The organism is Pseudomonas sp. GV105, from assembly GCF_003058185.1.
Lineage (GTDB): Bacteria > Pseudomonadota > Gammaproteobacteria > Pseudomonadales > Pseudomonadaceae > Aquipseudomonas > Aquipseudomonas veronii.
The window spans coordinates 171,315-227,334 of sequence record NZ_QBUF01000004.1; the positions used below are offsets into that span (position 1 = coordinate 171,315).

The 56,020-nt window shown below is 61.1% G+C and carries 56 protein-coding genes and 1 pseudogene (2 of these 57 only partly in view); 9 read left to right on the top strand and 48 right to left on the bottom strand.

Annotation, left to right across the window (positions count from 1 at the left end; translation table 11 throughout):
• From C8K66_RS09230 to flhA, 7 genes are all read right to left on the bottom strand, one after another.
• Nucleotides 1-53: the start of a chemotaxis protein CheA gene (locus C8K66_RS09230; protein WP_108524685.1), read on the bottom strand. Its footprint begins 2,233 nt before the window's first position; 53 of the gene's 2,286 nt are visible here — the first part of the coding sequence; it begins with the start codon at nt 51-53; its stop codon lies off the left edge, out of view.
• Between the two features lie 11 nt (nt 54-64).
• Entirely contained in the window at nt 65-853 is a 789-nt protein-coding gene (locus tag C8K66_RS09235; protein WP_017845401.1) for a protein phosphatase CheZ, read from the bottom strand.
• A gap of 18 nt (nt 854-871) precedes the next feature.
• Complete coding sequence (locus tag C8K66_RS09240; RefSeq protein ID WP_003192908.1) at nt 872-1,246, bottom strand: chemotaxis response regulator CheY; 375 nt, start codon at nt 1,244-1,246, stop codon at nt 872-874.
• 168 nt (nt 1,247-1,414) lie between these two features.
• Complete coding sequence (gene fliA / locus C8K66_RS09245) at nt 1,415-2,155, bottom strand: RNA polymerase sigma factor FliA (RefSeq protein ID WP_017845400.1); 741 nt, start codon at nt 2,153-2,155, stop codon at nt 1,415-1,417.
• Nucleotides 2,152-2,985, bottom strand: a complete 834-nt coding sequence (fleN, locus tag C8K66_RS09250; RefSeq protein WP_003192912.1) for a flagellar synthesis regulator FleN — start codon at nt 2,983-2,985, stop codon at nt 2,152-2,154. The genes fliA and fleN overlap by 4 nt, the downstream gene beginning before the upstream one ends.
• A 105-nt stretch (nt 2,986-3,090) precedes the next feature.
• A complete protein-coding gene (flhF, locus tag C8K66_RS09255) occupies nt 3,091-4,407 on the bottom strand; it encodes a flagellar biosynthesis protein FlhF (RefSeq protein WP_046382525.1) in 1,317 nt (438 codons plus the stop codon).
• An 11-nt stretch (nt 4,408-4,418) separates the two neighbouring features.
• Nucleotides 4,419-6,533, bottom strand: coding sequence for a flagellar biosynthesis protein FlhA (gene flhA, locus C8K66_RS09260; RefSeq protein WP_057003874.1), 2,115 nt, complete (start codon nt 6,531-6,533; stop codon nt 4,419-4,421).
• 466 nt (nt 6,534-6,999) lie between these two features.
• Here flhA and C8K66_RS09265 point away from each other — a divergent pair.
• Nucleotides 7,000-7,281: pseudogene (locus tag C8K66_RS09265) on the top strand (DUF6124 family protein).
• 109 nt (nt 7,282-7,390) lie between these two features.
• Here the strand turns inward: C8K66_RS09265 and C8K66_RS09270 are convergent.
• From C8K66_RS09270 to C8K66_RS09445, 36 genes are all read right to left on the bottom strand, one after another.
• Nucleotides 7,391-7,594: a cold-shock protein gene (locus C8K66_RS09270; protein ID WP_017845394.1), complete on the bottom strand. Its 204-nt coding sequence runs from the start codon at nt 7,592-7,594 to the stop codon at nt 7,391-7,393.
• A 44-nt stretch (nt 7,595-7,638) separates the two neighbouring features.
• Nucleotides 7,639-7,839 (bottom strand): cold shock domain-containing protein, encoded by a 201-nt coding sequence (locus C8K66_RS09275; protein WP_057003871.1) that lies wholly within the window; start codon nt 7,837-7,839, stop codon nt 7,639-7,641.
• Between the two features lie 161 nt (nt 7,840-8,000).
• Nucleotides 8,001-9,137 (bottom strand): flagellar biosynthesis protein FlhB, encoded by a 1,137-nt coding sequence (gene flhB, locus C8K66_RS09280; protein ID WP_017845392.1) that lies wholly within the window; start codon nt 9,135-9,137, stop codon nt 8,001-8,003.
• A 3-nt stretch (nt 9,138-9,140) separates the two neighbouring features.
• Complete coding sequence (gene fliR / locus C8K66_RS09285) at nt 9,141-9,926, bottom strand: flagellar biosynthetic protein FliR (protein ID WP_057003870.1); 786 nt, start codon at nt 9,924-9,926, stop codon at nt 9,141-9,143.
• Between the two features lie 4 nt (nt 9,927-9,930).
• Nucleotides 9,931-10,200 carry a flagellar biosynthesis protein FliQ gene (fliQ, locus tag C8K66_RS09290; RefSeq protein WP_003175300.1) on the bottom strand — a complete coding sequence of 90 codons (270 nt, stop codon included), beginning with the start codon at nt 10,198-10,200 and terminating at the stop codon, nt 9,931-9,933.
• Between the two features lie 4 nt (nt 10,201-10,204).
• Nucleotides 10,205-10,948, bottom strand: a complete 744-nt coding sequence (gene fliP, locus C8K66_RS09295) for a flagellar type III secretion system pore protein FliP (protein WP_046382522.1) — start codon at nt 10,946-10,948, stop codon at nt 10,205-10,207.
• A complete protein-coding gene (fliO, locus tag C8K66_RS09300) occupies nt 10,948-11,391 on the bottom strand; it encodes a flagellar biosynthetic protein FliO (RefSeq protein WP_026139822.1) in 444 nt (147 codons plus the stop codon). The genes fliP and fliO overlap by 1 nt, the downstream gene beginning before the upstream one ends.
• Nucleotide 11,392: 1 nt before the next feature.
• Nucleotides 11,393-11,860: a flagellar motor switch protein FliN gene (fliN, locus tag C8K66_RS09305; RefSeq protein WP_017845388.1), complete on the bottom strand. Its 468-nt coding sequence runs from the start codon at nt 11,858-11,860 to the stop codon at nt 11,393-11,395.
• 56 nt (nt 11,861-11,916) lie between these two features.
• A complete protein-coding gene (fliM, locus tag C8K66_RS09310; RefSeq protein WP_017845387.1) occupies nt 11,917-12,885 on the bottom strand; it encodes a flagellar motor switch protein FliM in 969 nt (322 codons plus the stop codon).
• 9 nt (nt 12,886-12,894) lie between these two features.
• Nucleotides 12,895-13,395: a flagellar basal body-associated protein FliL gene (gene fliL / locus C8K66_RS09315; protein WP_017845386.1), complete on the bottom strand. Its 501-nt coding sequence runs from the start codon at nt 13,393-13,395 to the stop codon at nt 12,895-12,897.
• Nucleotides 13,396-13,685: 290 nt separating this feature from the next.
• On the bottom strand, nt 13,686-15,074 hold the full coding sequence (locus tag C8K66_RS09320; RefSeq protein ID WP_108524689.1) for a flagellar hook-length control protein FliK: 1,389 nt from the start codon (nt 15,072-15,074) through the stop codon (nt 13,686-13,688).
• A 97-nt stretch (nt 15,075-15,171) separates the two neighbouring features.
• Nucleotides 15,172-15,516, bottom strand: a complete 345-nt coding sequence (locus C8K66_RS09325) for an Hpt domain-containing protein (protein WP_017845384.1) — start codon at nt 15,514-15,516, stop codon at nt 15,172-15,174.
• A gap of 30 nt (nt 15,517-15,546) precedes the next feature.
• Nucleotides 15,547-17,265: a fused response regulator/phosphatase gene (locus tag C8K66_RS09330; protein ID WP_108524691.1), complete on the bottom strand. Its 1,719-nt coding sequence runs from the start codon at nt 17,263-17,265 to the stop codon at nt 15,547-15,549.
• Nucleotides 17,262-17,567, bottom strand: a complete 306-nt coding sequence (locus tag C8K66_RS09335; RefSeq protein WP_017845382.1) for an STAS domain-containing protein — start codon at nt 17,565-17,567, stop codon at nt 17,262-17,264. Before C8K66_RS09335 ends, C8K66_RS09330 begins: the two co-directional genes overlap by 4 nt.
• Before the next feature lie 120 nt (nt 17,568-17,687).
• Complete coding sequence (gene fliJ, locus C8K66_RS09340; protein ID WP_017845381.1) at nt 17,688-18,137, bottom strand: flagellar export protein FliJ; 450 nt, start codon at nt 18,135-18,137, stop codon at nt 17,688-17,690.
• A gap of 3 nt (nt 18,138-18,140) precedes the next feature.
• Nucleotides 18,141-19,499: a flagellar protein export ATPase FliI gene (gene fliI / locus C8K66_RS09345; RefSeq protein ID WP_017845380.1), complete on the bottom strand. Its 1,359-nt coding sequence runs from the start codon at nt 19,497-19,499 to the stop codon at nt 18,141-18,143.
• The gene (fliH, locus tag C8K66_RS09350; protein WP_079444456.1) at nt 19,489-20,253 is read right to left on the bottom strand and encodes a flagellar assembly protein FliH; all 765 of its coding nucleotides are present in this window, start codon (nt 20,251-20,253) and stop codon (nt 19,489-19,491) included. The genes fliI and fliH overlap by 11 nt, the downstream gene beginning before the upstream one ends.
• A 10-nt stretch (nt 20,254-20,263) precedes the next feature.
• A complete protein-coding gene (gene fliG / locus C8K66_RS09355; RefSeq protein WP_010563975.1) occupies nt 20,264-21,283 on the bottom strand; it encodes a flagellar motor switch protein FliG in 1,020 nt (339 codons plus the stop codon).
• Nucleotides 21,276-23,054 carry a flagellar basal-body MS-ring/collar protein FliF gene (gene fliF / locus C8K66_RS09360; protein ID WP_017845378.1) on the bottom strand — a complete coding sequence of 593 codons (1,779 nt, stop codon included), beginning with the start codon at nt 23,052-23,054 and terminating at the stop codon, nt 21,276-21,278. The genes fliG and fliF overlap by 8 nt, the downstream gene beginning before the upstream one ends.
• A 16-nt stretch (nt 23,055-23,070) precedes the next feature.
• Nucleotides 23,071-23,400 carry a flagellar hook-basal body complex protein FliE gene (fliE, locus tag C8K66_RS09365; RefSeq protein ID WP_046382518.1) on the bottom strand — a complete coding sequence of 110 codons (330 nt, stop codon included), beginning with the start codon at nt 23,398-23,400 and terminating at the stop codon, nt 23,071-23,073.
• Nucleotides 23,401-23,531: 131 nt separating this feature from the next.
• Nucleotides 23,532-24,908 (bottom strand): sigma-54 dependent transcriptional regulator, encoded by a 1,377-nt coding sequence (locus C8K66_RS09370; RefSeq protein ID WP_017845376.1) that lies wholly within the window; start codon nt 24,906-24,908, stop codon nt 23,532-23,534.
• A gap of 6 nt (nt 24,909-24,914) precedes the next feature.
• Nucleotides 24,915-26,126, bottom strand: a complete 1,212-nt coding sequence (locus tag C8K66_RS09375; protein WP_032804228.1) for a PAS domain-containing sensor histidine kinase — start codon at nt 26,124-26,126, stop codon at nt 24,915-24,917.
• A gap of 110 nt (nt 26,127-26,236) precedes the next feature.
• Nucleotides 26,237-27,712 (bottom strand): sigma-54 dependent transcriptional regulator, encoded by a 1,476-nt coding sequence (locus C8K66_RS09380; protein ID WP_046382517.1) that lies wholly within the window; start codon nt 27,710-27,712, stop codon nt 26,237-26,239.
• A gap of 170 nt (nt 27,713-27,882) precedes the next feature.
• Nucleotides 27,883-28,179, bottom strand: coding sequence for a hypothetical protein (locus C8K66_RS09385; protein ID WP_057003867.1), 297 nt, complete (start codon nt 28,177-28,179; stop codon nt 27,883-27,885).
• Nucleotides 28,180-28,203: 24 nt separating this feature from the next.
• Nucleotides 28,204-28,608 carry a flagellar export chaperone FliS gene (gene fliS / locus C8K66_RS09390; RefSeq protein ID WP_057003866.1) on the bottom strand — a complete coding sequence of 135 codons (405 nt, stop codon included), beginning with the start codon at nt 28,606-28,608 and terminating at the stop codon, nt 28,204-28,206.
• A 140-nt stretch (nt 28,609-28,748) separates the two neighbouring features.
• Nucleotides 28,749-30,155: a flagellar filament capping protein FliD gene (gene fliD, locus C8K66_RS09395; RefSeq protein WP_108524693.1), complete on the bottom strand. Its 1,407-nt coding sequence runs from the start codon at nt 30,153-30,155 to the stop codon at nt 28,749-28,751.
• An 80-nt stretch (nt 30,156-30,235) separates the two neighbouring features.
• The gene (locus C8K66_RS09400; RefSeq protein WP_057003864.1) at nt 30,236-30,586 is read right to left on the bottom strand and encodes a flagellar protein FlaG; all 351 of its coding nucleotides are present in this window, start codon (nt 30,584-30,586) and stop codon (nt 30,236-30,238) included.
• 74 nt (nt 30,587-30,660) lie between these two features.
• Nucleotides 30,661-32,076 carry a flagellin gene (locus C8K66_RS09405; RefSeq protein ID WP_057003863.1) on the bottom strand — a complete coding sequence of 472 codons (1,416 nt, stop codon included), beginning with the start codon at nt 32,074-32,076 and terminating at the stop codon, nt 30,661-30,663.
• Nucleotides 32,077-32,353: 277 nt separating this feature from the next.
• Complete coding sequence (locus tag C8K66_RS09410; protein ID WP_057003862.1) at nt 32,354-33,283, bottom strand: ketoacyl-ACP synthase III; 930 nt, start codon at nt 33,281-33,283, stop codon at nt 32,354-32,356.
• Between the two features lie 279 nt (nt 33,284-33,562).
• Nucleotides 33,563-35,164: a flagellar hook-associated protein 3 gene (locus C8K66_RS09415; protein WP_108524695.1), complete on the bottom strand. Its 1,602-nt coding sequence runs from the start codon at nt 35,162-35,164 to the stop codon at nt 33,563-33,565.
• Between the two features lie 14 nt (nt 35,165-35,178).
• Entirely contained in the window at nt 35,179-37,221 is a 2,043-nt protein-coding gene (flgK, locus tag C8K66_RS09420; RefSeq protein ID WP_108524697.1) for a flagellar hook-associated protein FlgK, read from the bottom strand.
• Nucleotides 37,222-37,231: 10 nt separating this feature from the next.
• Nucleotides 37,232-38,497: a flagellar assembly peptidoglycan hydrolase FlgJ gene (flgJ, locus tag C8K66_RS09425; RefSeq protein WP_046382509.1), complete on the bottom strand. Its 1,266-nt coding sequence runs from the start codon at nt 38,495-38,497 to the stop codon at nt 37,232-37,234.
• A gap of 4 nt (nt 38,498-38,501) precedes the next feature.
• The gene (locus C8K66_RS09430; RefSeq protein ID WP_164887039.1) at nt 38,502-39,590 is read right to left on the bottom strand and encodes a flagellar basal body P-ring protein FlgI; all 1,089 of its coding nucleotides are present in this window, start codon (nt 39,588-39,590) and stop codon (nt 38,502-38,504) included.
• Nucleotides 39,591-39,617: 27 nt separating this feature from the next.
• Nucleotides 39,618-40,313: a flagellar basal body L-ring protein FlgH gene (gene flgH, locus C8K66_RS09435; protein WP_046382507.1), complete on the bottom strand. Its 696-nt coding sequence runs from the start codon at nt 40,311-40,313 to the stop codon at nt 39,618-39,620.
• A 53-nt stretch (nt 40,314-40,366) separates the two neighbouring features.
• Nucleotides 40,367-41,152 (bottom strand): flagellar basal-body rod protein FlgG, encoded by a 786-nt coding sequence (gene flgG, locus C8K66_RS09440; RefSeq protein WP_046382506.1) that lies wholly within the window; start codon nt 41,150-41,152, stop codon nt 40,367-40,369.
• A gap of 67 nt (nt 41,153-41,219) precedes the next feature.
• A complete protein-coding gene (locus C8K66_RS09445; RefSeq protein ID WP_046382505.1) occupies nt 41,220-41,960 on the bottom strand; it encodes a flagellar basal body rod protein FlgF in 741 nt (246 codons plus the stop codon).
• A gap of 597 nt (nt 41,961-42,557) precedes the next feature.
• On the opposite strand from C8K66_RS09445, the gene C8K66_RS09450 reads away from it, so the two are divergent.
• Entirely contained in the window at nt 42,558-43,346 is a 789-nt protein-coding gene (locus C8K66_RS09450; protein WP_046382504.1) for a hypothetical protein, read from the top strand.
• Nucleotides 43,347-43,388: 42 nt separating this feature from the next.
• Here the strand turns inward: C8K66_RS09450 and C8K66_RS09455 are convergent, their stop codons facing one another.
• Nucleotides 43,389-44,972 carry a sigma-54-dependent phenylalanine hydroxylase transcriptional regulator PhhR gene (locus tag C8K66_RS09455; protein WP_017845359.1) on the bottom strand — a complete coding sequence of 528 codons (1,584 nt, stop codon included), beginning with the start codon at nt 44,970-44,972 and terminating at the stop codon, nt 43,389-43,391.
• Between the two features lie 256 nt (nt 44,973-45,228).
• On the opposite strand from C8K66_RS09455, the gene phhA reads away from it, so the two are divergent.
• The 3 genes from phhA (at nt 45,229) to C8K66_RS09470 (ending at nt 47,678) form a co-directional block, all read left to right on the top strand.
• The gene (gene phhA / locus C8K66_RS09460; protein ID WP_046382503.1) at nt 45,229-46,020 is read left to right on the top strand and encodes a phenylalanine 4-monooxygenase; all 792 of its coding nucleotides are present in this window, start codon (nt 45,229-45,231) and stop codon (nt 46,018-46,020) included.
• Nucleotides 46,021-46,125: 105 nt separating this feature from the next.
• Nucleotides 46,126-46,482 carry a 4a-hydroxytetrahydrobiopterin dehydratase gene (locus C8K66_RS09465; protein ID WP_017845357.1) on the top strand — a complete coding sequence of 119 codons (357 nt, stop codon included), beginning with the start codon at nt 46,126-46,128 and terminating at the stop codon, nt 46,480-46,482.
• The gene (locus C8K66_RS09470) at nt 46,482-47,678 is read left to right on the top strand and encodes an amino acid aminotransferase (RefSeq protein WP_017845356.1); all 1,197 of its coding nucleotides are present in this window, start codon (nt 46,482-46,484) and stop codon (nt 47,676-47,678) included. Before C8K66_RS09465 ends, C8K66_RS09470 begins: the two co-directional genes overlap by 1 nt.
• A 130-nt stretch (nt 47,679-47,808) precedes the next feature.
• Here C8K66_RS09470 and C8K66_RS09475 read toward each other — a convergent pair whose 3' ends face one another.
• Entirely contained in the window at nt 47,809-48,618 is an 810-nt protein-coding gene (locus C8K66_RS09475; RefSeq protein WP_017845355.1) for a UDP-2,3-diacylglucosamine diphosphatase, read from the bottom strand.
• Nucleotides 48,619-48,755: 137 nt separating this feature from the next.
• Here C8K66_RS09475 and C8K66_RS09480 point away from each other — a divergent pair, with 137 nt between their 5' ends.
• The 3 genes from C8K66_RS09480 (at nt 48,756) to C8K66_RS09490 (ending at nt 50,898) form a co-directional block, all read left to right on the top strand.
• On the top strand, nt 48,756-49,508 hold the full coding sequence (locus C8K66_RS09480; protein WP_057003857.1) for an AraC family transcriptional regulator: 753 nt from the start codon (nt 48,756-48,758) through the stop codon (nt 49,506-49,508).
• A 96-nt stretch (nt 49,509-49,604) separates the two neighbouring features.
• The gene (locus C8K66_RS09485) at nt 49,605-50,489 is read left to right on the top strand and encodes a DMT family transporter (RefSeq protein ID WP_046382500.1); all 885 of its coding nucleotides are present in this window, start codon (nt 49,605-49,607) and stop codon (nt 50,487-50,489) included.
• A gap of 127 nt (nt 50,490-50,616) precedes the next feature.
• Nucleotides 50,617-50,898: a hypothetical protein gene (locus tag C8K66_RS09490; protein WP_046488286.1), complete on the top strand. Its 282-nt coding sequence runs from the start codon at nt 50,617-50,619 to the stop codon at nt 50,896-50,898.
• Nucleotides 50,899-50,939: 41 nt separating this feature from the next.
• On the opposite strand, the gene C8K66_RS09495 is transcribed toward C8K66_RS09490, so the two are convergent.
• On the bottom strand, nt 50,940-51,227 hold the full coding sequence (locus C8K66_RS09495; RefSeq protein ID WP_046382498.1) for a SelT/SelW/SelH family protein: 288 nt from the start codon (nt 51,225-51,227) through the stop codon (nt 50,940-50,942).
• 84 nt (nt 51,228-51,311) lie between these two features.
• Between C8K66_RS09495 and C8K66_RS09500 the strand changes: the two genes are divergently transcribed.
• Nucleotides 51,312-53,501: a patatin-like phospholipase family protein gene (locus tag C8K66_RS09500; RefSeq protein ID WP_108524699.1), complete on the top strand. Its 2,190-nt coding sequence runs from the start codon at nt 51,312-51,314 to the stop codon at nt 53,499-53,501.
• A 136-nt stretch (nt 53,502-53,637) separates the two neighbouring features.
• Here the strand turns inward: C8K66_RS09500 and C8K66_RS09505 are convergent, their stop codons facing one another.
• Entirely contained in the window at nt 53,638-54,072 is a 435-nt protein-coding gene (locus C8K66_RS09505) for a MarR family transcriptional regulator (RefSeq protein ID WP_017845349.1), read from the bottom strand.
• 121 nt (nt 54,073-54,193) lie between these two features.
• A protein-coding gene (recQ, locus tag C8K66_RS09510; protein ID WP_017845348.1) for a DNA helicase RecQ crosses the window boundary here: on the bottom strand, nt 54,194-56,020 show its 3' portion. Its footprint extends 300 nt past the window's final position; only the last 1,827 of its 2,127 coding nucleotides appear in the window; the start codon falls outside the window, past its right edge; its stop codon occupies nt 54,194-54,196.

The following is a 56,020-nucleotide window of genomic DNA, read 5'->3' on the forward strand; positions in this document are numbered from 1 at the left end:
CCGGCCTCTACAAGGAAATCCTGAAGGATTTCTTCATCGGCGCCGAAGCTCATGGGTGTGCTCCTTAGAAGCCTAAACTGGATAACAGGTCATCTACGTCATCCTGACCTGACATAACGTCTTCACGTTTATCGGCATGAATCTGCGGACCTTCACCCTTGGCGAGATGTTTTTGTGGATCTTTTTCCGAGAGGATCGCTTCGCGGTCATGTTCGATGCCGGCAAAACGATCGACTTGGCCTGCCATAAGCACCAATTTGAGCAAGTTGCTTTCCACTTCAGTGACCAATTGGGTCACACGCTTGATCACCTGACCGGTGAGGTCCTGGTAATCCTGGGCGAGCAGAATGTCATTGAGGTTGCTGGACACCGTGTGGTTGTCCTGTTCGCTGCGCGACAGGAAACCCTCGACCCGACGGGCCAACTCACGAAACTCCTCAGCCCCCACTTCCCGACGCATGAAGCGGCCCCAGTCAACGCTGAGGGCCTGGGCTTCGTTGGCCATGCCGTTGACCAGGGGCGTGGCGTTTTCCACCAGGTCCATGGTGCGGTTGGCCGCCGCTTCAGTCAGCCTGACCACATAGGACAGGCGTTCAGTGGCATCGGTGATTTGCGAAATTTCTTCAGCCTGGGGCATGTGCGGGTCAATCTGAAAATTGACGATCGCACTGTGCAGCTCGCGCGTGAGCTTGCCCACTTCCTGATACAGGCCGCGGTCACGGGTCTGGTTAAGCTCATGGATTAACTGCACCGCGTCGCCGAACTGGCCTTTTTCAAGGCTCTCGACCAGTTGGTGAGCATGCTTTTTCAGGGTCGACTCAAAGTCCCCCTGTGACGTTTCTTTATGCTCCATAGCTCCCCCGCGATGGCATTAGCCGTGGATGCGTTCGAAGATTTTTTCGATCTTCTCTTTCAAGGCCAATGCAGTGAATGGCTTGACCACGTAGCCGTTGACCCCGGCCTGGGCGGCTTCGATGATCTGCTCACGCTTGGCTTCGGCGGTCACCATCAACACGGGAAGGCTGCGCAGTTTTTCATCGGCGCGCACATGGCGCAGCAAGTCGATACCGGTCATGCCGGGCATGTTCCAGTCGGTTACCAGAAAGTCGATGCTCCCGCTGTTGAGGATCGGAATCGCCGTAAGGCCGTCATCCGCCTCGACCGTGTTGGTGAACCCCAGGTCACGCAACAGGTTTTTTATGATCCGCCGCATCGTTGAGAAGTCATCAACGATGAGGATTTTCATGTTCTTGTCCAATTCGACCTCCAAGCAGTCTTAAAACGCGTCCAGCACCTGGACGCGCCATTTCAATCAACAGGCGTTACACAAAAAGGACTGCCCAGGGCACCACGAAACTCACCCGCGAAAACCAAGGGCCTCGCGGTAGTGTCTGCAGTGTCCCCACACTGCCTGTCAGCGCGCGCGCCACTCTCCCAGGCGTCCCCGCAAGCGGGCTGCGCACTGGCTGTGCAGCTGGCTGACACGCGATTCGCTGACCCCCAGGACCTCACCGATTTCCTTGAGGTTCAGCTCTTCGTCGTAGTACAGCGCCAACACCAGTCGCTCACGCTCCGGCAGATTGGCAATCGCGTCCGCCAGCGCCCCCTGAAAGCGTTCATCTTCCAGGTCGCGCGACGGTTCGAGATGAGCACTCGCGCCGTCCTCGTGCAGCCCTTCGTGTTCGCCGTCCTGCAACAGGTCGTCGAAACTGAACAGGCGGCTGCCCAAGGTATCGTTCAAAATCCCGTAATAATCGTCGAGACTCAATTGGAGTTCGGCCGCAACTTCGTGATCTTTAGCGTCGCGACCGGTTTTTGCTTCAATTGCACGAATTGCGTCACTGACCATGCGCGTATTGCGGTGTACCGAACGCGGCGCCCAATCCCCTTTACGCACTTCATCGAGCATCGCGCCACGGATACGGATACCCGCATACGTCTCGAAACTCGCACCCTTGCTCGCGTCGTATTTGGTCGACACTTCGAGCAGGCCGATCATGCCGGCCTGGATCAAGTCTTCGACCTGGACACTGGCGGGCAGGCGTGCCAGCAAGTGATAGGCAATGCGCTTGACCAGCGGCGCATAGCGCTCGATCAATTCGCCCTGACGGTCACGTGCCGAATTTTTGTAAAGGTTATAGCCGCTGGCTGTCATAGCACCGGTCCTGCGCTCGTCTGATGCACCAATCGCTCGACGAAAAACTCCAGATGCCCCCGAGGGTTGGCGGGCAACGGCCAGGTATCGACCTTCTGAGCAATAGCCTTGAACGCCAACGCGCATTTCGAACGAGGGAACGCTTCGTAGACCGCACGCTGCTTTTGCACGGCCTTGCGTACACACTCGTCATAGGGAACTGCGCCGACGTATTGTAAGGCGACATCGAGAAAGCGATCAGTGACCTTGGTCAACTTGGCGAACAGGTTGCGTCCTTCCTGCGGGCTCTGGGCCATGTTGGCCAGCACGCGGAAGCGGTTCATGCCGTAGTCGCGGTTGAGCAGTTTGATCAGGGCGTAGGCGTCGGTGATCGAGGTGGGTTCATCGCAGACCACCAGCAGGACTTCTTGCGCGGCGCGCACGAAGCTGACCACAGACTCGCCAATCCCGGCGGCGGTGTCGATCACCAGCACGTCGAGGTTGTCGCCGATATCGCTGAACGCCTGGATCAGGCCGGCATGCTGCGCAGGGCTCAAGTGGACCATGCTCTGGGTGCCCGAGGCGGCCGGCACGATGCGGATGCCTCCAGGGCCCTGCAGCAGCACGTCGCGCAGCTCGCAGCGACCCTCGATCACATCGGCGAGGGTGTGTTTGGGCGTGAGCCCCAGCAAAACGTCAACGTTCGCCAACCCAAGGTCAGCATCCAGCAGCATGACACGACGGCCAAGCTCTGCCAGGGCCAGGGACAAATTCACTGACACGTTAGTTTTCCCGACGCCACCTTTGCCGCCGGTCACCGCGATCACCTGTACGGGATGCATGCTGCCCATTTTAATTCTTTACCTTGTCTTGCTTAGACGCAGGCTACATGGCTTGGCCGCGTGAATCGCTTGCAGACCATCGATGTAGATACATTTCATGGTGTTCATGCTGCCTCAACCCACCCGCTTTGCCGGGTTGTGGTAAAGGTCAGCGAACATATCGGCCATCGCTTCCTCGCTAGGCTCTTCTTGCATTTGCACGCTGACGGCACGGCTGACCAACTGATGACGGCGCGGCAGATGCAAATCATCCGGAATCCGCGGCCCGTCGGTCAGGTAGGCGACCGGAAGTTCATGACTGATAGCCAGGCTCAGCACCTCGCCCAGGCTCGCGGTTTCGTCGAGCTTGGTGAGGATGCATCCGGCCAGGCCGCAGCGCTTGTAGCTATGGTACGCAGCGGTAAGAACTTGTTTTTGGCTGGTGGTTGCAAGCACCAGGTAATTTTTTGCCTTGATGCCACGCCCGGCCAGGCTCTCCAGTTGCATGCGCAACGCCGGATCGCTGGCTTGCAGGCCGGCGGTATCGATCAGCACCACACGTTTGCGCAGCAACGGATCGAGGGCGTTGGCCAGGGACTGGCCCGGGTCGACGTGGGTCACCGACACATTGAGGATGCGGCCCAGGGTCTTGAGTTGCTCCTGGGCACCGATGCGGTAGCTGTCCATGCTTACCAGCGCGATGTTCTGGGCGCCGTACTTGAGCACGTAGCGCGCCGCCAGCTTGGCCAGCGTGGTGGTCTTGCCCATGCCGGCAGGGCCGACCATGGCGATCACGCCGCCCTCTTCCAGGGGTTCGAGTTCCGGGGTGACGATCATCCGCGCCAGGTGGGCCAGCAACATGCGCCAGGCCTGGCGAGGTTCTTCGATTTCGCTGGTCAGCGCCAGCAGGTCGCGGGACAACGGGCCGGACAGGCCGATGCGTTGCAGGCGACGCCACAGGTTGGCCTGTTGCGGCTTGCTGCCTTGCAGTTGGGTCCAGGCCAGCGAACCGAGCTGCACTTCCAGCAGCTCGCGCAGGCCGTTGAGCTCAAAGCGCATCGAGTCGAACACACGCTGGTCGACTGCGGCGGCCGGGGCAGGCGCGGCAGGACGCGGCGGTTCGATGAACGTCGGCTCGACCAGCGGCTCGGCGGCGGTCAGCGGCAGGCCGGCGAACAACTGGCGATTGGTGGTCGCATCGCTGTCGCCGCGCATGCTCAGTTCGGCCTGGGCCGAGACAATGCGCGAGGCCGTCTTGCGCAGCTCGTCTTCAAGCTCCATGTTCGGGACACGCGGGGCCAGCGCCGAAGGGGTGTAATCCAGGGCAGCCGTCAGCTCGACACCGCCGGCAATACGACGGTTACCGATAATCGCAGCGTCGGCGCCCAGCTCGTCACGTACCAGTTTCATGGCCTGACGCATATCGGCGGCGAAAAAACGCTTTACTTGCATAACCCACTACCTCAGCCGTTGGGCCCTACTGTCGCGACGATAGTCACTTGCTTGTTGTCAGGGATTTCCTGATAAGCCAAAACGTGCAAATTCGGCACTGCCAGGCGTCCAAACCGCGACAACATCGCTCGGACCGGGCCTGCCACCAGCAGAATCACCGGTTGGCCCTGCATTTCCTGACGCTGCGCTGCTTCGATCAACGAACGCTGCAGTTTTTCAGCCATGCTTGGCTCCAGCAGAACGCCCTCTTCCTGGCCCTGTCCTGCCTTCTGAATACTATTGAGCAATATTTGTTCCAACCTTGGCTCCAAGGTGATCACAGGCAGCTCAGACTCAATCCCTACAATGCTTTGTACGATAGCGCGGGATAATCCAACGCGCACGGCGGCCACCAACGCGGCAGTATCTTGACTCTTGGCGGCATTGTTGGCGATGGCCTCGGCGATGCTGCGAATGTCGCGCACCGGCACCTGTTCGGCCAGCAGCGCCTGCAGCACCTTGAGCAATTGCGACAGCGACAGCACGCCCGGCACCAGCTCTTCGGCGAGCTTGGGCGAGGCTTTGGCCAGCAAACCCATTAGTTGCTGGACTTCTTCGTGGCCGATCAGCTCGTGGGAGTGCTTGTACAGAATCTGGTTGAGGTGCGTGGCGACCACGGTGCTGGCGTCCACCACGGTGTAGCCGAGGGACTGCGCCTGGCTGCGCTGGCTGACTTCGATCCAGACCGCTTCCAGACCAAAAGCCGGATCTTTGGCGGTTATACCGTTCAGCGTGCCGAACACCTGGCCCGGGTTGATCGCCAGCTCGCGGTCGGGGTAGATCTCCGCTTCGGCGAGGATCACGCCCATCAGGGTCAGGCGGTAGGCGCTGGGGGCCAGGTCGAGGTTGTCACGGATATGCACAGTGGGCATCAGGAAGCCCAGGTCCTGGGACAGCTTCTTGCGCACGCCCTTGATCCGCGCGAGCAATTGGCCGCCCTGGTTGCGGTCGACCAACGGGATCAGGCGGTAGCCGACTTCCAGGCCGATCATGTCGATCGGGGTCACATCGTCCCAGCCCAACTCCTTGGTTTCCTGGGCGCGGGCCGGCGACGGCAGCAGTTCCTGCTGGCGCGCGATTTCTTGCTGGGCCTTCACCTTGACCAAGTTCTGCTTTCTCCAGAACAGGTAGGCGCCACCGGCGGCCATGGCCGCCATGCTCAAGAACGAGATATGAGGCATGCCGGGCACAATGCCCATGATCGCCATGATGCCCGCCGCCACGGCCAGCGCCTTGGGCGAGGCGAACATCTGCCGGCTGATCTGCTTGCCCATGTCTTCGGAGCCCGACGCACGGGTCACCATGATCGCCGCAGCTGTAGATAACAACAGTGATGGCAATTGCGCCACTAAACCGTCACCGATGGTCAGCAGGGCGTAGACCTTGCCTGCATCGCCGAAGGTCATGCCGTGCTGGAAGATCCCGACCGCCATGCCGCCGATCAGGTTGATGAACAGAATCAACAGGCCGGCGATGGCGTCACCGCGCACGAATTTGCTGGCACCGTCCATGGAACCGTAGAACTCGGCTTCTTGGGCCACTTCCAGGCGACGCGATTTAGCCTGGTTCTGGTCGATCAGGCCGGCGTTGAGGTCGGCGTCGATGGCCATCTGTTTGCCGGGCATGGCGTCGAGGGTAAAGCGCGCGCTCACCTCGGAAATCCGCCCGGCGCCCTTGGTCACTACCACGAAGTTGATGATCATCAGGATCGCGAACACCACGATACCGACCACGTAGTTACCGCCGATCACCACCTCGCCGAAGGCCTGGATCACCTTACCGGCGGCGGCATGCCCGTCCTGGCCGTGGAGCATGACCACGCGGGTCGACGCCACGTTCAACGCCAGCCGCAACAGCGTGGCGATCAGCAGAATGGTGGGGAACACCGCAAAATCCAGCGGCCGCAACGCGTAGACGCAGACCAGCAGGACCACGACGGACAAGGCGATGTTGAAGGTGAAGAACACGTCGAGCAGGAACGGCGGCATCGGCAACATCATCATTGCCAGCATCACCAGCAACAACAACGGCACACCCAGATTGCCCCGCGAGAGGTCAGTCAGGGTGCTGCGGGCCGTGCTGAGCATTTGAGAGCGATCTACCACCGGTACTCCTCGCATCCTTGAAGCAAACTTTTGACGCCGAGAGGCGTCCTGGAGGCGCTACTGCAAGAAGCCTTCCAACTTCTGTTCTCCGAGTTGGATCAGTGACTAGGGAGCAAGCGCCCTCGCCACAAGTGTTCGCCTGCAGAGGTTGCGAAACTTCCGATAAGTGTTTGAGGCTGCCCCTAGGAAACTCACTCTCTAGTCTCCGTACACCGTTGCAAACGCGGCGGGCGGGCGTCGCGGCCCATGTAAATTCAGGCGCAAAGTGCCATTGTCCGCTTTCAGTTGACGCCTTTTTATCGTCTACTGTGCGGCGCTATGGTGGCTGTGCGCGGGATACCTTCGGGTATGCCGGTTTCCTGATTCCGGTCCGCGAACCTGCGTACAGCTGCCACCCCATCGCATCGCGGCGATCAGTGGCAGCTCCACTTAAATCAGGAGCGTCACAATGGTTAAACCAACCCCAAATCCCCCGCGCGGCACCAATACCCCACCCACCGTGCTGTTCACCCTCATCGACGGCATCAGCACCGAAGACCTGCTGGTCAACCTCACCGAAACCCTGGCTTGCGCACACGCCCTGACCTGCGACTTCGCCTTTGATCTGGAAGGATCACGGTGAGAAGGGGCGCTGGGAATTGCGCAATTGGTTGAGGTAGCGCGGTTATTGGCCGAGCGAGTACTGGATGACATCGAGCCATCAGCCGAGACAGAACTGGGTAAACCCTAGACAAGCGTCCAACCCAGTGATCGTTCCCGCCGATGGGAACGATCAACTTTTGCTTCAAGGGGACAGAGCGCTGATGGGCGCGGCGAAGGGATGCTATCAGTAGCGATCTTTATACAGGACGCACATTCTCGGCCTGCGGGCCTTTTTGGCCCTGCGTCACGTCGTATTCCACTTTTTGATTTTCTTCCAAACTTTTGAAACCGGTGCCGGTGATTGCTGAATAGTGGACAAACACGTCCGTGCTGCCGTCGTCGGGAGAAATAAAACCAAACCCCTTCTCCGCGTTAAACCATTTCACAGTGCCCGTTGCCATTGTCGTTCTCCGCACACTTCAATTAAGGACTTGTACAGCTGACATCAGATCAGCGTGATGTCGCATGCATAGACACCATCCGGTCGATGGATCATCTGAAACGCCACGTTCTGGCCCTCCGAAAGCTTGCATCCATCCGAACTGCGCAGATCTACCGACACGTCGTCTCCCCCGCTGTCCAGCGCAATCAAACCTTTTCCGTTCTGCGGGTCATAAGACTTAACCGTACCTGTGAATAGCTGCATTGCCCCACTTCCGACCTCTTGCTGCGCAGTACCTGAGGCAATGGAACCGTGAAAAGGCGATGCTGACTACTGTCAAAGTTGACAGGTAGACGGCAATTAACGACAAGCGGTAGAAGTGATGTGGCGAGCCCGCTTGCCCCAGAGGACACCTTGGCTGCACGTCAGGAATCGCGCCGCAAATCCGGCGGAATCGGCAGGTCCTTGAGCGGATCGGGGCGCTTGCCTTTGCCCGCACGATACTGGCGGATCTGGTAGACGTAGGCCAATACCTGGGCCACGGCCAGGTACAGCCCGGCGGGGATTTCCTGGTCGAGGTCGGTGGAGTAGAAGATCGACCGCGCCAGTTCCGGCGACTCCAGCAACAGGATGTCGTTGGCCACGGCGATTTCGCGGATTTTCAGCGCCGTGAAGTCGCTGCCCTTGGCCAGCAGCATCGGCGCGCCGCCCTTCTCCGGGTCGTACTTGAGAGCCACGGCGTAGTGGGTCGGGTTGGTGATCACCACGTCGGCGTCGGGCACCGAAGCCATCATCTTGCGCTGGGACATTTCGCGCTGCAGTTGGCGAATGCGCTGCTTGACCTCGGGGCGACCCTCCTGGTCCTTGTGTTCGTCGCGCACTTCCTGCTTGGTCATCAGCAGTTTCTTGTGGCTTTCCCACAGCTGGATCGGCGCATCCACGGCGGCGATCAGGATCAGCCCGGCGGCCATCCACAACGCACTCCAGCCCACCACTTGCACGCTGTGGATGATCGCCGACTCCAGCGGCTCATGGGCGATGCGCAGCAGGTCATCGATGTCGGAGGACAATACCACCAAGGCCACGAACAGAATCAGGATGAACTTGGCCAGGGCCTTGAGCAGTTCCACCAACGCCTTGGTGGAAAACATGCGCTTGAGCCCCGCCGCCGGGTTCATGCGGCTGAATTTTGGTGCCATGCTGCTCGCGGCGAACAGCCAGCCGCCAAGGGCGACGGGGCCGATCAGCGCGGCCAGGAGCAAGGTGATCAAAATCGGCTGCACCGCCAGGATCGCGATTTTCCCCGAATGCAGCAGGTACTGCCCCATGGCGCCGGGGCTGAGCAGCACTTCACGGGGCAAGCTGAAGTTGAGTTTCATCAACTCCATCAGGTCGAGCGCCAGGCCGCCGCCGTAGATCAGCAAGGCGCCGGCACCGGCCATCATCGTCGCGACGGTGTTGAGCTCTTTGGAGCGGGCAATCTCGCCCTTTTCCCGGGAGTCCTTTTTTCGTTTCTCCGTGGGGTCTTCTGTTTTGTCCTGACCACTCTCGCTCTCGGCCATGGCTCAGCGCGCCCGTGCCAGATCACGTAAGAACTGCAAGGCGTCGCTCGCCAGCGGTTGATACTGATTGAGAATGTCGGCCATGCCGATCCAGAAAATCCCCATGCCCAACACCAGGGTCAACGGGAAACCGATAGAGAAGATATTCAGCTGCGGCGCCGCGCGGGTCATCACCCCAAACGCGATGTTGACCACCAGCAGCGCGGTGATCGCCGGCAGCACCAGCAACAGCGAAGCGCCCAACACCCAACTGAGGCGCCCCACCAGTTCCCAGAAGTGATTGACCACCAGCCCCGAGCCGACCGGCAAGGTGGTGAAACTTTCGGTCAGCACCTCGAACACCACCAGGTGGCCGTTCATGGCCAGGAACATCAAGGTCACCAGCATGGTCAGGAACTGCCCGATCACCGCAGCCGACACGCCGTTGGTGGGGTCGACCATCGACGCAAAACCCATACCCATCTGGATCGAGATGATTTGCCCGGCGATCACGAATGCCTGGAAGAACAGTTGCAGGGAGAAGCCCAGCAGCGAGCCGATCAGGATCTGCTCGGCAATCAGCATCAGCGCACTGAGGTCCAGCGCATTGACCGCAGGCATCGGCGGCAAGCCCGGCACCAGCACCACGGTGATCGCCACCGCGAAGTACAGGCGGATGCGCCGTGGTACCAGGGTGGTGCCGAACACCGGCATGCTCATCAGCACCGCCGTGACTCGGAACAGCGGCAAGATAAACGACGCCACCCAGGTGCTGATCTGGGTGTCGGTCAACGCCAGCAGCGATTGCATGCGGTCAGCCGATCAACTGCGGAATACTGCCGTACAGCTGCAGGATATATTCCATGAAGGTTTGCACCAGCCACGGGCCAGCGACAATCAACGTGACCAGCATCACCAGCAGGCGCGGCAGGAAGCTCAGGGTTTGTTCGTTGATCTGGGTCGCGGCCTGGAACATCGCCACCAACAGGCCAACCAACAGGCTCGGCACCACCAGCACGGCAACCATCATCGTGGTCAGCCACAACGCTTCACGGAACAGGTCGACGGCAACTTCTGGGGTCATAGCCCTACACTCCGCCGAAACTGCTGGCCAACGTGCCGATGATCAGTGCCCAGCCGTCCACCAGCACAAACAGCATGATCTTGAACGGCAACGAGATGATCAGCGGCGACAGCATCATCATCCCCATGGCCATCAGCACGCTCGCCACCACCAGGTCGATGATCAGGAACGGGATAAAGATCATGAAACCGATCTGGAACGCCGTCTTCAGTTCCGAGGTGACGAACGCCGGCACCAGGATCGTCAGCGGCGCCTGGTCCGGCGTGGCGATGTCGGTGCGCTTGGACAGGCGCATGAACAGCTCAAGGTCGCTGGAGCGGGTCTGCGACAGCATGAAGTCTTTGATCGGGCCTTGGGCCTTGTCGATGGCGTCTTGCGCCGTGAGCTTTTCCGCGAGGTAAGGCTGCAGGGCTTGCTGGTTCACCTTGTCGAAGACCGGCGCCATGATGAACATCGTCAAGAACAGCGCCATGCCCGTGAGGATCTGGTTCGATGGCGTCTGTTGCAGGCCCAGGGCCTGACGCAGGATCGAGAACACGATAATGATGCGGGTGAAGCTGGTCATCAGCATGACAAACGCCGGGATAAAACTCAGCGCCGTCATGATCAGCAGGATCTGCAGGCTGACCGAATACTCCTGGGCCCCGGCCGCGTTGGTGCCGAGCGTAATCGCCGGGATCGACAACGGGTCGGCGGCGAACGCCAATGGCGCGGCCAGCCACAGCATGAGCGTCAATAAAACGCGCATTACTTCTTATCCTTCTGATCCTTGCCCAGCAACTCCATCAGGCGTTGGGCGAATTCTGGCGTGGCGGCTTGGGTCGGGGCGACGTTGACCGGGGTCTTGAGCACATGCAGCGGGGTGATGCGGCCGGGGGTGAGGCCCAGCAGGATCTGTTCCTCGCCCACCTGCACCAGCACCAGCCGATCACGCGGGCCGAGGGCGCGCGAGCCGATCATCTCGATGACCTGGGCGTTGCCCGGGCCAATGTTCTGCACCCGACGCATCAGCCAGGCCAGCACGAAAATCAGCCCGACCACCAGCAGCAGGCCCAGTACCAGTTGGGTCAACTGACCGCCGATACCGCTGCTCACCACCGGTGCCGCCGCCGCGGCCGCTTGCGCGACCGGCTCGGCCGCGAGGGCGCTCAATGGCAGCGCCAGCAACAGTCCCGCCATCGAATACTTCATGTCAGCGCAGCTTCTTGATGCGTTCGCTCGGGCTGATCACGTCGGTCAGGCGAATGCCGAACTTTTCGTTGACCACCACCACTTCGCCATGGGCGATCAGCGTACCGTTGACCAGCACGTCCAGCGGCTCGCCGGCCAAGCGGTCAAGCTCGATCACCGAACCCTGGTTGAGCTGCAGCAGGTTGCGGATGTTGATGTCGGTGCTGCCGACTTCCATGGAGATCGACACCGGGATGTCGAGAATCACGTCCAGGTTCGGGCCGTCGAGGCTCACCGGGTCGTTGTTCTTCGGCACGCTGCCGAATTCTTCCATGGGCAGGCGGTTACTGGCCGGCGCAGTAGAGGCATCGGCCGCCAGCAGCGCGTCGATATCGTCCTGGCCGACATCGCCGGTTTCTTCCAGGGCCGCAGCCCATTCGTCGGCCAGGGCCTGGTCTTCGGCGGAAGTGTTTTCGTGTTCGGTAGCCATTACATGTCCTCGGCGGAGCAAACATTCATAAATAGGGGTGCATCAATACGGGTGACTCAACGCCGGTTGATCGGCTCCACCACTTGCAGCGCCAGGTTGCCCTTGTGGGAACCGAGCTTGACCTTGAACGACGGCACGCCGTTGGCGCGCATGATCAGTTCTTCCGGCAACTCGACGGGAATCACGTCGCCCGGTTGCATGTGCAAGATATCCCGCAGGCGCAACTGACGACGCGCCACGGTGGCGCTCAGCGGCACGTCGACGTCCAGCAGGTCTTCGCGCAGGGCCTTGACCCAGCGTTCATCCTGATCGTCGAGGTCGGACTGGAAGCCGGCATCGAGCATTTCGCGCACCGGCTCGATCATCGAGTACGGCATGGTCACGTGCAGGTCACCGCCACCGCCATCGAGTTCGATGTGGAACGTCGACACCACAATCGCTTCGCTGGGGCCGACGATGTTGGCCATGGCCGGGTTCACTTCCGAGTTGATGTACTCGAAGTTGACTTCCATGATCGCCTGCCAGGCTTCCTTCAAGTCGATGAAGGCCTGCTCCAGCACCATCCGCACCACCCGCAGTTCCGTGGGGGTGAATTCCCGGCCTTCGATCTTGGCGTGACGGCCGTCGCCGCCGAAGAAGTTGTCCACCAGCTTGAACACCAGTTTGGCGTCGAGGATGAACAACGCCGTGCCGCGCAATGGCTTGATCTTGACCAGGTTGAGGCTGGTAGGCACGTACAGCGAGTGTACGTATTCACCGAACTTCATCACCTGCACGCCGCCCACCGCCACGTCCGCCGAGCGGCGCAGCATGTTGAACATGCTGATGCGGGTGTAACGGGCGAAACGCTCGTTGATCATTTCCAGGGTCGGCATGCGTCCACGGACGATGCGATCCTGGCTGGTCAGGTCATAACTTTTGACGCTGCCGGGTTCGGCAGCCGTTTCGGTCTGTACCAGACCATCGTCCACGCCATGCAGCAGCGCATCGATTTCATCCTGGGACAGCAGGTCTTGCACGGCCATGTGGTGATCCTACTGCAATACGAAATTAGTGAAGAGCGCCTGCTCGACCACCACTTTGCCGAGCTCTTTCTGGGCCACTTCCTGCACGCTGGCAGTGACCTTCTGGCGCAGCATTTCCTGGCCCACCGGGGTGGCCAGGTTGTCGAAGCTTTGCGCGGAAAACAACATCACCAGGTTGTTGCGGATCACCGGCATATGCACCTTGAGCGCATCAAGGTCCGCCTGGTTGCGCGCCAGCAAGGTGATGCTCACCTGCAGGTAGCGTTGACGACCGTTCTGGTTGAAGTTGGCGACAAAGGCCGGAAGCATCGGTTCGAAGATTGCCGGTTGCTTGACGTTACTGGCAGTTTCGGCGGCGGGCGCCGGTTTGCTCGCACTGCTGTGCATGATGTACCAAGTGCCGCCCACGGAGGCGCCGATGGCCAGGACCAGGGCCAGGACAATCAACAGGATAAGCTTGAGCTTACCCTTGCCTGCAGGTGCTTTTGCTGCGTCGTCGCTCTTCGCCATGCCAATAATCCGTCACTATTCGGGGATTCATAGATCTACGGAAAGGCAAGAGCAAGTGTTATGCCAGAGTTGTCAGGCAGAGCAGGACAGCGGCCACGCCACAGATCCATTGTGGGAGGGGGCTTGCCCCCGATGGCGGAGTTCCAGTCGACCGATTCGTTGACGGGCACACCGCCATCGGGGGCAAGCCCCCTCCCACCTTTGGATTGCGATCGACTCAGGTCAGGCTTAATGGTCGTGATCATCAGGGGCAAGCCCCCTCCCACACTCAGGCCGGTGTTGGCCCTGAATCAGGCGTAGTAGTCGACGGCGCTGGAGCCGATCACGGTGGACGTCACCGGCGCGACGGCCGCTGCCACTTCGGCGTGATCGGCAACGTCGCCGTTGTCACCCCGACCGCCACGGCCACTGACACCGTTCGCCTGGTTCTGTTGCTGTTGGCCCTGACCTTGGCCCTGCCAGCCGCGGGATTGGTCGGACACGTTGACGTCGACCTGCCCCATGCCCTGCTGGGCGAACATCTCGCGCAACCGGCCGGACTGGCTTTCCAGCGCGTCACGCACCACGGCGTGACCGCTCATGAACGTGACCTGGGCCTGCTGGTCCGCTGTCATGTTGACCTTGATATCCAGGCGCCCGAGTTCGGCCGGTTGCAGCTGGATCTCCGCCGACTTGAGGTTGGCGCTGGACAGGTACATCACGCGGTTGACGATTTCCTCGGTCCAGCCGCTCTGGTGCATGGCCAGCGGTGCGTTGGTCACCGGCGGCAACGCGTTGGCGGTTTTCGGCGTGGCGGCCTGGGTCAGCGCGGCCAGGCGGTTGGCGAAGTCATCGACACGGGTGTCGCTGCTGGCGCCCTTCAAATCCTTGAGGCCTTCCTCGATCAACCCGCCAAAGGCTTTGTCGCCGCCCTGGTCGGTGCTGTCCTTGCTGGCTTGCTGATCCACCATGTTAGCCAGGCCCGTGGCGAAGTTCTGCGCGACAGTCGGCTGGTCCTGGGACGTCGGCGCGGCTTTCTGCGGCGTCTGGCTGCTGGCCGACACATGGCCGCCCTGCTCCATCGCCAGGCGTACCGCCGGCAGGGCGTCCAGAGGGTCTGCCGTGGGATCGAAGGCTGGCTTGGCCGCATCGGTCGCTGCCAACGGCGTCGTGACCAGCGGCTGGGCCTTGTCATCCTTGGCGGCGGCCGGGGCTGGCGTTTCCACCGGCACTGGCACCGGCACCGGCACCGCAACTGGCGTGACCGTGACAATCAACGCGGGGTCAACCACCGGCGCAACCGTCGGGTCTGCCGCAGGCTGCTGCGCCAGGGCGGGGTCGGCAGGCGGAGTTTGATCACTGCTGGCGCTGTCGGCCGGCTTGGCCGGCGGGTCGGCAGGCAAGGGTTTGCCGCTATCGGCAACCGCTGGCGTACCGGCGGCAGGTTTATCGTTGTTCGCGACAGGCTTATCGTTGCCGGCAACCGGTTTGGCACTCGCGTCGGCCGGCTTGTCGCGCGTGGGTTTGGCCGAGTTGTCGTCGGCCTTGGCCGAGGGCTTCGAACCTTGGCTGGCGAACACCTGAGCAAAGCCAGGGCCCTTATCCCGTGGCTCCGCAGCCGCCGCCGGTGGATTGGCGGCAGGCGCTTGAGGCTTGGCCGCGGAGGCAGCCTGAAGGAGCGAATTAGGGGCGACTGGCATAGGTAAGGTCTCCACTGCATGGGATCGGGGATGCAGTATCAGGAGATAGAGCAAGAGTCGGGCCAGCTCCTATCGAAAAGCCGTCCCGCGCCTGAAATTAAAGCTGGAAGCGCTGGCGCTCCGACTCATACAGCGGCTTGACCAGCGCAAACTCATGATCGATCTGATCGACCAAGGCCCCCAGGTCCGCCGCCGCCTCGACGGACTCAACCTCCAGGCGCTGGCACAAGTGCGCCAACCGCACCGCCCCGAGGTTGCCACTGCTGCCCTTGAAACTATGGGCGATAAGCGCCAATGCCTTGGCATCGTCGCGCGCCTTGCGCAGCGCTTCGACGCGCTTTTGCGAATCATCAAGAAAGGTATCGAGCAACTTGGGGTACTCGCCTTCCATGACTTCCTGCAAACCCGATAACACGTCCGGGTCCAGATGAACCTCAACCACTTGTTCGCTCCTTGATCAAGAATCGGCGGATTATGCCAGAGCCTCCCAGCAAAACTCCACGCAGACGCTACGCCCGCCGTCGGACCAGCGTACATCGCTGCTCAGTTGCCGTACCAGGCTCAAGCCGCGACCGGACAGGCGGTCGACATCCAGCGGGCGCGCCAGTACCTGTTCCACATCGAACCCGGGGCCGCTGTCTTCGATGCGCAAGCTCATCCTGCCGCCGGTAACGGTGGGCGCCACCTGCACCTGCACGCGCACATAACCGCTGTTGAGCCGCATCAGCCGTTCGTTGCGCTCGCGGTAATACTGCGCGAACCCTTTGGCATCGCGCTTGAGCCGCGAGTCCAGGCCCAGCACGCCATGCTCCAGAGCGTTGGAATACAGTTCGGCCATCACGCTGTAGAGCGCCCCGCTCTGCTCGCGCAGGCCGTGGATCTCGAGCAGCAGTTGCAGCAGATAGGGCAACGGGTTGTAACGCTTGAGGGTCTCGGCGCGGAATTCAAAGCCCACCGACCAATCCAACGGGCACGACTGGCCGCTGTCGGCGTACAACGGCCCCGTCGCACGCATCGACTGGCCGGCCTGCAGGGTGATTTCGACCATGCTCACATCATCCCGCACCTCACCGCAAAACGCCGCCAGAGCCTGCTCGATATCCTCGAACAGGCGGTCGGGCTCGCGATTGGCGGCAAACACCTGCTGCAAGCGCTCGGCGCCGAACAACTGTTCGTTGGCGTCGGCGGTGTCCAGCACGCCGTCGGAGAGCAGAAACACGCGGTCGCCCAGGGCCATCGGCCAGACTTCGGTACGATCCTCGAACGCCTGTGCCGACAGCACGCCCAACGGCAAATGCCGTGACACCAACGGTGTCCGCTTGCCGGTGGCGACTTCATGTACATAGCCATCAGGCATGCCGCCATTCCAGACCTCCACCACGCGCCGCTGCGTGCTCAGGCACAACAGCGCGGCGCAGCAGAACATGTCCACCGGCAGGATGCGTTTGAGCTTGGCGTTCATCTCCCGCAGGATCTGCGTCAGCCCGTAGCCCTTGGCCGTCATGCCGTAGAACACTTCCGCCAACGGCATCGCGCCGACCGCCGCCGGCAGGCCATGCCCGGTGAAATCGCCGAGCAGCACATGCATATCACCCGCCGGCGTGTAGGCCGCCAACAACAAGTCACCGTTGAACAGCGCATACGGCGATTGCAGGTAACGGATGTTCGGCGCTGCGTTGATACAGCCGGAATGGGCAACCTTGTCGAACACCGCCTTGGCCACGCGTTGCTCATGCAGCAGGTAGTCGTGGTGCTTGGCGATCAGGTCGCGCTGCTGCAATACCGTGGCCTGCAGGCGGCGCAGGCGGTCCATCGCATTGATCTTGGCCGCGAGGATCAGCGGGTTGTAGGGCTTGGGCAAGAAGTCATCGCCACCGGCATCCAGGCATTCGGCCAGGGCTTCGCTTTGGCGCAGGGAGGTGAGGAAGATGATCGGCACCAGGGCTTCGCCCGCCAGTTGCTTGATCCGGCGCGCGGCCTCAAAGCCATCCATCACCGGCATCAGGGCGTCCATCAGCACCAGTTGCGGGCGTTCGCGGGCGAACAGGTCGACCGCTTCCACACCGTTGCTGGCGGTGAGCACGTGGTGGCCCTGGCGCCGGATGATGGTCGACAGCAACAGCAAGTCGGTGGCGCTGTCTTCGGCGATCAGGACGGTCAGCGGTTCGAGGACCGGAGCCAGAGCGCTCAATTGATATCGAACAGTTTATCGAAGTTGGATATCGCGAGGATCTTGCGCACGTCGGAGCTGATGTTGATCACCTGGACTTCCGCATCATCGCCCCCGGCATGATCGCGCAGCAGCAGGAGCATGCCCAGGGCGGAACTGTCCATGTAGGTGGTTTCCTTCAGGTCGACCACGTACACGTCCGGCACCTTGTAGAAACGCTCGTAGGCCTCACGAAAGATCTGGTGGCTGCCGAAATCGAACCGGCCTTTGATTGCAATCGTCAACTTTGTCCCATCCAGGGATACTTCTGACACGACTGACATGTGACTGCTTCCTTGTCATGGGTCTAGATAGAAGGTGTAGCAGGCGAATGGGCTATGGGCAACACGGCGAATCAAATATGGGAGACAAGCCCCTTCCCACATTGAACAGCGGGCCTGGCGCTAGTAGGGATTCTGCCGCGGCAGGCGCTGGGACAGCTCGTCGAGCAGCTTCTGCTCGCGCTTATCCTCGATCGCCCGCGCTTCGTCGATATAGCGCTGCACCAGCTTGCGCAAGCCTTCGACCCGGGCATACGCCTGCTGCCAGCTCTCGCGGGCCTTGTCGAGGTTGTTCTGGTGCCAGGCCAGGCTCTGGCGCTGCTGGCCGACGGCGGTCTCAAGTTGGTTGAGAAAGCCCTGGTAGCCCATCAGCCACTGGCCGGACACGCCTTTGGTGCCGCGCTCGATCCACTGCTGCTGGTACTCGCCGCGAAAGCGCTCCAGGTCGCCGAGCTTGCTTTCTGCCAGGCGCACCTGGCCCTGGAAGTAACCCAGGCGCTGGACCGCGGTTTTTTCGGCCTTTTCGGCCATGTCCACCACCGGGGCCAGGCGTGAGGAGCGGCTGCTGGCCATGGCTTAGCCGCCTGGCGCGGGGGCGAAGATGGACTGCAAGTGCGCTTCGCTTTCGCCCATGCTGATGTTGTCGTTGAGACCCTGGCGCAGGTAGGTGACCAATTGCGGTTGCAGGGCAATCGCCAGGTCGGTCTCACGATCGCCACCGGCCACATAGGCGCCGACGCTGATCAGGTCGCGACTCTGCTGATAGCGCGACCACAGCTGCTTGAACTGCTGGGCGCGGGCCATGTGCTCGGGCGTGACCACCGACGGCATCACCCGGCTGATGGAGGCTTCGATGTCGATCGCCGGGTAGTGTCCCTCTTCCGCCAGGCGCCGCGACAGCACGATGTGACCGTCGAGCACGCCACGCGCCGAGTCGGCGATCGGGTCCTGCTGGTCATCGCCTTCAGACAACACGGTGTAGAACGCGGTGATCGAGCCCCCGCCCGCCTCGGCATTACCGGCGCGCTCGACCAGCTTGGGCAGCTTGGCGAACACCGACGGCGGATACCCCTTGGTGGCCGGCGGCTCGCCGATGGCCAGGGCGATTTCCCGCTGGGCCTGGGCGAAACGCGTGAGGGAATCCATCAGCAACAGGACGTTCTTGCCCTTGTCGCGAAAATATTCGGCGATGCGCGTGCAGTACATGGCCGCGCGCAAACGCATCAGCGGCGCATCGTCGGCCGGGGAGGCAACCACCACCGAACGCTTGAGGCCTTCTTCACCGAGGCTGTGCTCGATGAACTCCTTCACTTCCCGGCCCCGTTCGCCGATCAGCCCCACCACGATGATGTCGGCCTCGGTAAAGCGGGTCATCATGCCGAGCAACACCGACTTACCCACGCCGGTACCGGCGAACAGGCCCAGGCGCTGGCCGCGACCGACCGTCAATAAACCGTTGATGCTGCGAATGCCCACGTCCAGCGGCTGGCTGATCGGGTTGCGCTTGAGCGGGTTGATGGTGGGGCCGTCCATCGGCACCCAGTCTTCGGCCTTCATGCCGCCCTTGCCGTCCAGCGCGCGACCGGCGCCGTCCAGCACGCGGCCGAGCATGCTCATGCCCATGGGCAGGCGGCCGGTATCGGCCAGCGGCACCACGCGGGCACCGGGGGCGATGCCCGCCAGGCTGCCGACGGGCATGAGGAAAATCTTGCTGCCGGAAAAGCCCATGACTTCAGCTTCGACCTGTACCGGGTGGTAGCTGTCGTCGTTGATCACCAAGCAGCGGCTGCCCATGGCGGCACGCAGGCCTTCGGCTTCGAGGGTCAGGCCGACCATGCGCAGCAGGCGCCCTTCGAGAATCGGCTGGCCGGGCAACCCAGTGGCCTCGATATAACCACCCAGGCGTTTGGCGAAGCTGGTGCGATCAAGGCGCATCGGCGGCGTCCAGGTCCACGCTCATGTCCGGTTCGGCCGGGTTCAGGAGCTGCTCGTGGACCTGATCCAGCAGTTGGGCCATGATCTGGCTGATGCGCGTTTCCACGGTGGCGTCGATGCGGCTGTATTCGGTCTCGACGCGGCAACCACCGGGCTGCAGATCGGCGTCTTCGACGATGCGCCAGGTTTCTTCATGGCGCTCGCGCAGGGCTTTGACCTGTTCGAAATCCTGCGGGTTGATGTGCAGCCGCACATTGCCGACGCCCAGGGGCAGCAGCTTGAGGGCTTCGCGCATGACGCTTTCGATCTGGCTGGAGTCCAGCACCAGCTCACGCTGGATCACCTGACGGGCGATGTGCTCGACCAGCCCGACCATGGCTTTTTCGATCTGCGAATCCTGCTCGGCGATGGGCTCGAACAGGCTGCCCATCAGGCGTTCGAGGCTGGCCAGCTTGACGCTCAAGGCGACCTCGGCTTCCTGGCGGACCTTGAGCGTGGCGCTGCGAAAACCATCTTTTTCGCCAGCGGCAAAGCCTTCGTTGTAGGCCTCCTGGCGGATGCTTTCCAACTCTTCCAGGGTCAGTGGCTGGACTTCCTCCAGCGGCACTTCTTCCATTTCCGCCGGCGGTTCTTCCACAGGCTCGGGTTCGGGCTCCGGCACATGCGGATCGAAGCTGGGCAACGACCAGATGTCGAACCCGCCCACGTCCCGCGCGCGAATCAGATCGCTGGGCGTCTCATCTTTGTTCGACATGCGAGGCGCCTTAGATCATTTCTTCGCCGCCCTTCCCGCCGAGAACGATTTCTCCGGCTTCGGCCATACGGCGGGCAATGGTGAGGATTTCCTTCTGGGCCGTTTCCACGTCGCTGACGCGCACCGGGCCTTTGGCTTCCAGGTCGTCGCGCAACAGTTCCGAGGCGCGCTTGGACATGTTCTTGAAGATCTTCTCCTTGACGCCTTCGTCCGAGCCCTTGAGGGCCAGTACCAGCACGTCGGAGGAGACTTCGCGCAACAGCGCCTGGATGCCGCGGTCGTCGACATCGGAGAGGTTGTTGAACACGAACATGAGGTCTTCGATCTGGCCGGACAGGGTGTCGTCGATCTCGCGGATCGAGTCCATCAACTGGCCTTCGACCGAGCTGTCGAGGAAGTTCATGATGTCGGCGGCGCGCTTGATACCACCCAAGGTGGTGCGCGAAGCATTCGAGTTGCCCGAGAACTGCTTCTCGAGAATCGTGTTGAGTTCTTTCAGGGCCGCCGGCTGCACGGTGTTCAACGACGATACGCGCAGGATGATGTCCAGGCGCACTTTATGGTCGAAGTGGCCGAGCACTTCGCCGGCCTGGTCCGGGTCGAGGTACGCCACCACGATCGCCTGGATCTGCGGGTGTTCGTAGCGGATCACGTCGGCGACGGCGCGCGGCTCCATCCATTTGAGGCTGTCGAGGCCGCTGGTGTTGCCGCCCAGCAGGATGCGGTCGATCAGGCCGTTGGCTTTGTCTTCGCCGAGGGCCGAGGTGAGCATCTTGCGGATGTAGCTGTCGGAGCCGACGCCCAGGCTGGTCTGGTCGCCGACGATCTCGACGAACTCGCTCATCACCTGTTCGACCTGCTCACGGTGAACGTTGCGCATTTGCGCCATGGCCACGCCGACCCGTTGAACCTCTTTGGGGCCCATGTGGCGCAGCACTTGGGCGGCGTCGGTTTCACCCAGGGACAGCAGCAGGACTGCGGCTTTGTCGACCTTGGTGAGTTTGGCAACAGCGGCTCGATTATCACTCATCTGCGTTAATCCACTCTTTCACGACCTGGGCCACACGGCCCGGGTCTTCTGCCACCAGACTCTTGATTGCGTTCAACTGAGCGTCATAGCCTTCGCTCGGGCTTGGCAACAGGATGCTTTGCGGGCCGCCGAGGCTGACACGGTCGTTGGCCAGTTCGCCGTCCAGGCCGCCCATGCCACCCAACTCGACGTCGCCGCCAGCGAAGGCCGCCAGTTGTTTCTTGCCATTGCCGGTGATGTTGTTGAGCACCGGACGCAGCACGCCGAACACCAGCACCAGGATGAACAACACGCCCAGCACTTGCTTGACGATGTCCCAGAACCACGGCTGGGTGTAGAACGCCGCTTCGGCGATCACTTCGCCACGCTCGGCGGAGAACGGCATGTTGATCACGCTGACGCTGTCGCCACGGCTGGCGTCGAAACCGACGGCATCCTGCACCAGGCGGGTGAAGCGCGCCAATTCGTCGGCGCTCCACGGTGCGCGGGTGACGGCGCCGTCAGCGGCGTTGACCTTGACTTGGTCATCGACCACCACCGACACCGACAGGCGGTTGATCCGGCCCTGTTGCTGCTTGGTGTGGCTGATGGAACGGTCGAGTTCGAAGTTCTTGGTCGACTGGTTACGCTTGTCCGCCGGGTACGGAGCGAGCATCGGCTGGCCGGTGGCCGGGTCCATGATCTGTTGGCCGTTGGCGTCCAACAGTGGCTGGCCGGGAGCGATGGCGCCCGCGGTCGCGGCAGCGCCGCCGGTGGTTTGCGGTGCCGAGGCCGGGGCCGGCGGCTGGTTGCTCAGGGCACCCGGTACGCCTTGCGGGCCGTTGCTGGCGGTGCGTTGTTCGCTGGTGGACTGCTCGCTGCGCAGGGCCGGCTGGTCCGGGTTGAATTGCTCGGAGGTCGACTCGACGGCACTGAAATCCACGTCGGCGGACACTTCAGCCTTGTAGCGGTCGTTGCCCAGCACCGGTTGCAGGATGTTGTGGACACGCTGGGTGAGCATGCTTTCCATGCGGCGGCTGTAGTCGAACTGCTTGCCGGCCTGGGTCAGCGCAGAATTTTCGGCCATGTCGGACAACAGGTTGCCCTTCTGGTCGACCACGGTGATTTGCGACTTGCTCAATTCGGGAACGCTGGTGGCCACCAGGTTGATGATCGCCAACACCTGGCCAGGCTCCAGGGAGCGGCCGGAAAACAGTTCGACCAATACCGAGGCACTTGGCTTGCGCTCGTCGCGCACAAACACCGAACTCTTCGGAATCGCCAGGTGGACCCGCGCGCCCTTGACGTTATTGAGGCTGGAGATGGTGCGCGCCAGTTCGCCTTCCAGGCCACGACGGTAGCGGGTGGCTTCCATGAACTGGCTGGTGCCCAGGCCCTGGTCCTTGTCGAGGATCTCGAAACCGATGTTGCTGTCGGACGGGGTCACGCCGGCGGCGGCCAGCTTCATGCGCGCCCGGGCGACGTCATCGGCCTTGACCAGCAGTGCCCCGGAGTTGGGCTCCACGGTGTAGGCGATGTCGGCGGCGGCCAGGGTTTCCATGATCTGCTTGGAGTCCATACCGGCCAGGCTGCCGTACAGCGGCCGGTAATCGGGTTGCTGCGACCACAGCACCACAGCAAAACCAATCGCCACGCTGGCCGCCAGGCCGACCATCAGGCCCACCTGACGCAGCATGGTCATTTCCGAGAGGTTTTCCAGGAACGACAGGCCAAACAGCGGCGGCTTGCCGTCTGTCTTGGCGGGTACGTTGTCCACGACTGCTTCTGCCATGACTTAAATCTCGTCCTTAAACCGGCATCTGCATGATGTCTTGATAAGCCTGGACCAGTTTGTTGCGCACCTGGGTCAAGGCTTGAAAGGACACACTGGCTTTCTGCGAAGCGACCATCACGTCGGTCAGGTCCACGCCGCTCTTGCCGATCTCGAACGCGGTCGCCAACTGGTTGGACGCTTGCTGGGTGTCACTGACTTTGTTGATGGCCTGGCCGAGCATATCGGCGAAACTGCTTTGGCCCAATTCCGGCGCTTGTGCGACGGATTTCGGTTGAGCCATGGCGTCCATTTGCATGGAGCGCATATCCAACATCAACCGATTGAACTCAATACCCTGGCTCATGACCTTCTCTCTCCGACGACCCGCAATTTTTTGACACTACGCAGCGGTTACTAGGGGTGGTAGCAACAAGGGTGCCAGCTCTGTATCAACCTGTAAGAAAAGGCGACAAAACTTGTCGACCTTGTTACCGCTCAGATAGCAAACAGATAAGCTTCCACGTCCATCCCCGCATCCCGCATCTGCGCCAACTTGTAGCGCAGGGTGCGTGGGCTGATGCCCAGGCGCTCGGCCGCTTCTTTACGGCGGCCGCGTTCGGCGCGCAGGGTGTCGATGATCATCTGGAATTCGCGGCGGCGCAGATCATCGCCCAGGGCCCCGGCGGATTCGGCTTCGGCGACCAGCGGCGCGGGCGCCAGGCTTGGTAACGGCGCGGCGCCGCTGCCCATGGCCAGGCAGAAGTCCTGGGGTTGGATCAAGCCGCCCTGTTGCAGAATCAACGCGCGCTGAATGGCGTTGTCCAGCTCCCGCACGTTGCCGGGCCAGGGGTAGCCGATCAGGCATGCCTGGGCTTCGGCCGACAGCCGCGCCTGAGCGTGCTTCATTTTTTTGACGTGGTTGTTCAGCAGGCGCTCGGCCAGCGGGATGATGTCCGCCGGGCGTTCGCGCAGCGGGCGCCAAGCCAGGGGGAATACCGAGAGGCGGTAGAACAAGTCTTCACGAAAGCGCCCCGCCGCCACTTCACCCGCCAGGTCGCGGTTGGTGGTGGCGACCACGCGGATATCCAGCTGGATCGGCTTGCGCGCACCGACCCGCTCCACTTCACGCTCCTGCAGCACCCGCAGCAGTTTGGCTTGCAAACCCAGGGGCATTTCCGAAATTTCGTCGAGCAGGATGGTACCGCCGTCGGCCTGCTCGAACTTGCCCGCCTGGGCCGCGATAGCGCCGGTGAAGGAGCCCTTTTCGTGGCCGAACAGCGTGGCTTCGAGCATGTTGTCGGGGATCGCCGCGCAATTGATCGCGATAAAGGGCTGCTGGGCGCGCCCCGATTGCTGGTGGATATAGCGCGCCAGCACTTCCTTGCCGGTGCCCGACTCGCCGGAAATCAACACGGTGGAATCACTGCGCGCCACGCGGGCCGCGAGCTCCAGCAATTGTGCGCTGGCCGGCTCAAAAGCAATCGGGCCGTCTGCCTCGCCGACAGGAATCACCCCCAGGGCATGCCGCGCCACCAGCTCGATCAACGCCTTGGGCTCGAACGGCTTGACCAGGTAATCCGCCGCGCCCTGGCGCATGGCATCCACTGCGCGCTCGACGGCGCCATGGGCGGTCATCAGCAGCACCGGCAACTGCGGCTGGCGTGCGCGCAGCAGCGCGAGCAACTGATGGCCGTCCATGCCAGGCATGTTCACGTCGCTGACCACCAGGCTGAAGGCCTCTTGCTCCACCGCCGCCAAGGCGTCCTCGGCAGAACCGACCGCCCGATAGTCATGGCCCGCCAGCAGCAGCGTGTCAGCCAATGCCTCACGCAGGGCACGATCATCTTCCACCAACAGAACCTTGATAGCCATAGCCTTTTACTCCGCGCTTGCCGCGCATGAAAACAGCGGCAAGGTCATCAATGCACAAGTGCCACGCCCCAAGCGGGAACGCAGCTGCAATTCTCCCTGATGGGCGCGCGCCACAGCCTTGACCACCGTCAGGCCGAGGCCCGTACCGTTGGTCTTGGTGGTGAAAAACGGTTCGCCCAGGCGCTGCAGCACCTGCGGCTCGATACCGCTACCGCTGTCGCTGATGCACAGGCGCAGGGTTTGCGCACGGGCGTACACATGCACCTTCAGCCGCGCACCGGGGCCGCTGGCCTGGGTCGCGTTTTCGATCAGGTTGAGCAGCGCGCCCACCAGGGTGTCGCGGTTGCACAGCAATTCGCCTTGGTGGCTGTCGCACTGCCAGCGCACATTGGCGTCCTGCACATGGGTGGCGGCCGCCGCTTGCAACGCCTGCATCAGGCCGGACGGCGTGATGCGGTCGGTCAGCGGCAATTCGCCGCGGGCAAACACCAGCATGTCGCGCACCTGGTGCTCCAACTCATGCAAGCGCTCCTTGAGGCGTCCGGCAAAACGCTGGTGGGTGTCGGCGGGCAATTGCTCATCAGTCAAATGACTGGCGTAGATCAACGCCGCCGACAACGGCGTGCGGATCTGATGCGCCAAAGAAGCGACCATCCTACCCAGCGACGACAAGCGCTCATGGCGCGCCAGTTGGTCTTGCAGGTGACGGGTTTCAGTCAGGTCGTTGAGCAGCACCAGTTGACCGGGCTCCGCGTCCAGGGAGCGAGTGGCGATGGACAAGCGGCGCCCATCCTTGAGGGAGATTTCATGGCCGTCATCTTCACGCGGCGCGAAGCAGCGGCTGATGACATGGCGCCACAGTTCGCCCTCCAACGGCAGTCCGAGCAGGTCGCAGGCGGCCGGGTTGGCTTCGCGCACACGGCCCTGGTCGTCGATGACGATCACACCGCCAGGCAACAGATCGAGCAGGTTCTGCAGACGGTTGGCCAGGCGCTCTTTCTCGGCCAGCTCTTCCATGCGCTGGGCACTGACCACCGCCAACTCGCCCTTGAGTTCGGAGACCCGCGCTTCCAGCAGGCTGTAGGAGTCGGTCAACTGGCTGGACATCTGACTGAACAGCGAGAACGCCTGCTCAAGGCCATGCCGGCTGAGCTGTTCGGCGGACGGGACAGGCCCCTGGAGTTCAGGGGCCGAAGGTAGTTGGGCGGCGTGGGGCATCATGCTCTCTCGCTTGGCTGACCGTCAGTTAAACGGAACGTTGCGAGGGCTGTAGCAATACCCGTGCCTAAAAAAATGCGCTTAGTTTTCAGTTACTTGAAAAACAGGCGTCAATCATCTGCCTGTTCATCACCGTCTCGACGGCTCATCCCGTACTTGCGCATCTTTTCCACCAGGGTGGTTCGACGGATGCGCAGGCGCTCGGCGGCACGCGCGACGATGCCGTTGGCGTCGTCCAGGGCCTGCTGGATCAACCCTTGCTCAAGGTTGCCGAGGTAGTCTTTGAGGTCAAGGCCTTCCGGCGGCAGCATCGCGGTGGCACCGAAGTCCGGGGTATGACCGTTGATGGCGATCCGCTCTTCCATGTCGCTGCGCAGGCTGTCCACCAGATGCTCGTCTTCTTCGTCGACGTAGCGGAATTTCTTCGGCAGCTCGACCACGCCGATCACACCGTAGGGATGCATGATCGCCATGCGCTCCACCAGGTTGGCCAGCTCGCGGACGTTGCCCGGCCAGCCATGGCGGCACAGGGACATGATCGCTGCCGAATTGAAGCGGATCGAACCGCGCTTTTCGTGCTCCATGCGCGAGATCAGTTCGTTCATCAGCAACGGGATGTCTTCCACGCGCTCACGCAGCGGGGCCATCTCGATCGGGAACACGTTGAGGCGGTAATAGAGGTCTTCGCGGAAGCTGCCGACCTCGATCATGCTTTCGAGGTTCTTGTGGGTAGCCGCAATGATCCGCACGTCGACGCTCTGGGTCTTGTTGCTGCCCACACGTTCGAAGGTGCGCTCCTGCAACACGCGCAACAGCTTGACCTGCATCGGCAGCGGCATGTCGCCGATTTCGTCGAGGAACAGCGTGCCGCCGTTGGCCAGCTCGAAACGCCCGGCACGGCTGGTGATCGCCCCGGTAAAGGCGCCCTTCTCGTGGCCGAACAGTTCGCTTTCGAGCAGCTCTGCCGGGATCGCCCCGCAATTGACCGGCACAAAGGGCCCGTCGCGGCGCTTGGAGTGATAGTGCAGGTTGCGCGCGACCACTTCCTTGCCGGTGCCCGACTCGCCGAGGATCAGCACACTGGCGTCGGTATCGGCCACTTGCTGCATCATCTGGCGCACGTGCTGGATCGCCCGGCTGGTGCCGACGAGGCTGCGGAACAGGTTGGGTTCGCGGTGACGACCGCGCTCACGGGCCTGGTCGTACATCTCGCGATAGACCTGGGCGCGGTGCAGGGAGTCGAGCAACTTGCTGTAGCTGGGCGGCATTTCCAGGGCGGACAACACCCGGCGGCGCTGGTCTTCCGGCAGGTCGAGCGAAGAAATATCGCCCATCAGCAACACCGGAAGGAACTCATCCCAGGTTGACAGTGTCTTTAACAAGCCCAGAACTGCGCCAGGAGCGTTTACCGTCCCGATCAGTACACAAATGATTTCACGGCTCGAGGACAACGAGCTGACCGCCTGCTGCCAATCATGGCTACCGCAGGGCAGATTTTCTTCGCCAAGAAAATTTAAAATCACCGCTAAATCGCGGCGGCGGACGCTATCGTCATCAATCAGCAGAATTTTGGTTTCACGCCACATGCAATAGCAACTTCCCTAGTAAAACGCTCTGCCCCAGAGTGAGGGCAATCTAGACGTTTGTAAGATTTCTTACCTTACTAGACGTCTGAAATCTGAAAACAGCACTAGTTAAGTCAAAAATGCTGGCACAGTCAAATATATGACGCACCGTTCGGATTAACTGAGCCCATTCAGCCGAACAAATGGTAAACCTTTGACGCACTTTCCGCTCGGTTGATCTGCGACATCTCTTCGAAAATCGCCTGGCGCTCACCGGTCGTCACCTCAAGCAACTGCTGATACACCGCCAGCAAGCTCTCCAGCTTTTCCCGCAGGGCGTCCTCGTCCACCGGCGCTTCGCTGAGTACCTGATCAATCACCGCGCGACAGCCCAGGTCCAGTTCGCCAACGGCTTCCCAGTTGCGCTCCGCCAGCGCGCCGATCAGGGCTTCGCGGGTTTCATCGATGCGTTGCAGTGCTTGGCTCATGATCAGTTCCTCAAGGCCGAGGCCTTACTGTGCGGCACCTTGTGGTGCGGCAATGGCATCCCAGCCTTCTTTGACGGTAATCAACAGACGAGCGACTTCGTCGATCATGTCGACATCGTTGTGCAAATTGGCTTCCATCAGACGGTTGGTCATATAGACATATAGACCGTCCAATTGCTGGACGTATTCCTTGTTGTCGCTTTTTTCCGCATCCAGGCCATCACGAAGGCCAATGAGGATGTCAGAAGCCTTGCCGAGCATCAGGCCCTTCTGAGCGATATCGCCACGCGCCAGCGCCCCTTTGGCTTGCGCCATACGGTCCAGACCGCCCTCCATCAGCATTTGCACCAGGCGATGCGGGCTGGCTTCGGAGATCTGAGCATGGGAATTGACCTTCTGATATTGGCGAAGGGCTCTCATGGGATTCATGTTTCTACCTCGTGACAGGCAACAGCTAGATGGGTTGCAGTAACCATTATGTCGACTGGATCGCAAAAAACTTTAACCCGCCGGCGCTATAAAGAACAAAGCCCAGGTCAACGGACCCGGGCTTTTTCACGCACATTCAATCAGCTGCTGCTTTTGGAGTTGCTCAGCGCACTGAGCGTGCCAAGGATGCTGCTGCTCTGTTGCCGCAACTGCGCCACCAGCGTGTCCATGGCCGTGTACTTGCGGGTCAAGGAGTCCTGCATCGTCGTGAGACGATCATCCAGATCGGTTTGCTGCTTGGTCAGGTCTTTCAGGCTGTCGGCCAACGAAGTCGTGCGCGTCGCCAGAATCCCGGTGGAGGCCTTGGCGTAGCCATCGGTAGCCGCCGTCAGGCGCGCCAGCAAGCCGGTCTTGCCGCTGAAAATACTGTTGATGTCGGCAGCATTGGTGGCGACAGCCTTATCCCACTGCTTGCTGTCGATACTCAGCGCCCCGGTGTCCTGGTCGGTCGTGACGCCAAACTGCGCCAGGGACTTCAAGGTGCCGTTGCCGGACAGTGCGTTGAACTCGTTGCGGATCGACGACTGCAAGGTACGCATGGTCGAGTCGCCAGTCAGGGTTGCGGCGATGGAGTTACCGGCAGCATCCTTGGTGACCTTGGTCTCGGCGTTCATGGCCTTGAGCAGAGCGTTGTAGGTGTCGACGAAGCCCTTGACCCCGGACTTCAGCGCGGTGGCGCTGGTGCTGACCGAGATGGTCATGGCTGTACGAAGCGGGTTGGTTGTATTCGGATCGTTGGCCGTGACCGTAGGCGACAGCGACAGCAACTTGATGCTTACCCCACTCACCGCATCCGTGATGCTGTTGGACTTGGACTCCGCCGCAATGCCATCGATAGTGTACTTGGCGTTCTGAGGCGGGCTGACTACCGTGTAGCCGGTATCAATCCCAGAGTTGCCCGACATCGTCAGGTCCGAACCGACCCCGCCATTGGTGGAGGTCAGGATCAGACGCGAACCGGTGGAGTCGGTGAGGATGTTGGCACTCAGGCCGGCGGTGCCGAACGTGGAGTTGATCGAATCACGCACCTGTTGCAGTGTCGCGCCTGCCGGCACACTCAAATCAAAGTTCTTGCCCGACTGCGTGATTGTCAGCGTTGTCGGCGTGGTGCCGGCGTTGACGACTGTCGACTGGCCACCGGCAAACGTTTTGGTCGATAGCTTCGAAGGCGTGGCCAGCTGGTTGACGATCAGCGAGAAGCTGCCGTTCGCCGCACCTTGGTTGGCCGTCATGGTGGCGACCTTTTCGTCCGAAGAGGTACCGGTCAAGCCGCTGAAGCTGTTGTCGGTGCCCATGCTGGTCAGCGCACCACGGAAGGCGTCCAGGGCAGCCTGGATCTTGCCGATCGACGACAGCTGGGTAGTTGCCTTTTGCGATTGGGTGTTGATCTGTGCCTGTTTCGGCGCTCGCTCGGCATCTACCAGGGACTTCACAATCGCCTGAGTGTCGAAGCCCGACCCCACGCCAGTAATCGTTGTACCCGCCATCATCTTTCTCCTTTACGGTGGCTGCCGTTATCTTGACAAAGAACACTTCAAGCCGTAACAGCAACAATTTTCATGCCAGCTCAAGCCTTGTCGTCAAACAATACGTGACTGGCGCTGGACAAACTTTGCGCCAGCTTCAAGGCCGTTTCCGAGGGAATCTGGCGGATCACTTCACCGGTGTCGGTGGCAATGACCTTGACCACAACCCTATGGGTGGAATCATCAATGGAAAAATCCAGATTACGCTGGGCCGCTTGTACGAATTCTTTAATATCGGTGACCGCTTTTTCCAGATCGCCCTTTTGGGGCTTATCCGTGGTTGGCGCGGCCGGCTCAACCTTAGTCTTGTCTTTGTCAGCAACCACAGGTGCCACGGGGCCTTGAGGGGCCTGTGGCGGATAAGACAAGTTCAGTTTTACATTCATGTCCATGCCCAATCTCCTCTGATTGGAAAAGACGAAAGGGCACGTAAACGCGCCCCCCCATCATTTACCCAGTGCCGTGATTACTGAAGCAGCTTCAGTACAGCGGATGGCAGTTGGTTAGCCTGCGACAGGATCGCGGTGGAAGCCGACTGCAGGGTTTGCTGCTTGGTCAGTTCAGCGGCTTCGGAAGCGAAGTCGACGTCCTGAACAGTACTACGGGCAGATGTAGTGTTTTTCTGGATGTTGGTCAGGTTATCCACAGTGCTGGTCAGACGGTTCTGAACAGCACCCAGGCCCGAACGGGAGCTGGAGATGGTAGCGATAGCCTGGTCGATCACGGACACAGCGTTCTGAGCCTTGGTGGCGTCAGTCACGTCGGTCTGCGATACGGAGGTCTTGGCCGAGGCAGCGGAAGTCGCGGCACCGAAGAGACCGGTCACACCAGCACCTTCCAGGGAGTAACCCTTGGAGGAGTTCATGTTCACAGCACCGGTAGCGATGATGCCGTCAGCCAGGGCAGTAGCAGTACCGTAGGTACCGGAACCGTCTTTGGTCGCAACAGTGATGGTACCGGCAGCGGTCGAAGCGCTGAAGGCCAGGTTTTCACCGGTGTCGGATTTAACCGACAGAGTGCCTTTGGATTCATCGTAGTTAACGCTGATACCCAGTTTGGCGGAGTTCGACTTCAGTTGGTCAGCCAGGCTGGCGGTATCTTTCACACCGACGAACGTGGTGGCTTGGCCGCCAACGGTCATGGTGAACGAAGCCGGAGCAGCAGCAGCACCCGCGCCGACAACGAACTGAGCTTCAGTGCTGGCAGTAGCGCTCAGGCCACCGACGGCGCCACTCAGTTGGGCAGCGATGGTTTTAGCGGAAGCAGCGGCAGCTACGGTTACGCTGGTAGACTGACCGTTACCAGTCACAGCGATTGCGCCACCAGCAACACCAGCACCAGGGGTAATGCCCAGGCTGTTGATCTGCTGCGAACCGATGTTGTTGGCAGCAACGTTGTCCAGGCTTACGTTGATGGTTTCGTTAGCGTTGGCGCCAACTTGGATAGCTTTAGTACCGTACGAACCGTCCAGCAGTTTCTGGCCGCCGAAAGTGGTGGTTTGCGAGATACGGGTCAGTTCCGAAGTCAGAGCCTGGTATTCGTCGTTGTTCGACTTACGGTCGTCGGTGCTCAGGGAGCCAGTAGCCGAAGACAGAGCCAGGGTACGCATTTTTTGCAGAATGTCGGTCGAAGCCTGCATTGCGCCTTCAGCGGTTTGCGCGATGGAGATACCATCGTTGGCGTTCTTGACTGCTTGACCCAGGCCGTTGATTTGGCTAGTCATGCGGGTAGCAATACCCAAGCCGGCAGCGTCGTCTTTAGCGCTGTTGATACGCAGGCCGGAAGACAGGCGCTGCATGGAAGTGGCCAGGGAGCTGCCAGCTTTGTTCAGGTTGCCCTGGGTAGTGATGGAAGCAATGTTGGTGTTTACTGTTAAAGCCATGACGAAATCCTCGTTGGATGGATACTGCGGCTTCCGGCCCTGGCAACCGCCGGGTGTGGCCTAGAGAACCTACGTAATAGTTATCGTCGTGGTAGCCGGTTGCTTGAGGAGTTTTTTGATTTTTTTTACTAGCACCGTGCCACCCCTTGTAATTCAAGGGCTTAGTCCGGCAAAAAGGCCTGATTTCATTGGTTTTTCTGGCGCCAAATAAAAAACGCCGATGATCGTTCGATCATCGGCGTCTTCATGCTTGAAGCGCGTGCAACCTATTTAAGCGTCACGGACGATAGAGAATCGCCGAGCCCCAGGACAGGCCCACCCCAAATCCGCTGATTGCCACGCGTTTCCAGGTGGAGTCCATCGCGTGCTTTTCCAGCAGCAACGGAATGCTCGACGACACGGTGTTGCCGGTCTCGACCATGTCCTTGATGAATTTTTCCACTGGCGCATCTTCGAAACGCCGCGCCACGGCGTCGACGATCGCCGCACTGCCCTGGTGAATGCAGAAGGCATCGATGTCGTCGGCCTTGAGGTCCGACTCATCGAGCAGCGCGTGCAAGTGCGCCGGCACTTTGAGCAAGGCGAAGTTGAACACCTGGCGGCCATTCATGAAGAACACGCCGTCGCTGACTTTCAAGTGCGGTGCGCCGGAGCCGTCGGTGCCGAACTTGGCCTTGCCGAGCAACCACGAGGCATCTTCACCCATCCAGGTCGCGGTGGCGGCATCGCCGAACAGCATGGTGGTGTTGCGGTCTTCCGGGTCGACGATCTTCGAATACGGATCGGCGGTGATCAGCAGGCCGTTCTTCAGGCCGGTGGCCTCCATGAAGCCCTTCATCGCGTAGATGCCATAGACGTAGCCGGAGCAACCCAGGGAAAGGTCAAAGGCAGCGACGTGAGTCGGCAGGCCGAGCTTGTCCTGGACGATGGCGGCGGTGTGGGGCAAGCCCTCTTCGTCGCCGTTCTGGGTGACGACGATCAGCGCGTCGATGGACTCACGCTTCAACTGCGGGTTGTTGGCAAACAATGCATTGACCGCTTCGACACACAGGTCGGAGGTCTCCTGCCCAGCTTCCTTGCGCGGCAGGAATGCCGACCCGATCTTGCCAATGATGAACTCTTCATCCTTGGCGAATTTGGCACCCTGGGCGTAATTATCGATCCCGTCGGCCGGCACGTAACTGGCGATGCTTTTTATGCCAATCATTGTGGCTTCCCAATACTAAATAGCTGGAGAACACCCCTCGGACGACGCCTGGAGTGCTGACAATAAAGGGGATAACCCCATGACAATTTCGCTGAAAGCCGTCCCGCAAGGACCCTGTGACGACTTATCCTTTTCATACGATACAGTGAAGATGCGCTTTATGACTCACAGGTCACTCAATTTTGTGCGGTTTATGCAAAACCTTTGAACAATTGAGCCGTAAAAACGACAACGGCCCACCCTGTTTCCAGAGCGGGCCGCGGTGTTGTCACGCTGAAATCACATTTTGCTGAACAGGCTCAACTGGGAAATTTTAACGAAGGCCAGCTGTGAAGCCTGCAACATGGTCTGCTGCAGCGTCAGATTGATCGCCGCCTCTCCCATGTCGACGTTAGCCAGGTCACTCATGGTGCTGGTGTTGGCCAGACCGACGCTGGTGTTTTCGCCGGACTGAATATCCAGGGCGTTCCCCCGCGCACCGATGTCACCGCGCACGTTAGTGATCTGGGACATTGAGTTGGCCAAGTTGCTGATGGAGGCATCCAGCACGTCCTTGAGCTTGACCGTCGCCGCCGGATTACCGTCGGCCGGCAGCTCCAGTGCCTTGCGCAATTGGCCGAGGGTGTCCAGCGCATTCTGCGTTTTCTGGGTATTGGCACCGACGGAAAACTGATCGCCCGCTTGTGGCGTACCGCCGCTGATGTCAAACGTCACCCCGGCCGCCGTCAAGGTCGTACCACCACCGGTATCACCGGTGGCAATGGTTTTGCTAGCGGCCGTGTAGGGTTGGGCGTACACCTCGTAGGCGGTCGCGCTGGTGAACTTGATCAGCGCCCCGCTGTTGCTCGGGAACGTGCTGGCATAGTCCGTCTGGTTGGACACGGTGGCACCGTTCAATTGCGCAGTAGACGTGTTGCTTGGCGTGCGCGAGATACTGAACGTATCCGGCTTGGCTTCCAGGCTGAACGAGCGATCCTTGACCAGCGCATCGGAGTTGGCGCCCGGGGCAACATCCCCGAGGCCCATGGTGATGTCGAACTTCACCCCACGCAGTGCCACGCTGGTGCTGCCTTCCTTGGTGGCATCGAAGGTGCCGTTACCCGCAATCTCCGAGGTCACGTCAGTGCCGTTCTTATCGGACACCTTGTATTGGGTGCTGCTGGTAAAGGTCAGCTTGTACGGCTGGCCGTCGGCGAACTTGTTGGAGTAGTCGGCGCTTGAAGTCACCAAGCCGGCCGACAGCGCAACCTTGTTGTCATTGACCGTCGGCGGCACCGTCTGAGGCACAGGGGCAAGCCATGTGGCCTGGGTGCGACTGGTGTTGGCGGCGCCCTCCAGAATGGTCTTGCCGGTATCACCGGCGCTGATCTTCAACGTATTGGAGACTTGCAGGGTCAGCGGCGTTTCATCGCCTTGATAACTGTAAGTGCCGTCATTGTTGCGGCTGTAGGGCGGGGTCTGGGTCTTGGAACCGGAAAACAAGTAGTTGCCGGAAGAGTCCTTGCTGTTGAGCATGCCCAGGACCTGATCCTCGATCGCCCCGACTTCACTGGCAATCGAGCGGCGATCGGCATCGCTGATCGAGCCGCCGGCACGCAGGGCCAACTGAGTGGCGCGCTGCAAGGCATCGTTGATCGAGCTGAGCACGCTTTCTTCGTTGGTCAGGGAGTTTTTCAGGCTGGTGATATTGCCATTGAACTGACCCAGCATGTCTTTCTGCTGTTGCAACAACAACAAACGGGCGGCCGCCACCGGATCATCCGCGGCGGTTTGCACACGCACACCGGAACTGGCCTGATCCTGGGCCTTCACCACACTGGAATAGTTATCCGTATACTTGGCGGAGCTGGTTTCGAAATACTGCTGTGTAGAAATTCGCATCGTCCCAGACTCCCTTAAAGACTATTGATCAGCGTAGTGAAGGTTTCTTGCGCAGCCTTGATGATCTGCGACGACGCGGTGTAGTACTGCTGGAACTTGATCATGTCGCCCGCCTCTTCATCCAGGTTGACCTGGGACACCGAGTTGCGTGCGTTTTTGTTGGCCGTCAACAACGCGCCGGTGGCCGTGGTGTCAGTAGTGGCCGAGGCGGCCTTGGCCCCCACGGTGGACACCAGGCGGCTGTTGGCCGCGACCAGGCTCACCCCGCCCCCGCTGCCATCGGCCAGACCGACCGAGGCCTTGGTCTGCAGATTGAGCAGTTCCTGGGCATTTCGGTTGTCCGACCTGCCGGAGGCATTGAACGAGAACGTGGTGCTGTCGCCATCGGTCGGCGAGCCGCCGACGGTCGTATCGAAACCGAAGCTCGCGGCCGGTACGACGAGCGCACCACTGGCATCGCGCATCGGTACGTTGACGGTGATCTTGTTACCCTGGCCCGGCACAATCGTGCCGCTGCCTATCGAGTTGCCCTGAGCATCGTTGAGCGTGTAGGCCTGGGTACCGTCGGCTGCCGGCTTGCCGAAGACCATCTTCACCGGCATTGAGTGTTCAATCCCGGCGCGCAGTTGAGCGGTAGTCGCACCGCCATGAATGTCGATCGGCAGCGTCAGGCTCGGTGGTGTGAAAGTGCCAGTCCCCTGATTGGTTTTACTGCTTTCGCCCAGTAAAGGCCCGGCAAACGCGATTTTATTGGAGTCCGTCATATCGGTGCCGATATGGGTGGCGCCAGTCGCGGTGGGGCTGACCTTGAAGCTATCGCCCGCCGCCATCGCCCCCTTGCCATCCAACGCCAAGGTGAACCCATCGATCACCGGCGGCGGCGTGGTGGTGACGTCGAACGCGCCCATGGCCTTGCCGTCGGAACGCACCACGGTGTAATTGTTGGCGCTGCTGAAGGTGACCTTATAGTCATAGGTCGACAGCTTGCTGGTATCGGCGATGCTCACATTCAGGTTGCCAGCACTGCTGTTACCAACGGCGCCCTGGCTGCGCTGGGCAATCGCTGTCGCGCTGTTGATGTCCTTGAACAGCGAGGTGCCGAAGTCGCCATTCAGGTCCAGGCCTTGGCCCAACTGATTGTTGACCGTATCGGCCGTCGCCAGAGCGATACGCCCCAGATCATTGATGGCCGGCATCAGCGCATCACTGCGATAACGCAGCAACCCGCCGATGCTGCCGCCGGACAGCACGTTGCCCAGGTCCACAGAGGTCCCGCCGCCCACGTTCAACTCAATGGTGTACTGGCTGGTGTCGCTCTTGCTCGGCACGGCGGAAATGCTGTTGGACTGGTCGCCCAGCACCAGGGACTGGCCCGAGCCGGTGCTGACACTGAACACACCGTTCTTTTCACTGGTGGTCACCCCCACCAGCTCATTGAGCGAGCGCACGGCTTCATTACGCGCATCCAGCAAATTGGCCGGCGCGGTGTTGGTCGAGCCCTGGACCTGACTGATCTGCTTGTTGAGCGAGGCAATCGAGGAGGTCAACTGATTGACCTGATCACTCATGGTGCTCAACTGGCCGTTGATCGACTCTTTCTGCTGGTTCAACTGGGAGGAGATCGAGTTGAACCGGTTGCTCAGGGTCTGCGCGCTGGTCAGCAGCACCTGCCGGGCGGACGTGTCACTGGGGTTGGCGGCCGCGGTCTGCACCGCGGAGAAGAATGCACTGAGTACCGAGGACATGCCGGTGGTCTTGTCCGACAAGGTTTTGTCGACAGCACTGACCTGATCGGCATAAGCCTTGGCATCGCTGTTGAGCGACGTGCTGTTCTGGTAGGCCGCGTCCAGGAATTCGTTATAGACCCGGCGCACATCCGCCAACGTCGTGCCACTGCCGATGAACACACCGCCGTACTGGTTCGAAGCGCTGGCGCTCTGAGTGGTCTGCTGACGCGAGTAGCCTGCGGCATTGGCGTTGGCGATGTTGTTACTTAAGACCGACAACGATCCTTGAGCGGCGTTTAGCCCCGACATCCCGATATTGAGCAAACTCATGATTCAGACCTTATAAATGAGTGGTCGCGCCCGCGGCAGCGTAGTTCTGGTAGCTGTTCATCGTTTTGGCAATCTGCGAAATCTTGCTGGCGTAATCCGGATCGGTGGCATAGCCGGCTTTTTGCAACTCGCGCACAAACTGTTCCGGGTTGTCGGCTGACTTCACAACTTCTTTATAGCGATCATTGCTTTGCAACAACGTCACCAGGTCATGGAAGCTGTCCTGGTAGGAATCGTAGGAACGGAACTGCGCCGTTTCCTTGACCATCGCGCCATCGCGAAACTCGCTGGTGATCGCGCGGGCCTGGCCGCCCTGCCAGCTCTGGCCGGCCTTGATACCGAACAGGTTGTGGCTGCTGCTGCCGTCGTCGGCGCGCATCACCGACTTGCCCCAACCGGTTTCCAGGGCGGCCTGGGCCACCAGGTACTTCGGATCGACACCGATACGCGCCGCGGCAGCCTTGGCCATCGGCAACATGGTGGCGACAAATTCGTCCTGGGAACTGAAGGCTTTCTTCGCCGGGGCCAACGGCGGCTGGGCCACGGCGCGGCCGTAGACCTGCATGCGGCCGCTGGGCACGGCAAAACTGCGTGCGCTGCTGTTGATCACGTTGTCATCGGCGACGCTGTTACGCAGTGGCGCGCGATTGGCATCGATCGCGACCGGCGCGCTCGGCACGATGCCGGCGAGCAGTCGATCGGTCAGTTTGCTCGGCAAGGCGAGACGGCGCTGGTTCATCAGTGCCACATCGTTGGTGTGAGCGCTGGCGCCTTCGGGGACAGCCACGCGGTAGGCCCACAGTGGGCGCTGGCCATTGGAGCGGCCCAGCGGCCCGGTCGCCTGGGTGCCGGCGGCGATTTCCGTCGGTACGTCGACTTTCTTCACCGGCTCAGCCGCCGCCGGGCCCTGCAAGGTGGCCGCCTGAGCGTCCACCGGCTTGTTCTTCTGCATCTGACGCATCAGCACGTCGGCCAGGCCGATACCCCCGCCTTCGCGGGACATCGAGACAGCCAACTGCTGGTCGTACATTTCCTGGTACTGCTTGGCGGCCGGAGTGTTCAGCGGATTGTCCTTGCCCAGGGCGTCGGTGGCCGAGCGCATCGACTTGAGCATCTCGCTGAGGAACAGCGACTCGAACTCCTGCGCCACTTTGCGCATGTTGCCGTCGCTGTTCTTGTCGGCGCCGACCTTGAGCTGGTTAAGCCGGTTCAGGTCGGAATAAGACCCCGAGTCCGCCGTGCTGCTGATCCCGCTGTTGCGCATATCCATGGCCATGGCCTCAGATCACAATCAGGTCGGCTTGCAAGGCGCCGGCCTGTTTCAATGCTTCGAGGATCGCCATCAAGTCGCCGGGCGCCGCGCCCACCTGGTTCACCGCGCGGACAATCTCGTCCAGGGTGGTGCCGGGGCCGAACTTGAACATCGGCTTGGCTTCTTGCTGGGCGTTCACCCGCGAGCGAGGTACCACGGCGGTCTGGCCATTGGACAACGGCCCAGGCTGGCTGACGATCGGGTCTTCGGTAATGGTCACGGTCAGGCTGCCGTGGGTCACCGCGGCCGGCGACACTTTGACGTTCTGGCCGATCACGATAGTGCCGGTGCGCGAGTTGATAATGACCTTGGCCACTGCCTGACCGGGGTCGACCTCGAGGTTTTCCAGGATCGACAGGTAATCCACGCGCTGGCTTGGGTCCAGCGGCGCAGTGACCCGGATCGAGCCGCCGTCGATGGCCTGGGCGACGCCAGGGCCGAGCATGTCGTTGATCTTGTCGACCACGCGCTTGGCGGTGGTGAAGTCGGAACGGTTGAGGTTCAGGGTCAGGCTGTTGCCCTGGTTGAAGCCGCTGGGCACGGTGCGTTCAACCGTGGCGCCGCCAGGGATGCGCCCGGCCGATGGCACGTTCACCGTAATCTTCGAACCGTCGCGACCTTCGGCGTCAAACCCGCCCACCACCAGGTTGCCCTGGGCGATGGCGTAGACGTTGCCGTCGATACCTTTGAGCGGCGTCATCAACAGGGTGCCGCCGCGCAGGCTTTTCGAGTTACCGATGGACGACACGGTAATGTCCACCACCTGACCCGGCTTGGAGAACGCCGGCAAATCGGCACTGATGGACACGGCCGCGACGTTTTTCAATTGCACGGTGCCCGAGCCCGACGGCACCTTGATGCCGAACTGCGAGAGCATGTTGTTGAAGGTCTGCAGGGTGAACGGGGTCTGGGTGGTCTGGTCACCCGTACCGTTAAGCCCGACCACCAGGCCGTAGCCGATCAACTGGTTAGAACGCACGCCGGAAATGCTGGCGATGTCTTTCAGGCGTTCAGCCTGGGCGACTGCGCTCAGGGACAGCAACAGTGCCGCCGCCATCAGCTGTTTGAATTTCAAAGTGGCCACCTAGAAAGGGAACAGCGGGCTAAGGAAGAAACGGTCGAACCAGCCCGGCTGACTCGCATCAGCAAACGAACCCGTACCCGAGTAGGTAATGCGCGCATCGGCAATACGCGTCGAAGGCACCGTGTTGTCGGTGGCAATGTCATCGGCACGGACCATGCCGGCGATGCGTACCAGCTCGTCACCACTGTTGAGGGTCATCCACTTCTCACCGCGCACGGCGATGATGCCGTTGGGCAATACATCGGCCACCGTCACGGTGATCGAACCGGTCAGGCTGTTGTTCTGCCCAGCGGAGCTCTTGCCGTTGGTGGCGCGGTCACCGCTGTAGCCTGCGCTCAAACTCAAGTCGCCACTGCCCAAGGGGTTGTTGGTGTTCGGCACGGCACCAAACAACGAGGTCAGGCCAATACCGGTCTTGCTGGTCTTGCCCACCTGGGAGTTGGCGTTCTTGCTGGCCGTGGTCTTCTCGTTGAGGGTGATGGTGATGATGTCACCGACCCGGAACGCCTTGCGGTCGCCGTACAGGTTCTGTTCGAAACCGGCCTGGTAGATCGAGCCGTTATTGGCCGCCGCCGGCAGCGGTGTGCGTGGCAACACCGGCGCGTAGTACGGGTCATTGGGTTTTGGCGTCGGGGCGACACAGCCCGCGAGCACGGCAATCCCACTCAATGCCAGAACGGAAACATAGCGATTCATGACCCTAACCTCACGGTGTTGCAGGCGCCCTCAGGAGCGCCCCATAGACTTGATTACAGATTCTGCGTAACGAACGAAAGCATCTGGTCGGCGGTGGAAATCACCTTGGAGTTCATCTCGTAGGCGCGCTGAGTGGTGATCATGTTGACCATCTCTTCCACCGTGCTGACGTTGGAGGTTTCCAGGGTGCTTTGCAGCGTGGTACCAAAACCGTTCAGGCCCGGGGTGCCGATTTGCGGTGCGCCACTGGAGGCGGTTTCCAGGAACAGGTTGCCGCCGATGGCTTGCAGGCCGGCCGGGTTGATGAAGTCGGCGGTTTGCAGGTTGCCGATCACTTGCGACGCCGGGTTGCCCGCCACGGTGATGGACACGGTGCCATCGTTGCCGACGGTGAAGGTCTGGGCATTGGCCGGCACGATAATGGCCGGTTCCAGGGCGAAACCGTTGGACGTGACGATCTGGCCGTTGGAGTCCAGGTGGAAAGAACCATCACGAGAGTAGGACGTCGTCCCGTCTGGTTGCAGGATCTGGAAGAACCCTTTGCCGTTGATCGCCATATCCAGAGGCTGACCGGTTTGCTGCAGGTTACCGGCCGTGAAGTTCTTCTGGGTGCCGACGATCTTCACACCGGTACCCAATTGCAGGCCCGACGGCAGTTCGCTGTCCTGGGTCGACTGGGCGCCTGGCTGGCGCTTGATCTGATAGAGCAGGTCCTGGAACTCGGCGCGATCACGTTTGAAGCCCGTGGTCGAAACGTTCGCCAGGTTGTTGGAGATGGTGGTCAGGTTGGTGTCCTGGGCGGACAGACCTGTTTTGGCAACCCATAGAGCCGGAAGCATGCTGTTCTCCTTCGTGCGCCTGTTTGTTGGCGCTGCGCCGCAAAATTAGTATTCAGTGAAACCGCGATCAGCTCATCGCCAGAACGCGGGTCATGGCCTGGTCGTCTTCTTTAGCGCTGTTCATCATCTTGATGTGCAGCTCGAACTGCTTGGAAAGCGCCAGCACCGCGGTCATTTCTTCCACCGCATTGACGTTGCTCGCCTGCAGGAACCCCGAGGTCAGCTTGACGTTCGCGTCGGCCTGGGCCGGCTGGCCGTCCTTGGTGTGGATGGTGCCGTCCAGGCCTTTGGTCATGTTCTTGAGGTCGGGCTGGACCAGCTTGATCCGGTCCACTTCAGCCATCACCCGCGGGCCTTCACCCATTGCGCGGATGCTGACGGTGCCGTCGGCGCCTACTTCGATCTTCTGCTGCGGCGGCACGGCGATCGGACCACCGTTGCCCATGATCGGCATGCCATTGCCGGCCCGCAGCACGCCGAGCGCATCCACATTCATGCTGGCGCTGCGCACGTAGGCTTCGCTGCCATCGGGGGTTTGCACGGCCATCCAACCGTCACCGCTGACCGCCACATCGAGGTCACGACCGGTTTCGATCATGGCACCCGGAGAGAAGTCGGTGGCAGGCCGCTCGGTCATGGCAAACGCCCGCGCCGGAAAGCTGTCACCGAACACCGGCATCGAGCGCGCCTGCTCAAGGTCACGCTGGAAGCCGTTGGTGGAAATGTTCGCCAGATTGTTGGCATGGGCCTTCTGCGCCAGAGCATTCTGGCTGGCGCCGGTCATTGCCACGTAAAGGTACTTGTCCACGCTCTATCCTCTTTCTGACGGACGCTTGCCGCCCACCGCTGTACTGATGAGGCTTAAGCAATTTGCGAACCAACTTTCAAAAAGTGCAGAAAGCCCAGGCGGGGCAAGGGTTTGCGGCAAGACGTGAAAAAAGGCAGGCCCAGGCGGAGTCGAAAAAACGGCGGAGTTATGCCGCAGACGGCAACGCTTGGTGTCCCGCAGGCTTTTCCCGGCGCTCAAGCGCTACGCATGGGTGGAGCGCGGAGCACGCCGAACCGCTGAAACACTTGGCAAGCCACTGGGCACTTGCCCTCCCCGTTGGCCACCTCGAAACGATGGGACCGAGGTTTTGTTGTCCGACCATTACAAGCGCCAAAAAAACCATATGCCTGACGGCCCGGTAAATGCGTGAGTACATATGTAGCTGGCTTGATTTTTATAAAACCCCGACAAAGCCAACTCCAAACAAGAATAGTCCGATAGCTTTTTACATTTACTGATCAAAACCCACTTGGCGTTCAAATACAGCACCCGTAACTTCGGTGCGTCGCAAAGCGGTCACGACTACTTCCCGATCACTCGCACCTTATCAACTTATTATTTTCCAAGGATACTGAAATGCCTGGTATTGATAATGCACCCCATACGCACATGACGACAACTTGGCAAAAACAATTTTCTTATAACGAAATTCTAGACCGATTCGAGCCATTAAGCAGCCTATCACCCGAACAACGGCGCGAGTTGGAGGTACGCCCGGAGCTGAATCCTAACAATAAAGAATACTGGGAAAGCCGAGCTGGGGAATACGATGCCGGGACACTGCCGCCCTGTTGCGACCTAGACCCGACGACCTCGGCGTTCCTGGAGCTGCTGGACAACATCCCCGGCAGGACCATCGAGACCGGCCTGGGCGTGTCCGCCAACGATGTACGCAGCGGCAAGTTTGGAGCGTTATCGCACAGCGCACTCAGGGAACTGGAAAAACTGGATAAGAACCAAAACTACCAATTGGTCTCTCGCGTTAAAGAGGAGAATGACTCAATAAGCGGATCATTGGCATGGTTCCCTGAAAACGGCGGCAGCCCCATTGAAATCGAAAGTTCTACAGAGGGGACGGTATTTCCGCCCAATGGCTCAGCGTTGCTTGAACATATCGACTTATCAATGCTTATACCCACCTATAACAACGAAGGGATTTCTGCCAACGAACTGAGATCCGGAAAGTACGGGCGTCTTCCTCCGGAGATCAATCAGAGCCTTGAAAAACTGCAGAACCATAAAGACTACGCACTGACCACACTCTTTTCCCCCCCACCCAATGAAGCGCCTTACATGGCCTGGGTTGAGAAAGAAACAGATGACACCGTGCTCATCCATCAAGATCCAAGCTACGCGATGTATTGACGCCGCCGTGTCACCCCTCGCAGAAAACCCTGGACATGGCGTCTATCGAGCAGCGTGTTCAGGGGTTTTGCCCTCCTTGCCCAAACCATAATCCCGCAACTTGTTGGCAATCGTTGTATGGGAGACGCCCAAGCGCTTGCCCAACTGCCGACTACTGGGATGTTCGGCATACAGACTTTCCAGCACGGCCTTTTCAAACCGGCCGACGATGGCTTCCAGGCCGCCCTCCAGAGAGAAATCGCCAAGCGGCTGACGCACGCCATAGTCCGGCAGACGAATGTGTTCAGCCTTGACCGTCCCGCCCTCACACAGCGAAACCGCCTGGAACAGGACGTTTTCCAGCTGCCGTACATTGCCCGGCCAGTGGTAATGACTGAGTCGCTCCATGGCCGCCGAAGCCAATTTGGGCAACGGGCAGCCGATCTGCCGGCTGGCTTGATCGAGGAAGTGTTCCACCAGCGGCGCCAGGCCATCGAGGCATTCGCGCAGCGGCGGGATATGCAGCGACAGCACGTTCAGGCGGTGATAAAGGTCCTGACGGAATTCGCCCCGCGCGCAGAGTTCCGAGAGGTCCACCTGGGTTGCGCAGATCACCCGCACATCCAGGTACACCTCTTCATCGCTGCCGACTCGGCGAAAGCAACCGTCCTGCAGGAACCGCAGCAACTTCACTTGCAGGCGCGCGCTCATTTCCCCGACGCCATCAAGAAATAGCGTACCGCCCGCCGTCAGCTCCAGCAGCCCCAGCTTGCCCTCGGCCCGTGCCCCTTCAAAAGCGCCGGGGCCGTAGCCGAACAGCTCGGTCTCGGCCATCGACTCCGGCAAGCCGGCACAATTGAGCGCCATCAACGGCGATTGGCCACGAGGGCTGGCCAAGTGACAGGCGCGGGCAAGCAGCTCCTTGCCGGTGCCGGTTTCGCCTTCTATTAGTAGCGGCGCATCCAGCGGCGCCATGCGTCGGGCCTCACGGACCACGGCAGCCATGACCTTGGAACTCTGGAAGATGCTGTCGAAGCCACGCAGCTCCTGCTTGCGCACATTGTAGATGCGCTCACCGACGCGGTCGGCACGGTGCAGGGTCAACACTGCGCCGGCCATGGCTTCGCTGTCGTCGTGTTCGGCGGATTGCAGCGGCGCGATGTCCGCCAGGAATACGTCACCCTTGACCTTGACCCGCAGGCCATTGATCCGCGATTTGCTCGCGCGCACCAGTTCCGGCAAGTCGAAATCCTCGGCGTAACGCGACAGCGGGATGCCCGGCACCTCATCCACCCGCACCCCGAGCAACTGCGCGGCCGCGCGGTTAGCGGCGACGATCGAGCCGCCCATGTCGATGGACAGCACCGGAAACTCCAGGGCCCCGAGCAACGCATTGAGTTCCATGTGCCGACGTTCACTGGGCATGAGCCCCACACGTTTTACGCCAAACACCCCGGCAATCGCCTCGAACTGCGGGCGCAAGGCCTGGAATTGCATGTTCACCAGATTCGGACAGAACAGGTAGATGGCATTGCCATGCTCACCGCCGACCTCGCCCTTGGCGACGTTGACGCCGTACTCCACCAACAGGTTGAGAATGTCCCGCAGGATGCCGATGCGGTTCTGGCAATGCACTTTGATACGCATGAAAAGGCCCGAAGAAGGGTAGGCGCCGCGTCTTTTTGTCGCTGGGCGCAGATAGTCGTCAAGATTATGTGACAGTCAGCCGTCTTTTCACAGCCCAACACATCAATGAACGGCCATTCCGTAACGAATACTTTACGAATATCGGTAAATTTTCCTACGGTCCCCTTGCGCAGGCCGCTGGAATCTCACCCCAATCGGGTTATCAATACGTACATCGCAGGACATAACAAGAACGAATGCCTAGCAGGAGAGCCGTATGAAGCAGACGCACTACGTGGCCCGCGAGCCCGATGCGCAAGGTTTTATCCACTACCCGCCGGAAGAACACGCGGTGTGGAACACCCTGATCACACGCCAGTTGAAGGTGATCGAGGGCCGGGCCTGCCAGGAATACCTGGACGGCATCGACAAGCTCGGCCTGCCCCTGGACCGCATCCCGCAACTGAGCGAAATCAACACGGTGCTGGCCGAGACCACCGGCTGGCAAGTCGCCCGCGTGCCGGCGCTGATCCCCTTCCAGACGTTCTTTGAGTTACTCGCCAACAAGCAATTTCCGGTGGCGACTTTTATTCGCACCCGTGAAGAACTGGACTACCTGCAAGAGCCGGATATTTTCCACGAGATCTTCGGCCACTGCCCGCTGCTGACCAATCCCTGGTTCGCCGAATTCACCCACACCTACGGCAAGCTCGGCCTCGCGGCCACCAAAGAGCAGCGCGTGTACCTGGCGCGCCTGTACTGGATGACCATCGAGTTTGGCCTGGTGGATACGCCCGCAGGCCGGCGCATCTACGGTGGCGGTATTTTGTCGTCGCCCAAGGAAACGGTGTACAGCCTGTCGTCCGAACCCGAGCACCAGGCCTTCGACCCGCTGGAGGCGATGCGTACACCGTATCGCATCGACATCCTGCAACCGCTATATTTTGTCTTGCCCGAACTCAAGCGCCTGTTCGATGTCGCCCAGGAAGACATCATGGGCATGGTCGAGCGCGGCATGCAGTTGGGTCTGCACGCACCGAAGTTCCCACCCAAACCCAAAGCGGCGTGAACCGTAGGTTTTGATACCAGGTGAATCTGTTCCCTGGCCCCGCGTTGCTTTAGGGTGACGCCACTGACGACCGTTTTCCAGACACTCGAATTCAGGACACCCCACATGACCACCTTGAACCAAGCCCACTGCGAAGCCTGCCGCGCCGATGCCCCGCAAGTCAGCGATGAAGAACTGCCGGTGCTGCTCAAGCAGATCCCCGACTGGAACATCGAAGTCCGCGATGGCGTCATGCAACTGGAAAAGGTTTTCCTGTTCAAGAACTTCAAGTTCGCCCTGGCCTTTACCAACGCCATGGGCGCCATCTCAGAAGCCGAAGGTCACCACCCAGGCCTGCTCACCGAGTGGGGCAAGGTCACGGTGACCTGGTGGAGCCACTCCATCAAAGGCCTGCACCGCAACGACTTCATCATGGCCGCGCGCACCGACGAAGTGGCCAAGGATGCCGAGGGCCGCAAATAATGCACTTCGATGCGATTGGCCGCGTGCCCGGCGACCCGATCCTCGGGCTGATGGACCTGTATGCCCAGGATGCCAACCCGAACAAGTTCGACCTCGGCGTGGGCGTGTACAAGGACGACCAGGGGCTGACACCGATCCTCCCTTCCGTGAAACTCGCCGAGCAGCGCCTGGTGGAGCAGCAAACCACCAAGACCTACATTGGCGGCCACGGCGACGCTGCGTTCGGCAGATTGATCAGCGAACTGGTGCTCGGCGCCGAGTCCACGCTGCTGCGCGCACACCGTGCCGGGGCGACCCAGACTCCAGGCGGCACCGGCGCCCTGCGCCTGAGCGCCGACTTTATCGCCCACAGCCTGCCCGGCCGCGGCGTATGGCTGAGCAACCCGACCTGGCCGATCCACGAAAGCATCTTCGCCAAGGCCGGGATCAAGGTCAGTCACTACCCTTACGTCGGCGCGGACAATCACCTGGATGTGAGCGCGATGCTGGCGACCTTGTCCACGGTGCCCGAGGGCGACGTGGTGCTGCTGCACGCCTGCTGCCATAACCCGACCGGTTTCGACCTGTCCCAGGCTGACTGGCGCCAGGTCCTGCAGATCGTGCGCGAGCGCCACCTGCTGCCGCTGATCGACTTCGCCTACCAGGGCTTTGGCGACGGCCTGGAGCAGGATGCCTGGGCGGTGCGCCTGTTCGCGAGCGAGCTGCCGGAAGTGTTGATCACCAGCTCCTGCTCGAAGAACTTCGGCCTGTATAGCGACCGTGTCGGCGCGCTGATCGTGTGTGCGGCGGATGCCGAAAAGCTGACGGACGTGCGCAGCCAGTTGGCGAATATCGCGCGCAACCTGTGGTCGACTCCGCCGGATCACGGCGCGGCAGTCGTCGCGACGATCCTCGGCGATGCCAAGCTGAAGGCACAGTGGAGCGACGAAGTCGAAGCCATGCGCTCGCGCATCGCACAGTTACGCGCCGGGCTGGTGGAGGCCCTCGCGCCACACGGGCTGGCCGAACGCTTTGCACATATCGGCGCGCAACGTGGGATGTTTTCCTATACCGGATTGAGCGCCGAACAGGTCAAGCAACTGCGCGAGAAACACAGCGTGTATATGGTCAGTTCGGGGCGGGCCAACGTCGCGGGGATCGATGCGACGCGATTGACGCTGCTGGCGCAAGCCATTGCAGACGTTTCGCACACTTAACCGAAGAAATGCAAAACCCAATGTGGGAGGGGGCTTGCTCCCGATAGCAATGGATCAGTCGCCAAATACAGTGACTGACACTGCGCGATCGCGAGCAAGCCCGCTCCCACTTGTTGGGCCGAGCCAGGCCTTAACCCGCGACCATCTCCGATTTCAGCAGCGCCTCTTTGGCCTGCGCATCCGCCAACCGATACAACTCGATATGCCCATCCCAGTGTTCGATCAACGCCGAGCACGACTCCACCCAATCCCCGCAGTTGAGGTAATCCACCTCGCCCACCTTGCGAATCTCCGCATGGTGAATATGCCCGCACACCACCCCATGCAATTCGCGCCGGGTCACTTCATGGGCGATGGCTTCTTCGAAATCGCTGATAAAGCTCACCGCCGTCTTCACCTTGTGCTTCAGATACGCCGACAGCGACCAGTAACCGTAGCCATACCGCGCACGCCAGTGATTCAACCAACGGTTCAACGTCAGGGTGAACTCGTAGGCCGAGTCGCCGAGGAACGCCAGCCAGCGGTGATAACGCGTGATCACATCGAACTGGTCGCCGTGGATCACCAGGAGATGGCGGCCATCGGCGGTGACATGGATGGCTTCGTCCACCAACTGGATGTTGCCCAGGATCAGCTTGGAGTAGCGACGCAGGAACTCGTCGTGGTTGCCGGTGACATAGATCACCTCGGTGCCGCGCTTGGCCATGGTCAACAGGCGGCGGATCACGTTGGTATGGGCCTGGGGCCAATACATGCCACCGCGCAGTTTCCAACCGTCAATGATATCGCCCACCAGGTACACCTTGTCGGCGTGGTAGCCCTTGAGAAATTGCGCCAAGTGTTCGGCCTGGCAATCCCGAGTGCCCAGATGTACATCGGAAATCCACAGGGTACGAACCCGTTGCTTGCGGCTGGGTGTAGCGAATTCGGCACGGGTCATGGGCATCCCTCGACGGTGTTTTCGCGAGCTTGCGCCCTGGCGATTAATAGCCCATGACAGCTGTGCGTCAGTCTGATGACAGCGCCCGCCGACGGCGAAGCGTTGTAGACTGGCAACCTGCTGCCCAGGAGAGCGCGATGAGAGCGTCCCTCACGCTACGCCACTACATCGAAGCACCCATTGCCCACAGCCATGACCATGCGCAGTTGGTCTTCGGCCTGTCCGGGCACCTGGACCTTGAAGTGGAGGGACGCGGCAGCCAGGTCCGCGAGAGCAGCGTGATGGTGTTGCCCTTCTCGGCCCACCACACCTGCGGCAGTCGCGATGGCAGCCGATGCCTGGTGCTGGACGTGCCCACCGAACACTGGGTGCTGCAATCGTTGGGCGAGCATGCCGATGCCAGCCGCCGCCTGCTCGACCAACCGGCGCGTCTGGCCCTGGATTCGCGGCAAAGCCAGTTGGTGCAATGGCTGGCGCACAGCCCGGTGGACGACCCGCTGATCGTCCAGCAAGGCGCGGTACTGCTGCTGGCCAGCCTCAATCATCCGCTGCCCCCCAGCGTGCCGGGCCGCCGCCTGCCCTACGCCGCGTTCAATGCACATATCGAACGGCACGCCGCCCACCCTCTGCAAGTCGCGGACCTGGCACGCCTCGCCGACCTGTCGGTGGCGCGCCTGCATGCCCGTTTCATCGCCGAGTGCGGGCAGACGCCCATGGACTTCATCCGCAGTCGCCGCCTGCATAAGGCCTTGGGCCTGTTAAGGGAAACGCCGTTGCCCATCGGCGAAATTGCCGAGCGCGTCGGCTATGCCTCGCAAAGCGCGTTTGCGGCAGCGATGCTGCGCGAATTCGGCGCCGCGCCCAGCGCGCTGCGGCGCACCACAAAATAGCGAGTCCTGCGCTAAAAATCGCCAGTCGGGCGACAGACACTCACGCCCCCAACCTCTAGACTGCGCGCCTGTCACCCCGTTGGTTCAAGGATCGCAATGACTCCCCGCTCAGCCCTCGGCGCCCTGCATATCGGCGCATTGATGTTTGGCCTCACCGGCGTATTCGGCAAACTGGCGGCCGCCTCGCCGACCATCATCGTGTTCGGCCGTGCCGCGTTTGCGGTGATTGCCCTGGCGATCTTTGCGCGGTTCGCCAGCAATGCGCCGTGGAAACAGCTGCAGATGCGCGACTGGCGCCGGCTGCTGATCAGCGGTGTATTGCTGGCGGCGCACTGGGTAACGTTCTTCATCGCGGTCAAAGTCGCCGGCGTGGCCGTCGCCACCCTGGGGTTTACCGCGTTCCCGGCGTTTACCGTGATCCTCGAAGGCTTGATCTTCCGCGAGCGCATCCGCGCCAACGAAGTGCTGCTGGTGGCCCTGGTCACGGTGGGCCTGGTGCTGGTGACACCGGACTTCAACCTCGCCAGCCAAGCCACGGGCGGCCTGCTCTGGGGCATCGCCTCGGGGTTGCTGTTCTCCCTGCTGTCACTGAATAACCGCGCCAGCTCCGGCCGGGTTCCAGCGGTACAGGCGGCGCTGTGCCAGAACGTGGTGGTCGCGCTGTGCCTGCTGCCCGTGGCGGCGCCGGGGCTGGCGGATGTGCGCGCGCTCGACTGGCTGTGGATCGGCCTGCTCGGTGTGTTCTGTACCGGCCTGGCCCACAGCCTGTTTGTCGCCAGCCTCGCGGTGATCAAGGCCCGCACCGCCTCGGTGGTGTTCGCCATGGAACCGGTCTACGGCATCACCGTCGCCTGGCTGCTGTTTGCCGAAACCCCGACCTTGCGCATGCTGTTGGGCGGCGCGCTGATCATCGTCGCCATCGTGCTTTCCGGCCTGCTGGGCAGCGCCAGCCAGGCCAAACAGCCGGCTGCTACGGCCTGATCTATACTCTGCCCATCCGCAACAGTGTGTCGTCGTCGACGGATAAAGACTTCTCGACGACAGCCAGGGTGTTTAACGGTGCTGCAAGCGAGTGGTCACGCCATTAACGCTATGCAGGAGTTGCATCATGGAAACACTTATCAGCTTGCTGGTTCAGATCATCAGCGGTGCCGTCGGCGGTAATCTGGCGGGGATGACCAAGCAGAGCCTGGGCACCGGGCTCAATACCTTCCTCGGCGGTGTCGGCGGCCTGGTGCTGGGCCAGCTCGTCTCGGCGCTGACGGGCACATCCGGCGGCGAAGCCATGGATGTGGCGACGGTCGGCAGCAACATCGTTGGCGGTGGCGTCGGCGGCCTGGTGCTGACGTGGGTCGTCGGTTTCATCAAGAGCAAGATGGCCGCCAAGTAGGGGCGCATCGCCCGGTCACCGCCCCTGTGCGGCGGTGACCTTCACACCTTGCGATCGTTGTGCCCCAGGTCGCGCTGCGGGTCGATCTGGTCGCGCACGCGCTGCTTGAGCACCTTGGCCTCCGGAAAGCCGCCGTCAGCCTTACGCTCCCAGATCTGCACACCGTCGCAGGTGATGCGAAAAGCGCCGCCGGTAGCCGGTTCCAGCGCCACTTTGCCCAGGTCGTCGGCAAAGGTACTCAACAGTTCCTGGGCCAACCATGCGGCGCGCAGCAGCCACTGGCACTGGGTGCAATAGGTGATGACGATCTCGGGTTTATTCGGCGACATAATTTGACAGGTTCCTGGCGTAACGGGCTGGGAGGGTCGGGTGGCTATAATACCGGCCTTTATCGTCCAGCCCCGAGATTCATGATGCGCCGCCTGTTGTCCTGCCTGTTGCTGTGCCTGCTGCCCCTTCTTGCCGAGGCGGTTGAAACCCCACGCCCGAAAATCGGCCTGGTGCTGTCCGGCGGCGCCGCACGCGGGCTGGCCCACATCGGTGTGCTCAAGGCCCTGGAGGAACAAGGGATTCATATCGATGCAATTGCCGGCACCAGCATGGGCGCGGTGATCGGCGGGTTGTACGCGTCGGGCTACAAGATCGATGAACTGGAAAAGCTCGCACTGGGTATCGATTGGCAGCAGGCACTCTCCGATGCGCCACCCCGGGAGGACGTACCGTTTCGCCGCAAGCAGGATGACCGGGACTTCCTGGTCAAGCAGAAACTCAGTTTCCGCGACGATGGCAGCCTCGGCCTGCCGCTGGGCGTCATCCAGGGCCAGAACCTCGCGCTGCTGCTGGAAAGCATGTTTGCCCACAGCAGCAACACGCGAAATTTCGACAAGCTGCCGATCCCCTTTCGCGCCGTCGCAACCGATATCACCACCGGCGAAAAAGTGGTGTTCAGCAAAGGCCATCTGCCCCAGGTGATCCGCGCCAGCATGTCGATCCCGGCCGTGTTCGCGCCAGTGGAACTCGACGGCCGACTGCTGGTGGACGGCGGCATGACCGATAACATCCCGCTGGACGTGGCGCGGGAGATGGGCGTCGACATCGCCATCGTGGTGGACATCGGCACGCCGCTGCGCTCGCGCAAGCAACTGGCCACGGTGGTGGACGTGCTCAACCAGTCCATCACCCTGATGACCCGGCGCAATTCCGAAGAACAACTCAAGGCCCTGCACCCCAAGGATGTGCTGATCCAGCCGCCTCTGGCCGCCTACGGCGTCACCGACTTCGGCCGCGCCAAGGACATGATCGACGCCGGCTACCGCGCCACCCGCGCCCTCGATGTGCGCCTGGCCCACCTGCGTCCCGCCGAGCCGATCGACCCGGAACTGGTGGCCGCGCGCGCGCCGGGCGAACGGACTCCGATCATCACTTCGATCAGCGTGGAGAACGACTCGAAAGTCAGCGACGACGTGATCCGCTATTACATCCACCAAGCCCTCGGCGAGCCGCTGAACCTGAGCCGCCTGCAAGTGGACATGGGCACCTTGTATGGCCTGGATTACTTTGAACAGGTGCAATACCGCGTGGTGAAAAAAGGCCACGACAACACCCTGGTGATCAGCGCACGCGGCAAACGCAGCGGCACCGACTACCTGCGCCTGGGCCTGAACCTGTCGGACGACATGCGTGGCGACAGCGCCTTCAACCTCGGCGCCAGCTACCGCATGAATGGCATCAACCGCCTCGGCGCGGAATGGCTGACGCGGGTGCAGATCGGCGATCGGCAAGAGCTGTACAGCGAGTTCTACCAACCGATGGACACCGGCTCGCGCTATTTCGTCGCCCCTTACCTCAAGGCCCAGGCGCAGAATGTCGAACTGATTCTGGACAACGACCCCATCTCCGAATACCGCCTGGAACGCTACGGTTTCGGCCTGAACGTCGGGCGCCAGATCGGCAACAGTGGCGAGCTGCGTTTCGGCGTCGGCGAAGCCTGGGGCAAGGCGGATGTACGCATCGGCGACCGCGACCTGCCAAGCGTGAGCTTCAGCGAAGGCTTCTACGAACTGAAGTACTCCTTCGACTCCCTGGACAACGTGTACTTCCCCCACACCGGCGAAGACATCGGCCTGGCTTGGCGCGAATTCGAACCGGGGCTGGGGTCCGATCAACGCTACCGGCAATGGGAATTCAAGCTGGACAAGGCCATGAGCCACGGCCCGGACACACTCGTACTGGGCGGCCGCTACGGACGCACCATGGATAATACGGACGTGGTGATATCCAGCTTCCTACTGGGCGGCGCACGGCAGCTGTCGGGCTTCCGTCAGGACGCGATCTCGGGGCAGAACGTCAGCTTGATGCGCGCCGTGTACTACCGCCGCCTGACGCCGCGCTCATACTTGCCGTTGGATTTCCCGCTGTACCTGGGCGCGTCGCTGGAACGCGGACGAGCGTGGAACAACGACAATGAGTTCGACAGCGGTTATATCAACGCCGCGAGTATTTTCCTGGGCTTCGACACACCGTTGGGGCCGCTGAATTTCAGCTACGGGTTCAACGACGACAATCAGCAGGCGGTGTACCTGAACCTCGGCCAGACCTTCTGAAACGCTGACCGTAAAAACCAAGATGGGAACTGGCTGGCTTGCGATGGCGGTATTTCAGTCGCCAGATCAATTGACTGAATGTCCGTTATCGCAGGCAAGCCAACTCCCACCTATTCGATCTCTGTTGCGCCTGACGTCAGGACTTTTCCAGATTCGCCAGAATGTGCCCATGCACGCGCATGCACACCCGCAGGTCCTCTTCATTCACGCCCACGAACAACTCATGGCGTAATGCAGTGGCGATGGTTTCAATCTGCTCGATCAACGGTCGGGCGCTGTCACACAGCAGGATGCGCTTGGCGCGCCGGTCTTCCACCACCGCCTGGCGCTGCACCAGCCCTTGGCTTTCCAGGCTGTCGAGCAAGCGTGCCAGTGTCGGCCCTTCGACGCCGACACTTTGTGCCAACTCACGCTGCGTCGGCGCTTCTTCGAAACGCGCCAAGTGCAGCAGCACCAGCCAGCGTGCCTGAGACAAGCCCAGCCCCGCCAAACGGCGATCCAGTTCGGCGCGCCAACCTCGGGACATTTGCGCCAACTGCATGCCAAAACGGTGTTGATCGGTTAACGGCATAAAAAACTCATGGTTTAGACTGAAAACAAAGTATGACTAATTATTAGTCAGCTAAGCATGAGCCATGTCAGTAGGCAAGCGCTCGTCTGTACTGATTCGTTTCATCGTCGCAATTGGCACACTAAATTTCGAACTCAGACTGCAACGCGGCACGCACACAGTACAAAACACCCTCGGGAACCCGCCCCGTGAACAGCGGTGCAATCTCCGCAACTGGTGGCAGTTCGCCTTCACCGTCCAGGAAGGCATCCTGGATTTCACCGAGCAAATCTTCTGGCAAATCAAGGGCCTGCTCTAACGACAACTGTTGCTTACCGATGGATTCGGCCAGCAGCGTGTAGACGTTTTTTTCCGAGCATTGCAACTGGCCAGCGATCTGGATCGGGGTCATGCCGGCCCGCGCCAGGCTGATCAATTCGTGGCGAATATCGGCAATTTCCTTCGGCGCTTCGGCCTGGCCGCCGAGCACTTCGAGGAAGGCCTGGCCATAACGTTCCAGCTTGCGTGCGCCCACGCCACTGACCCGGCCCATTTCGGCCAGGGTGGTCGGCTGCTCGCGCAACATCTCCAGCAAGGTCGAGTCGGGGAAAATAACGTAAGGCGGCACGCTGTGTTCCTGCGCCAGTTTGCGCCGCAGGGCACGCAAGGCTTCCCACTGTTCACGCTCCTCGAAGCGCACCAGCTGGCTGGCCTGGCTGGTACTGCTCTTGGCGGTGGTCTGCGGCTTGAGGTCGCGGCGCAGTTCCAGGCTCACTTCCCCCTTGAGCAACGGCCGGCAACTGTCGTTCAGGCGCAGGCCGCCGTAGCCTTCGATGTCGATGTCCACCAGGCCGCGCGCGACCATCTGGCGGAACAGCGATCGCCATTCGCCTTCGGCACGGGCCTTGCCGACGCCGTAGACCGAGAGTTTCTCGTGGCCGAAGCTGCGCACCTTCTCGTTGTCCTTGCCCAGCAACACATCCACCAGATGGCCGACGCCATAACGCTGGCCAGTGCGGTAGATGGCAGACAAACCCTGGCGCGCCGGTTCAGTGGCATCCCAGGTTTGCACGCCGTCGACACAGTTGTCGCAATGGCCGCAGGGTTCGGGCATGTCTTCGTCGAAATACGCCAGCAAGGTCTGGCGGCGGCAACGCGTCTCTTCGCAGAGTGACAGCATGGCGTCGAGCTTGTGCTGTTCCAGGCGTTTGTGGCGCTCGTCACCTTCGGAGTTCTGCAGCATTTGCTTGAGCATCACCACGTCTTGCAGACCGTAGACCATCCACGCATCGGCCGGCAGGCCATCACGCCCGGCGCGCCCGGTTTCCTGGTAATACGCCTCGAGGGACTTGGGCAGATCCATATGGGCCACGAAGCGCACGTTGGACTTGTCGATGCCCATGCCGAACGCGATGGTTGCCACCATGATCAGGCCTTCCTCGTTGAGGAAGCGCTTCTGATGATAGGCACGCAAATCGTTGGGCAAGCCTGCATGGTAGGGCAACGCCGGATAACCCTGCTCGCACAGGAAGGCGGCCACTTCGTCGACCTTCTTGCGCGACAGACAATAGACGATGCCCGCATCGCTGCGCCGCTCGGACAGGAACGCCAGCAACTGCTTGCGCGGCTGCTCCTTGGGCACGATGCGATAGAAAATATTCGGCCGGTCAAAGCTCGACAGGAAGCGCTCGGCGTTCTGCAAATGCAGACGCTCGACGATTTCTTCGCGAGTGCGCTTGTCGGCGGTGGCGGTCAGGGCGATACGCGGGACGTCGGGGAACAGTTCCGCCAACTGCCCCAACTGCAAATATTCGCGACGGAAATCATGACCCCATTGCGATACGCAGTGCGCTTCATCGATGGCGAACAGGGCGATTTCCAGGCTCTGCAAGAAGGCCAGCATGCGCGGCTGCACCAGGCGCTCGGGGGCCAGGTAAAGCATTTTCACTTCGCCGCGCTTGATACGCGC

What these genes read in the sequence shown, in the direction of transcription:
- C8K66_RS09400 (WP_057003864.1), bottom strand. Translation starts at nt 30,586, where the DNA reads ATGGACATGAATGTAAAACTGAACTTGTCTTATCCGCCACAGGCCCCT.
- fliQ (WP_003175300.1), bottom strand. Translation starts at nt 10,200, where the DNA reads ATGACCCCAGAAGTTGCCGTCGACCTGTTCCGTGAAGCGTTGTGGCTG.
- C8K66_RS09470 (WP_017845356.1), top strand. Translation starts at nt 46,482, where the DNA reads ATGCACTTCGATGCGATTGGCCGCGTGCCCGGCGACCCGATCCTCGGG.
- C8K66_RS09480 (WP_057003857.1), top strand. Translation starts at nt 48,756, where the DNA reads ATGAGAGCGTCCCTCACGCTACGCCACTACATCGAAGCACCCATTGCC.
- fliN (WP_017845388.1), bottom strand. Translation starts at nt 11,860, where the DNA reads ATGGCTACCGAACACGAAAACACTTCCGCCGAAGACCAGGCCCTGGCC.
- flhA (WP_057003874.1), bottom strand. Translation starts at nt 6,533, where the DNA reads ATGCTCAGCACGGCCCGCAGCACCCTGACTGACCTCTCGCGGGGCAAT.
- flgK (WP_108524697.1), bottom strand. Translation starts at nt 37,221, where the DNA reads ATGAGTTTGCTCAATATCGGGATGTCGGGGCTAAACGCCGCTCAAGGA.
- fliD (WP_108524693.1), bottom strand. Translation starts at nt 30,155, where the DNA reads ATGGCGGGTACAACGATTACTGGCGTGGGGTCGGGCTTCGACACTCAG.
- fliM (WP_017845387.1), bottom strand. Translation starts at nt 12,885, where the DNA reads ATGGCCGTGCAAGACCTGCTGTCCCAGGATGAAATCGATGCGCTGCTG.
- C8K66_RS09450 (WP_046382504.1), top strand. Translation starts at nt 42,558, where the DNA reads ATGCCTGGTATTGATAATGCACCCCATACGCACATGACGACAACTTGG.
- C8K66_RS09235 (WP_017845401.1), bottom strand. Translation starts at nt 853, where the DNA reads ATGGAGCATAAAGAAACGTCACAGGGGGACTTTGAGTCGACCCTGAAA.
- C8K66_RS09505 (WP_017845349.1), bottom strand. Translation starts at nt 54,072, where the DNA reads ATGCCGTTAACCGATCAACACCGTTTTGGCATGCAGTTGGCGCAAATG.
- fliR (WP_057003870.1), bottom strand. Translation starts at nt 9,926, where the DNA reads ATGCAATCGCTGCTGGCGTTGACCGACACCCAGATCAGCACCTGGGTG.
- flhF (WP_046382525.1), bottom strand. Translation starts at nt 4,407, where the DNA reads ATGCAAGTAAAGCGTTTTTTCGCCGCCGATATGCGTCAGGCCATGAAA.
- fliP (WP_046382522.1), bottom strand. Translation starts at nt 10,948, where the DNA reads ATGCGCGTTTTATTGACGCTCATGCTGTGGCTGGCCGCGCCATTGGCG.
- C8K66_RS09320 (WP_108524689.1), bottom strand. Translation starts at nt 15,074, where the DNA reads ATGCCAGTCGCCCCTAATTCGCTCCTTCAGGCTGCCTCCGCGGCCAAG.
- flgJ (WP_046382509.1), bottom strand. Translation starts at nt 38,497, where the DNA reads ATGGCCATGGATATGCGCAACAGCGGGATCAGCAGCACGGCGGACTCG.
- C8K66_RS09335 (WP_017845382.1), bottom strand. Translation starts at nt 17,567, where the DNA reads ATGTCAGTCGTGTCAGAAGTATCCCTGGATGGGACAAAGTTGACGATT.
- fleN (WP_003192912.1), bottom strand. Translation starts at nt 2,985, where the DNA reads ATGGGCAGCATGCATCCCGTACAGGTGATCGCGGTGACCGGCGGCAAA.
- C8K66_RS09455 (WP_017845359.1), bottom strand. Translation starts at nt 44,972, where the DNA reads ATGCGTATCAAAGTGCATTGCCAGAACCGCATCGGCATCCTGCGGGAC.
- C8K66_RS09475 (WP_017845355.1), bottom strand. Translation starts at nt 48,618, where the DNA reads ATGACCCGTGCCGAATTCGCTACACCCAGCCGCAAGCAACGGGTTCGT.
- C8K66_RS09270 (WP_017845394.1), bottom strand. Translation starts at nt 7,594, where the DNA reads ATGGCAACGGGCACTGTGAAATGGTTTAACGCGGAGAAGGGGTTTGGT.
- C8K66_RS09415 (WP_108524695.1), bottom strand. Translation starts at nt 35,164, where the DNA reads ATGCGAATTTCTACACAGCAGTATTTCGAAACCAGCTCCGCCAAGTAT.
- C8K66_RS09385 (WP_057003867.1), bottom strand. Translation starts at nt 28,179, where the DNA reads ATGAGCCAAGCACTGCAACGCATCGATGAAACCCGCGAAGCCCTGATC.
- fliA (WP_017845400.1), bottom strand. Translation starts at nt 2,155, where the DNA reads ATGACAGCCAGCGGCTATAACCTTTACAAAAATTCGGCACGTGACCGT.
- flhB (WP_017845392.1), bottom strand. Translation starts at nt 9,137, where the DNA reads ATGGCCGAGAGCGAGAGTGGTCAGGACAAAACAGAAGACCCCACGGAG.
- fliG (WP_010563975.1), bottom strand. Translation starts at nt 21,283, where the DNA reads ATGAGTGATAATCGAGCCGCTGTTGCCAAACTCACCAAGGTCGACAAA.
- C8K66_RS09375 (WP_032804228.1), bottom strand. Translation starts at nt 26,126, where the DNA reads ATGCCCCACGCCGCCCAACTACCTTCGGCCCCTGAACTCCAGGGGCCT.
- flgG (WP_046382506.1), bottom strand. Translation starts at nt 41,152, where the DNA reads ATGCTTCCGGCTCTATGGGTTGCCAAAACAGGTCTGTCCGCCCAGGAC.
- flgH (WP_046382507.1), bottom strand. Translation starts at nt 40,313, where the DNA reads ATGAATCGCTATGTTTCCGTTCTGGCATTGAGTGGGATTGCCGTGCTC.
- C8K66_RS09380 (WP_046382517.1), bottom strand. Translation starts at nt 27,712, where the DNA reads ATGTGGCGTGAAACCAAAATTCTGCTGATTGATGACGATAGCGTCCGC.
- C8K66_RS09410 (WP_057003862.1), bottom strand. Translation starts at nt 33,283, where the DNA reads ATGATTGGCATAAAAAGCATCGCCAGTTACGTGCCGGCCGACGGGATC.
- C8K66_RS09275 (WP_057003871.1), bottom strand. Translation starts at nt 7,839, where the DNA reads ATGCAGCTATTCACAGGTACGGTTAAGTCTTATGACCCGCAGAACGGA.
- C8K66_RS09500 (WP_108524699.1), top strand. Translation starts at nt 51,312, where the DNA reads ATGCGCCGCCTGTTGTCCTGCCTGTTGCTGTGCCTGCTGCCCCTTCTT.
- C8K66_RS09405 (WP_057003863.1), bottom strand. Translation starts at nt 32,076, where the DNA reads ATGGCTTTAACAGTAAACACCAACATTGCTTCCATCACTACCCAGGGC.
- fliF (WP_017845378.1), bottom strand. Translation starts at nt 23,054, where the DNA reads ATGGCAGAAGCAGTCGTGGACAACGTACCCGCCAAGACAGACGGCAAG.
- fliH (WP_079444456.1), bottom strand. Translation starts at nt 20,253, where the DNA reads ATGTCGAACAAAGATGAGACGCCCAGCGATCTGATTCGCGCGCGGGAC.
- phhA (WP_046382503.1), top strand. Translation starts at nt 45,229, where the DNA reads ATGAAGCAGACGCACTACGTGGCCCGCGAGCCCGATGCGCAAGGTTTT.
- C8K66_RS09240 (WP_003192908.1), bottom strand. Translation starts at nt 1,246, where the DNA reads ATGAAAATCCTCATCGTTGATGACTTCTCAACGATGCGGCGGATCATA.
- fliL (WP_017845386.1), bottom strand. Translation starts at nt 13,395, where the DNA reads ATGGCGAAGAGCGACGACGCAGCAAAAGCACCTGCAGGCAAGGGTAAG.
- C8K66_RS09430 (WP_164887039.1), bottom strand. Translation starts at nt 39,590, where the DNA reads ATGGCGGCGGCACTGTTGCTGTCCCTGAGCGCAGTCGCCCAGGCTGAA.
- fliO (WP_026139822.1), bottom strand. Translation starts at nt 11,391, where the DNA reads ATGAAGTATTCGATGGCGGGACTGTTGCTGGCGCTGCCATTGAGCGCC.
- C8K66_RS09465 (WP_017845357.1), top strand. Translation starts at nt 46,126, where the DNA reads ATGACCACCTTGAACCAAGCCCACTGCGAAGCCTGCCGCGCCGATGCC.
- C8K66_RS09490 (WP_046488286.1), top strand. Translation starts at nt 50,617, where the DNA reads ATGGAAACACTTATCAGCTTGCTGGTTCAGATCATCAGCGGTGCCGTC.
- fliS (WP_057003866.1), bottom strand. Translation starts at nt 28,608, where the DNA reads ATGAATCCCATGAGAGCCCTTCGCCAATATCAGAAGGTCAATTCCCAT.
- C8K66_RS09495 (WP_046382498.1), bottom strand. Translation starts at nt 51,227, where the DNA reads ATGTCGCCGAATAAACCCGAGATCGTCATCACCTATTGCACCCAGTGC.
- C8K66_RS09485 (WP_046382500.1), top strand. Translation starts at nt 49,605, where the DNA reads ATGACTCCCCGCTCAGCCCTCGGCGCCCTGCATATCGGCGCATTGATG.
- fliJ (WP_017845381.1), bottom strand. Translation starts at nt 18,137, where the DNA reads ATGGCCAGCAGCCGCTCCTCACGCCTGGCCCCGGTGGTGGACATGGCC.
- C8K66_RS09370 (WP_017845376.1), bottom strand. Translation starts at nt 24,908, where the DNA reads ATGGCTATCAAGGTTCTGTTGGTGGAAGATGATCGTGCCCTGCGTGAG.
- fliE (WP_046382518.1), bottom strand. Translation starts at nt 23,400, where the DNA reads ATGAGCCAGGGTATTGAGTTCAATCGGTTGATGTTGGATATGCGCTCC.
- fliI (WP_017845380.1), bottom strand. Translation starts at nt 19,499, where the DNA reads ATGCGCCTTGATCGCACCAGCTTCGCCAAACGCCTGGGTGGTTATATC.